A 57,671-nucleotide genomic window follows, 5' to 3' on the forward strand; every position below is an offset into this window, starting at 1 on the left:
CCCTGTACATCTTCGGCCAACTCAACCGCTGGCCCACCGATGGAGAGGTGGACTACCACCGCGCCATCTTCGCTCTGCAGCCGTACCTGACGCCCGCGTGCAAGACATTCTTCGACGGCGACTTTGAATTTCGCAAGGCCGCCGGCGAACTGCGTGGCCGGGTGCGCGGCGTATACGAGGTGCTCGGCCGCGGCTACAGCGACGACCCCGACCTGCGGGTGAAGCAGCTGGATAAGCACAGCTGGCTGGTCAAGCTCGACCTCAACGCCGACGAATACTACGCCGCCGAGCCGGTGAAACGCGTGGTGGTGCGGTATCCACTGCGGGTAGTGCGCTTCGACGTCGACCCCGAGCGCAACAAGTGGGGCCTGGCCCTGGACTGCTACGAAGGCACACCACAGAAGCTGACGCTGCCGGGAGGTGCGTGATGATGCGTGTCTTGATCCTGATTCTGGTGATGGCCAGCGGCTGGTGTTCAGCGGTCGGCGCCGTCGAGGTCAAATACTGGGACCGCCTGCCCTTGGCCGTTCCACTCACGGTGGGCCAAGAGCGGGTCCTGATGCTGGATGAAGACGTTCGTGTTGGGCTGCCCAGTGCGATCGCCGGCAAACTGCGCGTGCAGTCGGTCGGCGGGACGGTGTACCTGCGCGCCGCCGAAGCGCTCCCCCCTACCCGGCTGCAGCTGCAGTCAGTGAAGACGGGCGACATCATCCTTATCGATATCGAGGCGCTTGAGGGCAGCGAGGCGCCGGAACCGGTCAAGATCGTGGCCCAGGCTCAGGCGCCGGACGCGCAGGCCGAGAAAGATGCAGCATCCGCGGCGACGCCAGTACCCGTGGTGCTTACTCGTTATGCAGCGCAGAACCTTTATGCGCCTCTGCGTACCGTGGCGCCATTGCCTGGTGTACGGCGTGTGCCGCTGACCGACTCCATTGCCTTCAGCACCTTGCTGCCCACCGAGCGGGTTTCGATCAAGGCGCTTGCTGCATGGCGGTTGGGCGATTACTGGGTAACGGCGGTAAAGATCATGAACCGCGGCCCCGGCAAGGTCGCGCTGGACGCGCGTCACCTGCAGGCCACGCTGTACGCTGCGACGTTCCAACACGCTGATCTCGGCCTTGCCGGTACGCCTGAAGACACTACCGTGGCCTATCTCGTCACCCGCGGAAGCGACCTGAAGCACGCGCTGCTGTTGCCCCCGCCAACGCCGGAGGCTGCCGATCATGAAAGCTAACGGCCTGCTGAAGTTGCTGGTACCCGGGGTCCTGCTCGGCATCGTACTGATCATCGGCAAATCCTGGATGGCCGCGCCGGACGGCCAGCCCGCTCGCGATCCGGACAAAACCACGCTCAGCGCGGAACAGGCCAATGCCCTGGGTATCGCGGGCGACACTCCGCGCGACACCGTGGCCACCCTGATCGGCCAGGTCAAGGCGATGCGTAGTGAGATGCAGACGCTGAAGAAAGGCAACGATGCCCTGCAAACCGAGAACAACCGGCTGCGCTCGCGCGAAGGCAATGTCGACACGCGCATCCAGAGCACTTTGAACAGCGTCACCCAGCAGGTCACCGAACAGCGCCAGCAGGCCAACGATGCCCGGCAGAAGGCCGAACAGCAGCACCGCGAAACCCAAGGACTGCTATCCAGGCTCAAGGACCAGCTCACCAACAAGCCGGCCGCGAAGTCGGATCTCCCCGCAGGCTTTGGCCTTGAGCCCGGCGACGGGCAACAGTTTTCGGGTGCGCAATCAGCGCCTGACGCCGTGCAGTGGATCGAGCCGTCGAATGCGCGTGCCGACCAGGACGACGCCAGCAAAGCTGAAGGTCCTCTGTCTTCGCTGACGTCGACGTTCAAGGACCTGCACGGCCTGGACAGCAACGCCATCGATCGTGGCCAGGACCGTTTGCGTGCCGCTGCCAAAGGCGAGCGTGACCTGGAGAACCCCCAGGACCGAACCGAGGGCGCCAAACCCGTTTACACCCTCCCTGAGAACTCGACGTTGATGGGCTCGATCGCCATGACCGCGCTGATTGGCCGGGTACCGGTGGACGGTACCGTGAACGACCCTTATCCATTCAAGGTGCTGGTGGGCCCGGACAACCTCACCGCCAACGGCATCGACCTGCCGGATGTGGTCGGCGCGGTCATGAGCGGCACCGCCGCTGGCGACTGGACGCTGTCCTGCGTGCGCGGCCAGGTCGAGTCGATCACCTTTGTCTTCAGCGATGGCACCGTCCGCACGGTGCCACAGCCGCAGAAGGTCGTCAGCCGCAATCGCAGCAGTACCCAGACCTCCGATACCGAGAAGATCCGCGGCGGACTGGGCTACATCTCCGATCCCTACGGCATTCCCTGCATTTCTGGGGAGCGCCGCTCCAACGCCCAGCAATACCTGGGCAGCCAGAGCCTGATCACCGCAGCGGGGGCCGGATTCGCCGCGGCCCTGGGCAGCGAGCAGTCCAACACCTCGTTCATCAACTCGGCCGGCGGCAGCCTGGGCTTGAACCAGAACAGCGGCAACAGCGCGCTGAATTCAGTCATCAGCGGTGGCATTGGCGATATCCGTGAGTGGATCAACAAGCTCTATGGCGAAGCCTTTGCCGCTATCTACGTGCCGCCCGGGGCCAAGGTGGCCCTGCACCTGGATCACGAGATCAGCATCGACTACGAGCCGAAAGGCCGGAGAGTGAACCATGAAAGCCCATCCGTTTCGGTACTGGATCTGGATTAGTCTGCTGCTCGCCCTGCACCTGAGCGGCTGCTCCACCAGCAAGGAGGAAATGCTGCCCCACGGCGATCAAACCATGCTGGACATCTGGAATGGTGGTGGCGCCGTCGGTTCCCAACAGCAGTTGCAGGAAGCGCGTGGCGAATTGCGCCGTCCAGTGCTCGACCCTGAGCGCCTGATCAACGACCAGAGCGCTTACACGCGCACCGCCGCCAACGAGATCCGCGCCCAGTTCCCGCGCCTGCCCAATCCGGACCTGGTCATGTACGTGTACCCACACCTGGCCGGTACCCAGCAGGCACCGGTACCTGGCTACTCGACGGTGTTCCCGCTGTACGAGAAGGTCCAGTACGCGCTGCCCGGCGAACGCCTGGACGATCTGTGATGGCTGATGACGCAAGTCGCGACCCACCACGCTGGAAGCCCTGGCGTGCGGCGCAGCGCCGGCGCGCGACGCTTGCCGACGAGGCCGCCCAGTATGCGCACAATCCCAGCTTTGCCGATCACCTGCCTTGGGTCGAATACCTCGATGAGGAGCAGTGCTTTCTGCTCGACGACAACCGCTCCGTGGGCGCGGCGTTCGAGTTGCAGCCGATCGGGACCGAGGGCCGTGAGCCCGAGTGGTTGATGGCGGCCCGCGACGCCCTGGAGGATGCGCTGCAGGACAGCTTCGACGAACTGGACCAGGCGCCTTGGGTGGTGCAGTTTTTCTGCCAGGACGACAGTGACTTTGCCCCGTACCTCGAACGCCTGGAGCGCTATATCGCGCCGAGGGCTCGCGGCACACCGTTTACCCAAGCCTTCCTCGGTTCGATGCAGCGTCACCTCGACGCCATTGCTAAACCGGGTGGACTGTTCGATGACCATGTCGTGTCTCATCTGCCCTGGCGCGGCAGCAATCGGAGGATTCGCCTAGTGGTCTACCGCTGGCTCGGGGACCAGGGTGACGATGATGGACAAAGCCCGACTCAGGTGCTGAGCCGGACCTGCGAGCGCTTGGTGGCCTCGCTGCAAGCCTGCGGGGTCAGCCCTCGACGGTTGACCGGACGCGACTTCTACGCCTGGTTGCTGCCCTGGTTCAACCCGTCCCCTGCCCTCACCGACGAATCCCCCGCAGCGTTCTTTCGACGCGTGCCCTATCCGGAGACGGACGACGGCCAGGAGCTGCCGCTGCCGTTCGACCACGATTTCGCCGAGCGGCTGTTTTTCCAGGAACCGCGCTCCGATAGCGAACAGGGCCTCTGGTACTTCGATCAACAGCCCCATGCGGTGATGGTGGTCGACAAGCTGCGCAGGCCGCCCCATATCGGCCAGCTGACCGGCGAAACGCGCAAAGGCGAGGCTTTGAACGCCTTGTTCGATCAATTGCCCGAGCAGGCGGTGATGAGCCTGACCTTGGTGATCACGCCTCAGGATGTGCTTGAGGAACAGCTGAGCCGCCTGGCGCGAAAAGCCATCGGCGAGAACCTCGCTTCAACCCAGACCCGCCAGGACGTGGAGGAAGCGCGCGCGTTGATTGGGTGTCAGCACAAGCTGTATCGCGGCACCTTGGCGTTGTATCTGCGCGGTGCGGATGAACAGCAGCTGCGCCAGCGCTCAGTACAGGCCGCCAATGTCCTGCTCGGCGCCGGCCTGCAGCCGGTGCGTGAGGGTGATGAAGTGGCGGCGTGCAACAGCTACTTGCGCTGGCTGCCAATGGTCTACAACCCAGCACGAGACACGCGTAACTGGTACACCCGGCTGCTGTTTGCCCAGCATGTCGCCAACCTATTGCCCCTCTGGGGCCGCAGCATCGGCACCGGCAATCCGGGCATCACCTTCTTCAACCGTGGGGGTGCACCGCTTTCGTTCGATCCACTGTCGCGCTTCGACCGCTCCATGAATGGCCACCTGCTGCTGTTCGGTCCGACCGGCGCCGGCAAGTCGGCCACCCTGGTCTCAATCCTTATGCAGGTCATGGCCGTATATCGGCCGCGGCTGTTTATTGTCGAAGCGGGCAACTCCTTTGGCCTGCAGGGCGACTACTTCGCAACCCTCGGCTTGTCCGTAAACAAAGTGCAGCTCAAACCCGGCAGCGGCTTAAGCCTGGCGCCGTTCTCCGATGCCCGTCGGCTGATCGAGCACCCGGACCAGGTTGCCAGCTTGTTGACCGAAGACCTAGATGAATCGGTGCAGGACAGTGATGAGCAGCGCGACGTATTGGGCGAATTGGAGATCACCGCACGGCTGATGATCACCGGTGGTGAAGCGAAGGAAGAGGCACGCCTGACCCGCGCGGATCGCAGCCTGATCCGCGAGTGCATCCTCGATGCAGCCCAGCACTGCGCCGCGACCGACCAACAGGTGCTCACGCGTCATGTGCGCGATGCCCTGCGCCAGGTCGCCAGCAACGCCCATTTGCCTGATAAACGCCGGGAGCGCGCCCAGGAGATGGCCGAGTCCATCGACCTGTTCTGCCAAGGTTTTGAGGGCGCCCTGTTTGACCGGCCCGGCACGCCCTGGCCAGAGAGCGATGTGACGATCGTCGACCTCGCCACCTATGCCCGAGAGGGTTACGAAGCGCAGATGTCGATCAGCTACATCAGCCTGATGAACACGGTGAATAACCTTGCCGAACGCGATCAGTACCTGGGGCGGCCGATCATCATGGTCACCGACGAAGGCCACATCATCACCAAGAACCCTTTGCTGGCACCCTTTGTGGTCAAGGGCACGAAGATGTGGCGCAAGCTGGGCGCCTGGTTTTGGCTGGCCACACAGAACCTGGCCGACTTCCCCGACGCGGCGCAGACCATGCTCAACATGATCGAGTGGTGGATCTGCCTGAACATGCCGCCAGCGGAGATCGAGGAAATCGCCCGCTTCAAGAAACTCACGCCGGCGCAGAAGGCGCTGCTGCTCTCCGCGAGCAAGGCCTCAGGCAAGTACACCGAGGGCGTTGTCCTGTCGAAGAACCTGGAGACGCTTTTCCGTGCAGTGCCGCCCAGCCGGTACCTCGCCCTAGCTATGACGGAGCCCGAGGAGAAAGCACAGCGCTGGCGGTTAATGGAAGAGCACCTGCAGTCCGAACTGGAGGCCGCCCTGCAGGTTGCGGCGGAGATTGATCGCCTGCGCGGCATATCGTGAGCATGCCGGTCTCCCTTAGCCAGTGATGCAAGTTGGCAGCCGAAACTAATGAGCATCGTTTCGACCAAACTAAGCTACCCCACGCTACCAACATCCTTCAGGGTATTGAAATAAACGAACTCGCCCAGCGCGCTACTCCAACCATCTGGATGATTTTCAAGTGATCGCAGCGCCACCGCCTTGGCACTCCCCGGTTGGACAGGAGGGCTTAGGGCTTGTATCGCATTACCAAGCGCAACATACGCTTTCCGGTGCCTTACCCCACCATTAGCCAACAAAGCCCCAAAACGCGAGGGCACACCAAACTTGAGAAGCTCGACGAATGCCGGTACCCCGTCACTCACCTCAATCCCACGCTCGAGCAAAAGTCGGGCTAGAAGCGAAACGCCCTGCTCAACCAGGGTTTGCAGTGAGTAAGCAACCGCGCGGGTGTGGATTCCCAGAATGTCATCGACATCCATCTGGGTTGATTGGGCGATATCTGCGAACGTTGCACCACGGATCCATTGTCGAATTATTTCGAAGAACTTGAGCTTGACCGTTTCAGGATCTTGACCATTGTCCAGCCTAAATGCCACACGTACATCTGACTTGAGCTCTGGGTCCTGCCAGGCCCACTCCAGCATTACAGAGAGGAGATCGTCAGAAGCGGGATCGACAGGGCTCGCCCAATCTGCCCTGCTCGGTAGCAATCTATGTTCAACAAAATCCAGAAGGCGCACCTTGGCTCCAGTATCCTGGAGCCAAGCAATCTTGCCATCAGCCCTGAGCGCAATCAGACGCTGGGCTCGCAACTCAAAGACATTACGCAATGTAACAGCAGAACCGGCAGGAAGCTGATGGGCGGCAAATGTATGGGCAGACAGGTCAGCAGCCAGCCGTAGAAACTCCGAGTCTCCGATCTCTTCCGCAATCAATTCAATAAGCGTTGCATCCACCCCATCAATGAGCGGATGACTGGCAGGCTGGATCTCCAAGAACTGATTATCGAGCGCGATAGTGTGGGTTCTCAAGAAACTCTCCAAATCCTCAATCAAGGTGCGCAGCGAGCCTCTGACCGACTCTCCAGCCCCTGCCGTGGCAACTGGAAGAACTAGCCACCACTGATCCGGGTTCGCACAGATGACCAACCCCTTGGTATTGGCGCCGGCCCGACCGGCTCGACCCACCAGGTTCTTGATGTCACGAGCGAGCATGTTCTCGGGCCGACCACTGCCCATCCGACGCTGCACTGAATACAGCACAAGCGAGCGGATTGGTAGGTTTACCCCTTCTGCGAGCGTGCTAGTACAGATGACCAGTTGAACTCGCCGATCTCGCAAAAGCTCCTCTAATACCTCTCGTGTTTCCTGAGGGATGTCACCGTGGTGCAACACAGCTCCATTGCTCAGCGACCTCGTACCTATCCAACCGGCACCGAACTCAGTCTCGAGGTAGTCGACGCGCGTTCGCAGCGCATCACGATCCGCATGGTCAATGGGTTTGGGTAACGGTAACGGACACCCCAACTGCTTAATGAGCTCTTCCGCCAAACCGATCGCACCCTGATCGCCGCGCTTGTTTGCGGCGAATATCGCCGTGGTTCCCATCGATAAAACCTTCCGGGCAGCCGCAACAGCCAACGTCTTGGTGGATGAAAAGCCATACGTCTTCATGCGCCCTGTGTGGGGGTTCACGTACTGGAAAGTGTTGCGATCCAGAAAGCCATGGATCGAGTACTGCCGTTGCTGAGCATGCGGGTGCATGTCAAGACGAACGGACTTACCCACTCCACTACCAGCGGATCGGAGAACAGAGAATTCGGCGATCGCCGGCCGATAGGTGCTTCTGATGACGGTGTCCTCACCGCCGCCAAGCCATGCGTTGATTTCTTCGATGTTCGGAATGATGGCCGACATGAATACGAAACGGATTGGATTGACTTGGCGTGCTTTCATACGCGCAAGCAACAGCTCCAGACCAATGCCTCTACCGGAGCTGTCTAGTAAATGGCCCTCGTCGCAAATAACCAGCGATATTCGCTTGGCGAAGGTTGGGTCAGCACTGAGAATTCCGGACAGCGACTCAGGGGTTGCAATAAGTGCATTGATGTGGTCCAGCCCATGCACTTCGTCTCCGGACGGGATCGTCCCGCCATACGCGCAGCGAGCCGCGATCCCCAAGCCGTTTAGCTGACGTACCAGAGAATGACGAAGCTCGGAAGCCAATGATCGGTACGGCACGATCATGATCGCGACGTGCGTCGGATTGCGCTTCAGATGCCAGTACAGCAACGTCTCACAGAGCGTGGTTTTGCCGGCCCCCGTCGGCATCTGCAAGGAATAGCTGTCAGCGCTGCCAAGCAGTCCCCTTTCGATAGCCTGTATCTGGGAGGGGAAGAACTCCCAGGTCGATGGTTTTCGATCGATAAAGGAATTGATCAGAGGGGTCCAAAAAGCACTCGCTCCCTCAGGCAACACAGCCCGAATATTAGATTCCTCGAAACGAGCCAGTAGTCTACTGAGCAAGGCCGCTGCCACCCACGTCTCCGGCCCATCCGCCAACGCGTTTTGTGCCTCAGTGGCGCTTGCCACTATGTTGTCGCTAAGACCCAACAGGTCGCCATTACGCAGGTGCCCCCTCACCTCGATGGCAGTCTGAGATCGCGGGTCGTGCGGGCGGGCCAAGAAGTCATAGCACGCAGCCCATGGGCTTTGTGGATCAATGGGCCGAGTCGACTGGCGCATGGCCAGGCAAGCCGACGCTGGGAAGTCTCCAAAGTAAAATGCTGCTGCGGCAAACAACGCTGCTTCATCTTTCGAGATACCCAACGCATCAACCTGCTCAGCCGGAATCTCTTTCAAAAACTGGAGGAAGGCATTACCCAGCTGTGCCCAGTCATCGCTTGGAGGATTTGTGGCGTGGATACCGTCAAACAGCTCTCCTACGAGCGAGATGTAATAGTCGGCAAGACGATTCCCGATCTGAGCGAGCTCAATGGGCAATGCGGCTACGGAAAACTCACCCAAATGCCGGGCCATATCTGCGTCATTGATCCAAGTCTGGAGGGAGGCTCTCATATCAAAGCACCGACGCCCTGGCAGCGGCAAAAGCTGCGTTGTAGATGGTATGCAGATTCGGCACTGAGATCACCACGAGTGTGTACTCGTCACTAGCAGTGGCGGGTGCATTGGTGAGCTCAGCATCGACAAAGCTCTCACAGATAACGGCGACCGCCCTGTATCGCAGGGCTGCAGGTGGATGATCAACGGCGTTGATAAACCGGTTTAGAAGCGGGATGTCGACGTCACCGAGATCCTCAGTGATCGCGCGCTCACGGAGCCACACCAGTGTGCTCGCGAGCCGGCTAGTCCGATCTTTCGCACAGTCTGTAATAGCGGAGCCGATTGGGTCTGAGGAAGCGGCAGTAGATTTGACCTTTACCTCAGCACAAAGCACCTGGTCATCAGTACTGGCTGCTGGACGTTGGGGCATGATGAAGTGGATGACATCCGACTTAGGGGCCGGCTTTGTTCTGTCCTGCTTTAGCCGCCATTTCTTGGGGCCTATAGCAGCACCCGGATACTCCATGGCGGACTGGTAGAAGTATCCGAGCACTTCGCCGAAGTCTCCCGCCATAGTTGCGCCGGCATCCGGCAGCTTGCTCGCCAGGACGTCTAAGAGAGTAAGCCCATGGCGATCCGCCGCTGACTCAAGCGCTCCATCAGTTATGTAACAGCGACGCAAGGGCTCGGCCATGGCCGCCTCCAAAAGCGCCACTTGCTGGGTAGCCATCCTGACCAGCACGTAGGGCTGCTCCTGCTCATGCGGGAACCACTGAACAGCGTTACTGAAGTCGAAACCGAGATCGTCCATGAGTGATGGTCATCCTAGAATGAGACTTGGGAGCCGCGCCCGCGGTCAATCCAAAGTCGCGTAACCGGCTAATGGTGGATGGCCACTACGGTACGCTAAAAAAAGGGGCTGGTGTCAAGGGCATAGCTGATAACCCTAGTTGTTTCTGGCCTCAATCGTACTCCCTGAAATGCCGCTCAAGGTAGTTAACGTCCAGGGGTGGCGGAATACACAATAAGAACATTTGTACTCCTCTGCGCTACTTCGCCCCGGCAACGCCCGTCAACCAGACACCAATCAAACCGATCACTTCCGACTCGTTTTTTCCGTTCACATACTAAACACGACTCAGGATGCTGCACTTTGGCGCACGGATGCACATCGTTGCCACATGCCGAGCGGTGCCCATGAACGCGACCGTCCCCACCCGAAGCAGATCACCAAAGCCCCGCAAGGCTGATCGCGGCGGCTTCTTCGCTGCGACGGTGCTGCTCGTCGCAGCCGAGCATTGCCTGGCCCTAACCACCCCAACCATCATCGCCTCCGTCACTTCGCTGCAGTGCCTGGAGTACCGGGTCGTCGGGACCTGCTACTGGCTACTGTGCACGCCGTTCGGCTGCACGGTGCGCACCTCGCCGAAGGTCCGTCACTTCATTCCCGAGCTGGTGGTGTCGAGTTACGCCGATACCGGCGCCAACCCTTGGAGCGAGATGGCAGCACTGTCGACGCCGACGTCAGGGTCACAAGGGGGTGGCAACCTGATCACGCCTTCGCCGCAGCGCGATAATCTGCCACGGTTCAAGAATGTCGACGGTATCGGGCACCCCGGCAAGGCGGCCCTAACGGCCTTGGCGCACACGTTCGGCTATGCGTGCCCTAGCGGCGCTGTGCCGTTTGCGCCCTACTACCTAAGTACGCTCGACCCGCTGGCGTGGCGCCAGGCCATTCCGGAGTCCGTCTACCCGCAAGCACTGGCTCCGGGAATGCGCGAGATCGGCAATCAGGCACTCGGCAACATGTGGGGTAGTGTCTACCCACGCCACGGATTTCTGGTGCAGCCCGACGATTTCAAGGCGGCTGCCGTAATGGCTCAACGCGCCAGTGACTTCATCACTCGCGTTGGCCAACCGCACGTCTATCGAGCACTACAGCCGATGCCCGCGGCCGGCTACTGGCCACCGCAGCCGGTACTGGAGAACAACGTCAACAACCACCGCTGGCAATTGCTCAGCCCAATGATCCAAAGCACCTGCGCCATCTTCCCCAGCCCAGCGATCCAGAGCACCGACGGTGCTTATGCCTGGTCGCTGTGGCGGCCCTACCGCTGCTGCCAGCGAATGGGCCAGACCTTCCTGTTCAGCATCGATTTTGACGGTGGCCAATGATGAAGACCTACTTCCTCGGATTGCTGTGCTTCCTCATATATGCCGTGGGCCACGCCGCCGAGAATGGCTACCACCTTGGTGACCAGACACCGGTCCTGGACGACCGGGTGATGTACACCATCGGCGGCGGTTCAGCGGCAGGAGCGCCCTCCTCGCTCTACCGACCCAGTGGCCTTGGTGTAGGCATGTCTTGGCGCGCCAACATGATGTGCGGAAACATGAACCTCTCGAATACCCTGCAGAACCAGCTCAATGGCGCCACCCAGGGCTTTCAGCAAATCATGGGCAACGTCATCCAGAACGCCACGCAGGCCGTCATGTCGCTGCCGGCGATGATCATCCAGCGAGCCAACCCCGGGTTGTATGAGCTGCTGAGCAATGGCGTTCTGCAGGGACGGATCGACTTCGACCGCTCCAAGCTCACCTGCCAGGCAATGGCGGCGAAGATGGCCGACAAGGTCGACCAAGCCGGCTGGGGTGCGCTGGCGCAGAACCAGGAGATGCAGCACAACCTCGAGCAGTCCGGCGGTGACGCTGTGACGGCGGTGAAGGACACTGAATTGAACAACGGCAACAACGGCGTCAGTTGGGTCGGCGGGCAGAAAGCCGGTGGCAACGGCCAGCAAGCCATCCGGGTGACGTCGGACGTGGTCAAAGCCGGCTACAACCTGCTGCACAACCGGGCGGTCGAGGACACCTCAACTATGGGTTCGAGTTGCCAGAATGGCGCCATCTGCCAAGCCTGGTCGAGTCCCGAGGAGGCCTCCGAGTGGGCGACGCGTGTGCTCGGGGAAACCGAGGTACAGACCTGCGACGACTGCGAGACACTGCGGGTAACCGCCGGTACCGGCCTGTCGCCGCTGATCCAGGAAACCTACACGGAAAACCTGGAAGGTTTGCAACGCATGGTCTCAGGCGCCGAGCAACCCACCCCGGAGAACCTCGACAAGGTCTCCAGCCCGTTGCTGCAGGTCTCTCGCGGCGTCATCGAAGGGCTGCGCGACGATCCCGACCAGAACCTGCTGGCCCGACGCCTGGCCAGCGAGACCGCGCTATCGAGCGTGATCTACAAAGCGATGCTGTTACAGCGCACGCTGTTTGCCGGCAGCCACGAGCCCAATGTGGCTTCGGCGCAGCCCGCCACCAACGCCCTCAACAGCAACGTCGAAACGCTGGAGCGCGAGATCCGCCTGCTGCAAACCGAGCTACAGGTACGCCAGTCGCTGGCCACCAACACCGCTAGCCTGGTCCTCGATCGCCACGCCGGCGGTGCCGAGGCCTCGCGTGGCATCGATCAGCGTGATCCGGAGCCGGACCGTTTGCGCCGAGCCGAACAGGAGAGGAGCACGCCATGATCTCATTATCGGTGAGGTTCACCCTCGCGCGTGTACTGCTGGTGCTCGGTGCCATGCTGAGCATTTTGTTGATTGCTTGGATGGCGCTGCACCTGTCCGTGACCCAGCTGAATTGGCTCGAACCAGCGCGAGCGACAGCGCCTTACTTCGCGTACTGGCGCGCGCTCTTGTACACCCTGATGTTCGCCGGTTGGGCCGCAGCGTTGCGCAGCCAACCGTCGCCCGCAGATCAGCATAGGGTGAAGCGCCTGGGCTTAATTGGCTTCAGCTCGATCATCCTGGTTGAGCTGTCCCGCATGTGAGGTGCAGTCATGAACATGAGCACCAACAGCTACCTCGAGTATTACCTCTCGCTGCTGGCTTGGATCATCAACAACGGCATCTGGAACACCTTGGCGGACACCGGGCTGTTCGCCGCGCCGTTCGGCGCGATCATCCTGCAGGAATGGCTGTCGGCCCGCCAACAGGGTGCCGACGAGGGCAACAAGGGGCTGTTGTCGATCCCTCGCGTCGAGAACCGGCTGTGGATGAGCTACGTGGTCATATTGTTCGGCTGCATGCCGTTCTTCCCACTCAGCATGTCCTCTGTAACCTTCGACGATGCGGCGAGCCAGCGCTGCGGCATCTCCATGGCCAAGCCAGCAAACACCGCCTGGGGCACAACCTTCAGCACCATCGGCGAGAAGTCAGCGAACGTGCCGGTGTGGTGGTTGCTGGTGCATGCCATGAGCAAAGGCATCACTGCCGCTGCGACAGCGTCAATCCCCTGCGCACCCGACATCCGTGCTATGCGCATGGAGATCGACAGCTCGCGGATCAACGACCAGGTGCTGCTGCAGGAGGTCGCCGACTTCACCCGGGACTGCTACGGCTTTTCGCGCTCGCGGCTGTTTACCAATCGACCCGAACTGGACGAAGCTCAGAGCTACGACGCGTCCTGGATTGGCTCCACCTACCTACTCAACACACAGGGCTACTACGATACCGATCGCTCGCGAATGCCCAGGGTCGATTGGCCATACGACGAGACGAGAGATACCTCACTGCCCCAGCTCGACAACGGTGCTGGTTATCCCACCTGCAAGCAGTGGTGGAGCGATGGCACGATCGGACTGCGAGACCGCTTGGTGGCCGAGGTCGATCCGTCGCTGGTGTCGCACCTGCGAGGCTGGCTGACCGGGCGCACTTCTACTGAGATTGAAGACGCCACCCTGCGCGAATTGGTGAGCCCACGGCAGCAATCGTTGAGCATGGCACCTGGACAGGTATTCCAAGACTACGGCAGCAGCGCACGGGGCGGCTCGCTGACACAAGGGCTCAACAATTTGGCCACCAACACTGGTCTGGCCCTGGGCTCATTCAGCAATTTCCCGGCCATGAATGCGCTCCGAACTGCCTTGCCGATGGTTCAGGCCTTCCTGATCATGGGCACCATCATCAGCTTGCCCCTGGTGCTGCTGATCAGCACCTACCAGTTGAAGGCGCTCATGACGATCACGTTCGCGCTCTTCACCCTGCACATGCTCACGTTCTGGTGGGAACTTGCGCGCTGGGTCGATTCGAGCATGCTGGAAACGCTATACAACCAGGTCTCAGCCACAGATCAGGCGATGTTGTCGTTGCCGACGGCAGGCTTCATGGACGGAACGGTCACTGCACAGGTCATCGAGTACGTGATGGGCGCAATGTTCATTGTCCTGCCAGCTTTGTTCGTCGGCACTATGAGCTGGGCGGGATATGCCGTGGGTAACGGGATCCAGAGCATGTTGGCAAGTGGCGGCAAGAATGCATCTGACGCAGCAAGCAAAGGCACAAGCCAATTAACGAGTGCCGGCAAGAAATCAATCAGGTGACTTAAATTCACCTATGTAATGGCCATTGCTATCGTAATCGCCAATATAGAGGTCAGCACCCAGAGAATCTGGGACTGATTCTTCTCGACTCGCCACAGGTTCGGCGTACTCCCACCAGCTTCGAACCAGAGCAACTGCCAGGCTGGTGATAATCAGCAAAGCAAAGGCGAGGGCTAAACCAGCAAGGCCAACCAAGCAAAGTAGCTTAACAGCCGCAGTAACCCAAAGTTGTCTACGTGGTATTAGAGTAGAACTCTGAGAGCTTACTAATTTGGATGCCAAACTTCGCCAGGCTGTTCCAAGCCTGGAACCCATGCGACCCGGAACTGAATGAGGACGAATTTTGCTACTCATGTTGTATCTCCACAGGCCGGTAACCCGTTGGATCCAAGATTCAAGTCTACTCCTTTCGGCCCGGCGAATAGCACCGCTCATCGTTCAGAAGCGAACTGAAAAATCGCCATGGAACAATGCGGACACGGAACCCGACATTGCATCTGCCCCACCGTTGACCACAGCAAGCCTGCCTGATATTGAGTAAGTGCAATCGCTGGTTTTCCAGCATCCCAGGTAGCCATAACCTTTAAGGCTACGTCACGAACGTGATGGTTATCCCCAAATGCGATTCGCGTTCGGCAGCTCGCATGGTCACCGTTCCCCGGTGGTGAACGCTTTCTGATTGCCAAAGCTCACTGAGCCAGAGTCTTCGACTCACCTTACCCAATCCATTCCAGTGCTGGGAGTTCTCCCGCATGGGTGGCATTCCTCCGCACCTTCTGGAGGATCTCATCATGCTGCGTTTCACAGGCACAGAACTTCACGCTGTATTAGCAGAGGCCGGTATCAACGGTTGCAGAGTGATATTGGTCAAAGACCACGGCGTCTACCTCATCTCCGAGGTCGGTGAAAGCAAACCGGATGGCGGTGGCCGTAAACGCGTCGCCTACGCCACCGGTTGCAACCCTGCCGTCGACGACTTCGACACCTGGTGGAATCGCGCCCGCGATGAGTTCGGCGGCGATGATTTTGCCGAGTACTTTGACATCGATGACCCCGTTCTCGCCAGCCTTCGCGGCACTGCTGGATCGCTGGTGGTGGAGGCCACCTCCACCCACCTGTACCTGGCCGCCGAGGTTGATCCCGCGGGAAAACCTTGAACGTAAAAGCGAGCACGTAGCGCTTCCCGAGAGGCACCTAGCAGACCTCTCGGGAGGCATTCCGCACCATGTTCAGACTGACTGGAGATCGCCGCTAGTCAGGAAATTAAAGGCCGATAGTCTTCCTTGGAAGACCCTGGATGGCCCCGCTCTAACGAGGTCAAAATCGGAGATTGACCCCACGTTCGGACGCGTTTTAATGGACGAACGCTACCTGCTCGGCAGGTTGATCGGATCGTGCAAATGCACACCAAACCTCAAAAAGGTGACGCGGAATCTGCTAACCGGAGGCCACAATGTCCAGGATGAACCACCTCTCCACTGCCATTGTGCTGAGCCCAGGTGTTTGGCGGCAGTTCATTGAAACTGCCATAGGCGAGGAACCGATTGGACAGTCCGCACTGCGCTTGGCAGAACTGATCAATAGCGCGCTGACTTCTGCACCGCTCGCCCTGCACCGTCCCATAGAACTGCAACTCGACCTGCAGAGCAATGGCTCCTCATTAATCGCCCATCTGCCGCAGCTTCAGCTGGCTCATGTCACACCACGCAGCGGCCCGACGTTTTTGCTCATCCGACTCCCTGATGAGAGCGCGGTAGACATCGCCGCCCTCTGACCCCGTTAGCTCCTTCACTGCCCCCTCTACCCCCCGGGAACCCTTCCCGGACGGGCAGCGTTCCCCCTTCCGACCGGAGAACGCCATGTCCGATATCTACCTGGAAGTCACCAACAAGATCGTCAGTGCCCTGAGTCAGGGCGTGATCCCCTGGATTAAACCCTGGACCACTACATGCTCGAGTGCTGACTCGCCATTTCCCATCAACGCCATCACCCGGCGGCCCTACGCTGGCATCAACGTTCCACTGTTATGGGCAGAGGCCCGCCTGCGAGGCTTCACCCAGGATCGCTGGCTGACCTTCAATCAGGCACGCAAGGCTGGCGCCCATGTGCGCAAGGGCGAGCAATCCACCCTCGCGGTACTATACAAACCGATGAGCAAAGAGGCGCATGACGAGGACGGCCAGGTCGTTCGCGATGAACAGGGCAACATCAAATTGGTGCAGTTCGCACTCCTACGCACGCACTGCCTTTTCAACGTCGAGCAGACCGAAGGCTTGCCTGAGGAGGAGCCAGATTCCGCTGAGCACGCCGAGCCCGCGACCTTCATTGATCATGAACCGGCCGAGCAACTGCTGATCGCCAGCGGGGCGCGCATCGAGCATCGCTACAGCGATGACGCGTTTTATCAGCCGTTGCGTGATCGCATCCAATTGCCGACCAAGGCCCAGTTCGAGGACGTCGGCAGTTACTACGCGACGGCCCTGCATGAGCTGACACACTGGTCGGGCCACCGGTCGCGTCTGAACCGTGAAGGTATCACCGGCGGGCATGTATTCGGCTCCACGGCGTATGCCTTTGAGGAGCTGGTCGCGGAAATGGGCGCCGCGTTTCTCTGCGCGCTGACCGGCACCAAAGGCGAGTTGCGTCACGAGGAATACCTGGCATCCTGGCTGAAGATACTCAAGGAAGACAAACGAGCCATTTTCCGCGCCAGCGGTCAGGCCCGGGAAGCCTCTGAGTACCTGTTGGCGTTGCAGTCCGATCAAGCGACGGATACACCCGCACGCCTCACCGAGTGATTTCACACCAAGCAAAAAGGCCCCTACCCGGGGCCTTTGTTTTGTCTGCTACGCGGCACCTGCCGCAGTCAGGAAGTCAGTGATTACTGCAGCCAGCTCTCCACGGTGTCCGAGCCGTGCTCCTGCTTCCACTGCTTGAGAATCTTGTGGTTGCCGCCCTTAGTTTCCACAACCTCACCGCTCTGCGGATGCTTGTAGCGTTTAAGCTCGCGAGGCTTGCGCTGGCTGCTGCTGGACGCACTCGCGGTCGGTACGCTCAGGCCCTTGGCCGGATCCAGAATGCTAATTACCTGGCGAAGGTTCATGCCGTACTCTTCCAGCAACGCTTTGAGCTTCTGTTCAAACTCGATCTCTTGCCTCAAACCGGAGTCGTTTTTCATTGCATCCAGCTGTTGCAACTGCGCGGCCAGTTGCGCTTCCAGTGCTTTGAACTCGGCAAGTTTGGACATGAATAAGGTTCCTAGGTGTGGGACAAGTGCTGGGATAATAACTGAGACTGCGGATTTTAGCCGCGGGTTAAGGCACAGTGCACACGCTCTTGAGAAGAGCCAGTTAAAACGACCTCGCCTAGTCGCTCAATCAGACAAGTGCTGACACAGGTGCGCCACAAGTTGCCGCGGGTTTGTGCTGTTCCCGATCTGAAACACGATATCGCGCTGGCTGCGGGGCAGTTTTTTCGCACAGCGCTTGGCCGCAGATCGTATGGCCGCATCCGTGCCATGGATCCGATCAGCCAACAACACGACCAATACCGCATCACTCAACGTCATCCGCCCCCCTGCCCTAGGGTTTGTAAGAAAAGTCGCCGAGCGGCGATTAGGCAAAGAGAAAACAGGCGAGGAAGCGGAGTTTACGGATTGTAAATGAGCATTCCGAGCCTGTTTTCAACGCAGCATGATCGTCACGCAGGCACTTTTCGTGCAGAGCCTAGCCCCAGTGTTTGCCATCGAGCTTACCAGCCGTGTCGCCTTGCTCGAAATGTTTTCCGCTTGTCAGTATCCTGCGCCAGGTTTGCATCCATCGGCCAAGCGTCTAGAACTGCAGGGAACTCATGCTGGAAATCACGGACAAGGACATCGAAGCGCTGGCTGACCACGAGCTGCGCACACTCGTGGGGTTGCTAGCAGAGTACGAACAGCGTGGTGCTGGGCAATCTGCGCTCAATGCGCGTTGGGGCGGCGACCAAAAATCCAAGGATGGCGGTGTGGATGTTCGTGTCAGCGCGTTCGGCCAGGCGCGCCCCGATGGCTTCATTCCCCGTCCCGACACGGTGTTTCAGGTCAAGAAAAACAATATCACCGCAGAAAAGATCAAGGCAGAGATGTGCCCTGACCAACAATTGCGCCAGGTGGTCCGAGCGCTGGCACGTGTGGCCGGCGCCTATGTGATCGTCTGCGGTAAATCGATTGCCAGTGAGTTGATCGTGCCAAGGGTCGAGGCGATGGAGGCTGCCCTTGATCAGAACGGCTTGAAAGGCATGATCAAGGTCGACTTTTACGATGCCAGCACACTGGCCACGGCCGTGCGCGGCTACCCTGGTCTGGTCATCTGGGTGCGCAAAACGGTCAAGCGCCCCATTGGCAACTGGCAGCCAGCGCTGGCCGTCGCCCAGCAAAGCCAGGCGTCTGCCTACCTGTGCGACGACCAGCCACGGGTCGAATGCCCAGGGCATCCAGCGCCGCTGAGCGTGGCACAAGCAGTGGACAGCATCCGCACAGCACTGGCCCTGCCCGGCAGCATCGTACGCTTGCTGGGTCTCCCAGGCACAGGCAAGACGCGCCTGGCGCAAGCATTGTTCGAAGACGGCGTTGGTGCCCAACCGCTACCCGCCCATAGCGGGGTCTACGGTGACATTGGCTTGTCGCTGACACCCCAACCTGACGAAATGGCCTCGTTGTTGTGCGACAGCGAGCCTTATCCCATCCTGATAATCGACAACTGCCCACCAGAACTGCACCTTGCATTGAAAGAGCGCGTAAGCAGGCTGGCGCTGAAGGTTAGCGTCCTGACGATCGAACACGAGATCAGGCAGCCAGACGAGTCCTACGACAATCTGTACACACTGCATCCTTCGTCGGACGCGATGATTCAAGTGCTGGTTCAACGCAGCCATCCGCAACTCAATGGACTGGCTGTCTCCCGCATTGCCAGGTTCGCAGGTGGCAATGCCCGGATCGCACTGTGGCTGGGTGCTAGCGCCGAGCATGGCAAGGACGTATCGACCTTGAACGATACCGAACTGCTCTACCGCATACTGCGCCAGGGGAAGGCCGAGGATCCCGCGCTGGAAGACGCGGCAGAGGTGGCCGCACTGGTCTACTCGTTCGCTGTTGACGGCGAACTACTCGAGGACGACGAGTCATTGCACCTCGCCCCCTTGGCCCAGATGGACGCCAGTCAGTTCTATCGCCAGATCTCAAGGCTGCACAACCGTGGCTTGATTCAGGAGCGTGGGTTCTATCGCGCATTACTCCCTGAAGCGATTGCCAATCGGCTTGCTGTTCAGGCCCTCAAGGCAATACCGCCGCGATCTATCGAGCAGATGTTCAACGATGCACCGGGCCGCCTAAAGCTCTCTTTCTGTCACAGGCTCAACTACTTGGGCGAAAACGATCGTGCAGTTCAATTGGTAAAACGCTGGTTCAACGGTGGCGGATGGCTGGGCAGCGCGTCAAAGTTGAATCGGGAAGAGTGGCGGATGTTCAGCTACATCGCGCTCTTGGCTCCCAGTGAGTCGCTGGCACTATTGGGAAAGCTGGTGACACCGCAATCCGCCATCGATATCGACAGCCGACGCTTCATTACCCTGACCGTGAACGCGTTGGCAAGAAAGACCGAGCATTTCGCCCAAGCCATAGACCTGCTGGTGCACCTGGCCAAACGCACGTCCTGCAATAGCGATGAACGCGAGTATGTACTGCGCTTTGTCGAGTGCCTGTTCCACTTTGCCAGCTGGGGCACCGAAGCTCCACTCGTACTGCGCCTGGATGTCGCAAGGTCGCTGCTCAACGGTCCAGACAGTTGGGTTGGGGAACGCGCGCTGAAAGGGCTGCTCGAACTTGAGCATTTCCCAATTCTCGCCGACGCCTTTCTGGCGGCGCAGCCGCCTGTCGATACCAAGGTGCCAGCGGCCAGGGAAAAACCGGAGATATGGATAGGTCAAACGCTGCAAATGGCCTGTGTGCTGGCCTTGGCACCAGGCCCAGGCGCCGCGCCGGCAAGAGCGACGATCCTTGCACACGCCAGAAGCCTGCTGCGTTTCAAGCAGTCCGCACACTGCCTGCAGGAATACTTCAGGCAACTGGCGCAAACCGAGTGGTGGAACGAGGCCAGGGGTGCCCTCATCGGCCTGCTCGATGCGCCAGACCTGAACCTCGGCGACTTTCAGCAACAGCAACTCGAAGCCGCCATCGAAGTGCTGACACCTTCCGGTATCGATGCGCTGATCGAACTTTCGATCAACTCACCCGACATTGCCGATAAGCCGCGCCGTGCTATTTCCGACGCTCGCATGGCACGACTGGAGCAGGATCAGCGACGCCTGGCCGAGGCGCTGTTAACCGAGCCACAGCAGTTGCCACAGCTTTTGCCTGTCGTGCTATCAAGCCCCAACTCGGCCGGGCACCTCGGTTTCCACCTTTGCACGGGCACTTTGCTGCCTCAAAACGTCTGGCAGCAGATTGTCGATGCCACGCCTGAAAAGGGCCTGAACCTTAGCTTCATTCAAGGGTTCATCCACGGTATGGCACACGCAAACCCCACTGCCCTGGATGAGCTGGCAGCAGATTTCCACCTGCAGCCCACGCTCAGTCCGTACCTCATCCATCTGTATTTTTTCACATATGGGAACGCTCAGGATGTCGCGCTCGCAATCCATGCCAATCTGACCCGCATACCCCTCACGGTCATTGCAGAACTGACCTATATGCTTGATTACCTGGAGATTTCTCAGGAGACATTGCGCACACTGATCTACGACATCGCCGCCCTTCCCGACGGCCTTCCGGCAGCGCTGGATCTGCTCGAGTCACGCTTGTTCCAGGCGTCGCTCGACCACCGGGACTGTTCACACTGGGCTAGCATGGCCGCCGACCTGCTCACTCGCTACCTTGACGATGTGCCCGCGCAGCCTTGTCGCCCCTTTAAACTGGAAGCGACCGTCGAGGTAGCGATGTGTTGCGCGGACAGTGGGGCGCTGGCTCGAAAAACCATCACTTACCTGCTTGAGCAAGGCAAAACCAAGCAGGGAAGCCGGGATGTCCCCTTGCGAGTAGTTGTCTCGCTGATCGATGCTCATCCTTGCCTGGCTTTGCAGATGCTGGCCGATGCGGCCCGGAACAACGACCGACAACTACTCGAACGCCTGCACGGCATCCGCCAAGGTATCGCCCCATTTGCAAACGCCGACCCCGAACAGCTTGTAGCCTGGTGCAACACGCAGCCCGATGAGCACTACCCGCTCCTGGCCAGCCTGCTTTACCCCTGGGCCGAGGTGGAACAGGACCTGCTGCACTGGAAACCGCTGTCACTGGCACTGCTGGACAACGCGCCCGCTCCAGCCAAAGTACTGACCTTGTTCCTGCAGCTTCTCGACCGCCAGTGTTTCCCCGGTCCACAGCGCAACCCCTTCAAGCAGAAGGTTGCCCTGCTCGACCAACTAAACGGCACTTCGGTCGCAGCGCTGACGGAATATGCCCACTATCAGGCAAAGCTGAAAAGACAGGCAGACGAGCATGAAAAAGCGCTCGAGGGCTACAAGCGCTTCGAGTGAATGAGATGCCAGCAGTTGACAGAAAAGTCGCCGAGCGGTGATCAGGCAAGGCGAAAAAGGCGAGAGACGGTCAGAGTCGCGCTCGACTTGACTGTAGTCAGTGAGCATTCCGACCGGGCTGGTGCATCAGCTGTGTTTTCAACGCAGCATGATCGTCGCGCAGGCACTTTTCGTACAAAGCCTAGAAATCATGCCAGGCAGTCTACCCCCTGAACAAAGGGTCCGCTATTTCGATAGGCTGCCGATCCCGATGCGCCTTTCTTCGATTTATTACACACACAAAAGGCCAAGCCGGTAAAGGGTAACGGCAGCAATGGAAGGGGCCGCAAGGGTAAGAGGCTTATCCAAAAAGGCAAAAGGACCTCCCGAAGAAGCAGCAGGTCATGCGATGAAACGCTGGTGGTTAACACGTCAAAAAGGTGAGGCGGCAGAGCCCACCCTCACTCCCTTCGCCGAGGGCTTCATGCTCCCGCAGTCGGCCGAATCTCTACTCTCCGCCGATCACCGGAGAAAGCTGCTCGAACGTATCTGGCAGTATACGGCCCTTTCCGAAGCGCAGTTTGATCGACTCTACCTCGAGCCCATCCGCCGCTACGCTAGCTTCGTACAGCAAGTCCCGGCCAGCGAAAGCCATCATCACGCCTATCCCGGGGGCATGCTCGATCACGGGTTGGAGCTGGTGGCGTGCAGCCTGAAACTTCGCCAGTCCTACCTCCTCCCCAGTGGCGCAGCACCGGAAGACCAGGCCGCACAGGCCGACGCCTGGAGCGCCGCGATCGCGTATGGTGCCCTGCTCCATGACATCGGTAAAATCGCCGTCGACGTACAGGTGGAGTACCAGAACGGTGAGTGCTGGCATCCTTGGCATGGCCCGCTGAACCAGCCCTACCGTTTTCGTTACAAGCCAGGCCGCGATTACAAACTGCACGGCGCCGCGGCAGGGTTGCTCTATACCCAGATCCTATCGCACGCGCTGCTCGACTGGCTCAGCGGTTACCCCGAATTGTGGAGCCAATTGCTTTTCCTGCTAGCCGACCACTACGAGCACGCAGGGCCCCTCGGAGAACTGGTGCTGCAAGCTGACCGGGTATCCACCGCGCAGAACATCGGAGGCAATCCCGTCAAAGCATTGCAAGCACCCAAACACTCGCTCCAGCACCACCTGCTCATGGGCTTACGACATCTCGTTAAAAATGAGTTCAAGCTGAACCAGCCCGGCGCAGCTGGCTGGTTGACCGAGGAGCACCTGTGGTTAGTCAGTAAGACCGCGACTGACAAGCTGCGCGCTCATTTGCTGGCTCAATCAGTAGATGGCATCCCCACTAGCAACATCGCCCTGTTTGATGAGCTTCAATCGCATGGGCTCGTAGAGCCAACTCCCGACGGTAGGGCGGTTTGGAGCGCAACAGTCGTCAACGAAGGGTGGGAGCATCGCTTCACATTCTTGCGCCTGCAACCCAGCTTGATCTGGGCTGATGAAATACGTCCGCCGTGCTTTGCAGGATCGATAAAGTTCGAAGTTGGCCTTGATGCTTTAAACAGTGTCGCCGACCAGCCCCTAGCAGCGCCCTTGCAACGCCCTACCGAGGGCTTGGCCTCCATGTCATCAATTCAGGAGGTTGATTATCTGGATGATTTGATGGCTATGTTGCAAGCTACTAGCGAACCCGAAAATGAATCAGAACCTGCAGCGCCTGACGCTGCATTCACTCATTCAATCAGCCAGCCGTTCGTCAACTGGCTAAAGGATGGGCTCAGAAGCCATCGCTTACTCATCAACGACAGCAAGGCCAAGATTCATGTCGTAAATGGGACATACTTCCTAGTCACGCCAGGGCTCTTCCAGCTTTACGTTAGCGAGCAAAGGAATTTTTCCGGAGAAAATGGAATACCAGCCTGGCGCCATGTTCAACGTCAGTTTGAAAAGCTAAATCTTCACATGAAGCGACCCAATGGCCAAAACATATGGTCTTGCAGGGTACAAGGCCCCCGGAAGACCAGCTCTGTAAATGGTTACCTGATAAATGATAGTAAGGCTTTATCTGCTGAGCTCCCACTCGACAATACATACCTGACTCTAGTTTTGTAGTGAAAATCAAACCTCGTTACTTTTGGATTTCATATGATTGCCCATCAAGGATACAGCTCAGCCTCCTATAACCCAATAGATTCAGAACATACCCGCCAAGAGCTACTCACCTGAGAAACAGTCTCTGAGTTCTCCAAAGCATCTTCCTTAAGCCTGTGCACCTCTCTCTGCTGCTCACGAGAACGGAAGTGGGCGATCAGTTATCACGTTTTTCATAACGAGGGTGGAAATCAAACGTTGCACGTTAGGGAGCCTGGATAGCTCTTCATCATATAGTTTCTGAAACGCGGGAAGATCAGCGGTCACCACCATCAACATGTAGTCCGGATCGCCGAACAAGCGCTGCGCTTGGATGATGGCAGAAATATCCGGCAGCGCCGCTTCAAACTCAGCGACGGCTTGCTGATGCCCCTCTCGCAGCGTCACGAACACGATGGACGAGAAATTCAGGCCGAGCCCCGTTGCGGAAAGCTGCGCACGGTAGCCTTGGATGATGCCCGCCTCCTCCAGCGCGCGTACTCGACGGTGGCACGGAGAGAGGCTCAGGCCCACCCGTTCTGCCAGCTCCGTAAGTGATTGCCGACCATCCCTTTGGAGTTCAGCAAGAATCTCCCTGTCAATTCGATCCATCCAAAAAATCCTTCCAAGACTTAAAACCTATTGAGCCAACTTTAACAGATAATTCCTCTTAAATTTCCCTATCCTTCTAACTCTCCGAAACGAGGCAAAACATGCCTCAAAGGCCTGGCAAGAAGGTAGAGAAGCGTGACTTTATCCGTACTGGCGGCATTCTGGGTTGTGTCGTTCCTCCTCATCATCACCCCTGGCGTGGATTGGGCGTATGCCATCTCTGCCGGTTTGAAGGGGCGCGTCGTCGTGCCTGCGGTCGCAGGCATGCTTTCAGGTCATATGCTCCTGATCATCCTGGTCGCAGCAGGCGTGGGGGGGTTGCTGACGCAGGTGCCGTTTGCGCTCACCACGCTGACACTGCTGGGCGCTGTCTACCTGTTCTGGTTAGGCATCAACATGCTGTTCAAGCCGTCGGTGCCTGAGAAAGGCGACGGGGTTGATGACGGCAACTGGAAGGAATGGGCAGTCAAGGGACTGTGCATCAGCGGCCTGAATCCCAAGGTCGCACTTCTGTTTCTTGCGCTGCTGCCCCAGTTCACCAACCCGCTCGCTGGGTGGCCGGTGTTCATGCAAATTCTCGCGCTTGGCCTGCTGCACATTGTCAGCTGCTCGATCGTCTACTTTGCAGTGGGCTATGGCGCACGCAGGGTTCTGGGCACCCGACCAAAGGCCGCTGTCATGGTAAATCGTCTCTCAGGGGCGCTCATGATCGTCATCGCTGTGCTGCTCACGGCAGATCGCTTTCTCACTTAAGAGGAACGCCCAGTGCAGGGCGAGGTGCCAGATCGCTACGAAACTCAAGGCTGGCTCGACAGGAAGCGCCTGATAATCCACAAGGAATCGAAGTTACCATGAAGCAGATGCTCGACTTTCTAATCAGGCCCAGCCGACGGTTATCCGATGTTTGGTTCCTGTGCCTAGCATTCTTGGTTGGCGGAGGCGCCGGCTCGGTGCTTTGGATGAAAATCACCATGGCGGTTGGGCTACCTTTCATTTTCTTCGCCACCCTTGTCCTTCATCTCACATGGCGGGCCCCCATCTCCGACACCTGAACCGCCATTCTCTTTGCGAGCAAAAAAATGCCTCGGCAGAAACCACCTACCGAGGCCAAGTTCCATATGCAACCTTGAAACCGTTACTGATGCGCTGAGAGCTCCTCCCTAAGCAGCCTGATCGCACCCACCACCTGGCGAGCAACACACAGCACCTTTTCTCCTTCAGAGCTCAAGGTCGTTCTCCTCGATGACCTGTCGAAAAGAATTACCCCTAAATCTGCCTCAAGCGCGTTCAAATGCTTCGTCACAGCCGGCTGACCTATGTTGAGCTTCACGGCTGCGGCGCTGACGGTGCCGCAATCGACTGTAGCCACAAAGCTCTCCAGTTTAACCAGATCCATAGCTCCACCTAACCAGGGTTACCAGTAGCAGGGGCTACCGGTTACAAATCCAGAACAATGGATTTTGACTTCGCACGAGACACGCACGCGGTCAGGCAGGTGCTCTTTTCCGAGTCGTCGAGGATGTAGTCTTGATGGTCAACCTCCCCTTCCAGGTACCGTATCTTGCAGGTACCACACAACCCGGATTGACAGGACGTCTCAACTGGATAACCCGCATCCTGAAGCACCTGGGCAAGATTCTCGTGCGCTTGGACGACAACCTCTTCGCCGGTACTGGCAATGCGCGCTACAAACGACCCGTTGCTTTGTTCAGAGCTCGGTTGCTCCGGGGCCTTCACCGGCGCCTTGAAATGCTCGAAGTGGACTGTCCCGGCAGGCCAGTGCGCAGCAGCTTCCTTGCAGGCATTCATGAAGCCGCCAGGCCCGCAGTAGTAGACGTGACACCCGTCGGAGGCGTCCTTCAGGAACGTCTTCAGATCGAAACTCTTGGACGGATCACCACCATCGAAATGCAGGGTGACCTTCCCTTCGCCGATCAGGTCTTCCATCTCCTCCGAGAACGCTGCGAATTCGGGGCCCTTGCAGCAATAGTGAAGTTCATAGTCCTGCCTGGCTAACTCCAGGGCATGCATCATGGACTTCATGGGCGTCACGCCAATACCACCAGCAAGCAGGATCGTTCTACGCGCGTCTTTGCTGAGCATGAAGTTGTTGCGGGGCACACTGACCTTGACGGTCTGCCCTACCCGCAGTTCATGGACTGCGATCGAGCCACCGGTACCACGTTCGTCTCGCAGCACACCAATGACATAGCGATGCGGCTCGGCGGGCGAGTTACTCAAGGAGTACTGCCTGACCATTCCATTCGGCAGATGGATGTCGATGTGCGATCCAGCGGTGAATGGTGGAAGCGCACCACCTTTTGGATCGACGAGTTCGTAGGAGTTGATCCCTTGGGCTTCGCGGGTAACACGTCGGATCAACAGCTCCAGCAATGCGGGGTTGGGATTTGCTAAGGATGTCATCGTCATTCACCTCTCACCTAGGCACGGGACCCTGGGCATGCCAGGGCCCTCGCTTTTTCTTATTGTTCTCTGAAGCTCTGTTCCAGTTGCTCGAACCGCGCAGTGACGAACTCGGCGCGCTCCTTGCCTTTGAGCTTGTCCGCCTCGGTGAGGATCGCTACGGCTTCGCGGGCCAGTTTGCGACGGTTGATGACCTCCTGCTCGGGGGTTGCAGCCCTCGGCATATTGAACACGTTGCCGGTGCAGTAGCTGTTCGGCTCGCCCCCCATGTCGCGTAACCATTGTGCAAAGCCAGCTGCCGCCGCTTGAGGGTTGCTGCCACGAATACCGTCACGCAGCATCTTGCGGAAGGCATAGAGGCCGGCGTCGAACTTGGTTGGGTTCTCCAAGGCGTGCACCGCGATCGGGCGCTGGCTGATGATCGCCTCGTAGTCGCCGGGTGCGTACTGGGCTTCCTTGTAGTTGTGGCGCTCGCGGTGGTTGGACGGGATCGGTGGGATATCGTCGATCTTGTATTTGCCGAAGCGCTCTGGACGGCGCATGGCGACCTGGCCTTCCAGGAAGTCGATTGTCTCGTAGCCGACCATGCTCTTATCACCCACGCCGCGGGTGTCGATGCCAGGGCCCATGACACGCCAGCCAATCATCTTGGCGTTCTCGTCATCCACCGGCACTGTCCAGCGCACGATGTGGAAGCGGCTGAACAGTTTCTTCGCCGAGCCGTCTTCCGAGGTGTAGGCATGCAGGCTGAGGTTTGGCAGCACCTGGTGCTGGATGCGCAGGAACATACGGTCATCGTTCACGCGACGAGCGCCGGCACAGGCCAGGCTGCGGCCTTGGTGAACGGGGATGAACTGCATGTCTGGAGCAACTTCCATGGAAGCTGCGCCGACTTCGTCGAAGGTGGTGCCTTGGAAGTTTTCACCCACCACGTTCTTCGCAGAGTGCAAGGCCGTCGGGTGGAAATTGTCCGCCGCGTTGTCCTGAACCTGCAGCCAGTTGCAGTGCTGGAAGTTGCTGTAAGGCACCAGCTCGTCGCCTTCCATCACGGTGAAGTTCTGCTCCCACTCCGGGAACGGTGGTTCTTCATCCGGTGGGCCCATGTAGGCGAACACCAGACCGTGACGCTCGAACGCCTTGTAGGCGCCCTGGCGGATCGAACAGGCGTACTTCTCACCTTCCTTCTCCTCGCCGGCAGGGAATGGCACATGCAGGCACGCCCCATCCACGTCGAAGACCATGCCGTGGTAGCAGCACTTGATGCCTTTCTCCTGGATCGCACCGTATTCCAGCGAAGCACCACGGTGGCAGCAGTGGGCATGGAGCACACCGACCTGGCCGCTGCCATCGCGGAACGCCACGAGCTCCTCACCCATGATTTTGAGGAAGCGAGGGGTATCGGTGAGTTCCAGCGACATGCAGACCGGGTGCCAGAAGCGACGGAGGTATTCACCAGCTGGGGTACCTGGGCCGGTTTCAGTCAGTTCTGGATCATGGTCAGGGGTTTTGTTGGTGTAGTAGCCACCGTAGGCGATCAGCTTCTTCGGAACGGCAGTGCCGCCGGCGCCACGTTGATCATCATGCTTATCGAATTTCTCAGTCATTTTCATTGCCTCAGGCTTTTTGTTAGATACTGGATACGGTATTCGTACTCTGTATACATATTGTTCGAACGCAATGGTGCTGCGGGTACTGCTTCAAACGCTAAGGGGTCAGTTGATGGATTTGTCGACGAGGGCGCCCGCCTTGATCCAGGGCATCATGTCGCGCAAGCGCTCACCTACCACTTCGATCTGGTGACGCTGCAGCAGGCTGCGCCGGGCAGTGAGCGTAGGATTGCCTGCCTTGTTTTCCAGAATGAAATCTTTGGCGTATTCGCCGTTCTGGATGCTGGTCAACAGCTCGCGCATCCTGTCCTTGGTTTCAGCAGGCACGATCCTCGGCCCGCTGACGTACTCGCCGAATTCGGCGTTGTTGGAAATGCTGTAGTTCATGTTGCCGATACCGCCTTCGTAGATCAGGTCGACGATCAGCTTGAGCTCGTGCAGGCACTCGAAGTAGGCCAGTTCAGGCGAGTAGCCACCTTCTACCAGCGTCTCGAAACCCAGCTTGATGAGCTCGACAGTGCCGCCGCAGAGCACCGCTTGCTCACCAAACAGGTCGGTCTCGGTTTCTTCGCGGAAGTTGGTTTCGATGATGCCGGCCTTACCGCAGCCGATGGCTGACGCATAGGCCAGGGCCAGCTCAACGGCATGCCCAGATGTGTTCTGCTCGACGGCAATGAGAGCGGGTACGCCATGCCCAGCTTGGAATGTCGAGCGGACGGTATGCCCCGGCGCCTTCGGCGCGATCATGATGACGTCCAGATCAGCGCGCGATTTGACCTGCCCATAGTGGATGTTGAAGCCGTGGGCGAAGGCCAGGGTCGCGTTGCGACGCAGATGCGGCTCGACCTGGGCTTGGTAGACCTCGGCGATCAGTTCATCAGGGATCAGCATCATCACCAAGTCAGCTTGGGCAACAGCCTCGGAAACAGTGCTCACGGCCAGGCCTGCAGCCAGTGCCTTTTTGGACGATGCCGAGCCCTGACGCAACCCAACGATGACATCGACTCCACTGTCACGCAGGTTTTGAGCGTGCGCATGCCCTTGCGCACCGTAGCCAATGATCGCCACGCAGAGTCCCTGGAGCAGGCTTAGGTCGGCATCTTTGTCGTAGAACAGCTTCATATCGGTGAGACCCTTTTGTTTTTGTGTTCAGGATTTCGCACTCTGTACTCTGTATACAGAGTTCACAGTCTTGACCTACACTCAGAGCTAGTCAAGGAAAATTTGAATGTCTGAGGAGAACGTGGACAATGCAGCTCTCACTGAAGGAAGCCGAGACTCGGCAGGGTCAAGCAATGACAAGCACACTCAAGCGAATCCAATCACGCACTGACTACGTTGATGAGGTCTACAAAGCCCTGCTCGACGCAATCAGCGATGGCTCGCTTGCACCAGGAGCAAGGCTGACGCAGGAAGAGATCGCCGAGCAGATGAACATCTCCCGCTCGCCCGTTCTTCAAGCCTTGAGGTTGCTCAAGAAAGATGGCCTGGTTCAGGACGCTCCAGGTCGTGGTCTGCTGGTGACACCGTTGACCACAGACTCCATCCGCAACCTTTACCTGATCCGGGGAGCCTTGGATAACCTGGCAGCCAAGATGGCGGCGGCCCGTAAAGTCCCGCTCGATCCTGCGCTGATCAAGCGTGGTCGCAAGGCGTCCCAGGGCAAGAACATCAAGGAAATGATCGATGCCGACGTGGCCTTCCACAACGCGATCTACGAAGCCTCGGGGAACCCACTGATCGCGCAAAGTGCGCAGGTCTACTGGGTGCATTTGCGTCGAGCCATGGGTGCAGTGCTGCAGTCGTCTGGCCAACGCGATGCCATCTGGGATCAGCATGAAGCAATCGCCAAAGCAATTGCGGCGGGTGACGTGGAAGCAGCGGGTTCGCTGACTGATGTCCATACAACACAGGCGAGAGAAAACTTGATCGACCGACTCGGCCATCTGCTTTCGCAAGCGTGAAACAGGCGCCCGGGAAACCGGGCACCCGCTCCGAGTGGCCTAACGGTTGACTACAGATTTAGGCATCGCAAGGCATATACACGCGGCAAAGGTCAGAGACCCAGCGATGCAGTACAGAGCCAGGTCGGTGGATGAAGTCGCATCCTTCACCCAACCGATCATGTACGGGCTGACAAATCCGGCCAGACTGCCGATAGAGTTCACCATCGCAATGCCGGCAGCTGCTGCCGCTCCTCCCAGGAATGCAGGCGGCAGGCACCAGAATTGGCATAACCCGGTCATGATTCCCATCGTCGCTAATGATAAGAAGACAAGAGAAACGGTTGGGTTGCCGGCTGTGAGCGTGCTCATCACCAAGCCGAATGCTCCCAGCATTGCAGGCAAGGCGGCATGCCACCGGCGCTCCTTGTGGCGGTCGGCACTACGACCGGTGTAGATCATTGCAGCCGTGGCGAATGCGTACGGGATGGTGGTCAGCAGAGAGACCGTGGATGCCTCCTGGATACCTGAGCTTTTGATCAGAGAGGGCAACCAGAAGCTGACGCCATATAGCCCCATCATGAAGCCGAAATAACCCGAGCTGAGCACCCATACCCGCTTGTTCCTGAATGCGCCGAATACCGAGTGGACTTCCTTGGTTCCACCCTCTTTTTCCAGGTTGCGCTTCAAAGTTTCCTTGTCGATCGGCGACAACCACTTGGCATCATCGATCTTGTCTTGAAGGTAGAACAGCACGATTACACCCGCGATGATAGATGGCAACGCCTCCAGGAAGAACAGCCATTGCCAGGCAGAGTGCCCCATCCAACCGTGCGTGGAGGCCATGATCCAACCCGACAGAGGGCCACCGACCACCCCCGCCATAGGGATCCCGGTCATGAACATCGCTGTGATCTTGCCTCGGCGAGACGGTGGGAACCAGTAGGTGAGGTACAGAATGATGCCGGGGAAGAAACCTGCCTCGGCGAGACCCAACAGAAAGCGCAGAACGTAGAACTGCATCGGCGTCTGAACGAAGATCATGCTGGCCGACAGGATGCCCCAACTGATCATGATCCGGGCAATCCAGCGCCTTGCGCCTACCCGGTGCAGAATGATGTTGCTGGGCACTTCAAAGATGAAGTATCCGAGAAAGAATATGCCAGCACCAAGACCATAGATGGTTTCACTGAACTTCAACTCATCGAGCATCTGAAGTTTGGCGAACCCGATATTCACGCGATCTAGATACGCGAACACATAGCAAACAAATAAAAAGGGAATAAGTCGCAAGGCTACACGGGTATACAACTGGGACTCAGCGGCTGAATCCTGGACGGCATAAGGTGCCTCTAGAGCATTAGACATGATGCCAATCTCCGAATGATTTTGTATTTGTTGTAGGCGGGTCGTGCAGCAGCGCCGTTCCAGGTTCGGCGCTGCTGCAGAGGTGGGTCAGGAGAACATGTCCGGCTGTTCTGCCGCGAGTTGGTCGTAGAGGGGTTGGAAGTGAAGCCAGCCGATGAAGGGGCTACCCACATTCTCACGGCTGTAACGGCAGCGCTCCGGCGTCACCAACTTGGGCGTGATCCCACTGGCCTCGATCAGCAGTTGCTGCTGGCAGCACCGCTCCAAGGCGATGAACCAGAATGCCGCCTCATCGATACTGTGCCGGCTGGCCGTGAGCAGGCCGTGATTTTGGTGAATTACGGCACGCACATCCTTGAAGTATTCGCTGACCGACTTGCCCGCCTTCGCCTCAACTGCAACGGCGCCGGCTTCAGCGGTGATCACCACGTGGTCTTCGAAGAACACCGCTGCGTCCTGGGTGATGGGCGGCAATGGGCGCCCGGTGGCAGACCAGGCTCCGCCGTAGATGGTATGCGCATGGCACATGGCGACGATATCGGGGTGCGCTTCATGGACAGCAGCGTGCAGCACGAAGCCAGCCCGGTTGATTGCGTAGTCACCTTGGACGACCTTCCCTTCGTGATCCGCGAGGATCAGATTGGATAGCTTTACCTGGGAGAAATGGACGGCCATCGGGTTGGTCCAATACAACTCCGGAAACTCTGGATCGCGAACGGTCAGATGACCGGCGAAACCGTAATCGAGGCTGTGCTTTGCAAATGCCCGGCAGGCTGCAACAAGATGTTTCTTGCGATACTGCCGCTCTTCTTCAAAACTCTTGAATTCTGGCACTTCTGGAAAAATCAGTCCCTGCTGTTCAGGTTGATATACAGAAATGCGGCGTTTCTCATTATATGCGGGCTCAATTCGCAGCAAGGGATCCATGACGCCAACCTCATCTTTTATTGTTGTTGGAGACCCATAGTTGACTTTAGGCGTATGGATTGACAAACGAAGGCTTTTCACCCAAGGTTGAATTAAATTTAGCCTAATCAAATAATAATGAGAAAGATTCCTAACTTCGCCGCTATCAAGGCTTTTGAGGCCGCTGCTCGCCTGGAAAGCTTCGTCGCTGCTGCTGACGAATTGCACTTGTCTCCCTCCGCAGTCAGTCACCAGGTGAGAAAACTTGAGGCTACGCTGGGCATGGAGCTGTTCAAAAGACAGCCGCGCTCGGTCGAGTTAACGATCCAAGGTCGTGCCCTCGCTCAGCGTCTCACCACAGCCCTCGACGGCTTGGAGTCGGCGCTGTCGATGTGGATGCCCAGTGCGGAGCAGCTGCAGCTCGCCGTCCATTGCTCACCTAGCTTTGCTTCCAAATGGCTCTCGCCTCGATTGGCACGCCTGGTGAGTGAGCCGAACCCTCTTCATATCCGTTTGACCTCCAGTGCTACTGCACCCGAGCTCACCCGGCACGAGGAGATCGACATCGCGATCACCTACGGTGCGCCGATTCAGCGCGTCGGCGTAATTTCCGAGCCCTTGGGCTTGGAAACTATCGCCCCTATGAGCTCACCGCGTTTTTTCGACGCATCTGAAACGCTTGAACCTCGGTCGCTCAAGCCTGGATCGCTGATCGACTCCCAGCTCAGTCCTGTGCGGTGGAGCGACTGGTTCCTACACGAGGGTGTGGCTGAACGATCGGACTTGGGAGGGCTCTCCTTCGACCGCGCGGCTCTCGTTCTCTCAGCCGCAGCAGATGGGCTTGGTATTGCTTTGGAATCTACCCGCTTGGCTGAGAATGAGCTGCGCCAAGGCTCGCTGGTGGTATTGAACGGGCATTTACCTCCGCTGCAGCGCGAGATGCATTTCCTCTGCTATCGAGGATCGATGAAAGGCAGCCGGAAGATTGAGCGATTCAAGGAATGGATCATGAGCCAGATCAACGAGGCGTGAAGCCTCCGACCTTCCCCGCTCAAAATTGATTCACGGCCAGGCCCTTCAAGTGCCTGCCGCCCCAGCATTCATCCAGATCATCAGGCCTGTCAGGGTCGCCAGGGAACCCAAGGTGGAGATCAGGATGGTGCGAGAGATCAGCCCAGCCTCCCGACGATAAAACTCTGCCAACATGAAAGGCCCGGTGCCGGTCGGAAGCGCACTGAGCAGCAGGGCAGAATTTGCCCACATCGATTGAAGCGCGAACACCTTGAACGCGAGGAACCACGTCAGCAACGGCTGCCCCACCAATTTGATGGTTACAAGGGGCCAAGGGCTGCTTTTGCCCGCAGCCGACTTGACCGTTTTCTGGCCGAGAAACAGGCCCAGAGAAATTAGCGCACAGGGCGTGGTTGCTGTTGCCAGCATATCGAGAAAACTCAGGACAGGGTGAGCCAGCGGAATCCCCGTCATGGCCCAGGCAGCACCTGCGATGGGCGCGATGACCAAGGGATTTTTCGAGAGTGCCTTTACGACGACGGCTATCGCTTTGCCGATGCGCCGCTCCTCCTGCAAGCCGACCTCAATGCAAATGACCGCAATCGCGAACAGGACACACACCACAATGAGCGTCGAGATGAGCGCGGGTTGTAGTCCTGAATGACCAAAGACGATGGCACAGAGCGGAATGCCAATGTAGCCGGTATTGGCGTAACCAGCGCTTAAGCCGTCGATGCTGGAGCTGGCAAGGCTATGCCCCGTGCACAGTCGCCAGGCCAGCGTCGCTGCAAAAATTGCCAAGGTGCCGGCACCGAAGGAAATGATGAAACCAGGTTGCCAGATTTCAGCCAATGAAGCGGTCGCGGTCACCTTGAACAGCAAGGCAGGTAAGCAGAGCCACACCACCATTTTGTTGATCTCGGAGGCGGCTTGGTCTCCAAGTCGATTCGTCTTTCGGCAGATAAATCCAGCGAGGATGAGGGCGAAAATGGGTAAAACGATGGCGAGAACGGTGTACATGACTTCCACGGGGGCGAAGGAATTTGGGCTTGCATAGATTAAGATTGCCAACCAATGCAGTCCAATGACTATGGATCTACCAATTGATACCTCTGGAGCATCGATGATCGAGCATCGCCACTTGCGCTATTTTCTAGCCCTTGCCGACCTGCTGCATTATGGCAAGGCATCTGCGCAGGTTAGCGTGACCCAACCTTCCTTAAGTCGTCAGATCGCAGACTTGGAATCCCAGCTCGGGTGCCAGCTCTTTGTGCGCACCTCTCGTTCAGTTGAACTGACCTCGGCTGGCCTAGAGTTTCAGCGCAGCGCGCAATTGGTCATGCAGGCTATGGACTCGGCGATTCGCTCCACCCAGGCCGTAGCCCGGGGTGAGAAAGGAGCGCTTCGCATCGCATTCACGTCCATGATCGCCTGGTCTGGTTTGCCCAAGCTGATCAAGTCCTACGCCGATAGCGCTCCTGGCGTAAATCTGGAGCTGAGCGAGCTGATTCCAAGTGCGTTGATGAAAGCCGTAGAGTCCGGAGAATGCGATATCGGCCTCACCTTCGAGGCAACGGTTCAGCCTCCGTATCAATACCGGGAGTTGCAGCGTGAGTCGCTGAGCATCGCCGTTCCAGCTGATCACCGCCTGGCGCACCAGAAGGTTGTAACCGTTAAAGACCTTGTAGATGAACCCTTTATCTTGAGCCCCCGCAACACTGCATCGGCGCTGCACGATGGCATCGTCCAGCTGTGCCGACAAAACGGCTTTGAGCCCCGTGCTCGGATGTACACCCAACTGCAAGGGACGATCGTGAACCTGGTTGGAGAAGGGCTAGGGGTCTCTATAATTCCAACCGCCATGTCGAAGTCGAACCCAGAGTCAGTTCGATTCGTACGGATCGACGATGCCCCCGAGCTGGCTCTGGGAATGGTTTGGAACACGACCAACTCGAACCCGTGCCTCTCTGCCTTCATCCAGTCTGTGGACGCCCGCCTCGACGAGACATGATCGAGCACGAGCTCCGACTCTAACTCGCTAGCGGTTCACCACCCCTTTCGGCATTGATAAGCAGACCACTGCAGCACAAATCAGCGCCGCTGCGATGCAGTACAACGCGATGCTGGTCGACCCTGTGGAATCCTTCACCCAGCCGATCAGATAAGGGCTTATGAAGCCCGCCAAGTTACCGATGGAGTTGATCATCGCGATACCGGCAGCTGCTGCGACCCCGCCCAGGAACGCGGGAGGGTAGCACCAGAACTGGCTCATGGCAGTCATCACACCCATGGCTCCGATCGAGAGAAACGCAACCGTCAGGATAGGGTTCTGCTCCGTAGTAGTAGCAAGCACCAAACCCATTGCGCCAATCACTGCCGGCACCGCCGCATGCCATCGACGCTCCAACACATTGTCGGAATGTCGCCCAGTCATGACCATCGCAATCGTGGCCAACGCGTACGGTATGGTGGTCAGCAGCGAGACTTCAGCAGCGCTCTGAACCCCGGAGTTCTTGATGAGCGATGGCAGCCAGAACGTGATCCCATTCAAGCCCATCATCACACCGAAGTAGCCTGCACTTAGCAGCCAAACCTTAAGATTGGTGAAAGCGCTGAATGCGGAATGTCCGTGATGCGAATGGGCCTCTCCCTCAAGGTTGCGCTTGAGAATGGCCTTCTCTTCCTGGGTGAGCCACTTGGCATCGTCGGGATTGTCACGCAAGTACACCAGGACAACGAATCCAGCGACGATCGAGGGTATTGCTTCGAGCGCGAACAGCCATTGCCAAGCTGAGAAGCCGTGCCAGCCGTGGGTGGTCGACATGATCCAACCCGAAAGTGGGCCACCCAAAACCCCTGCCATCGGAATGCCCGTCAGGAACATCGCGGTGATTCTTCCCCGCCGCGAGGACGGGAACCAGTAGGTCAGATACAAAATGATGCCGGGGAAAAATCCGGCCTCTGCTACGCCCAAGAAAAACCTGAGAGTGTAGAACATGGCAGGTGTCTGTACAAATACCATGCAGGCCGACAACACGCCCCAACTTACCATGATGCGAGCGATCCAACGGCGGGCGCCGACCTTGTGCAGCATCATGTTGCTCGGCACTTCAAAAATGAAATAGCCGAAGAAGAATATCCCTGCCCCCAGCCCATAAACGGTTTCGCTGAACTTCAGTTCGTCCAGCATCTGCAGCTTGGCGAAACCTACGTTCACCCGATCGAGGTAGGCGAAGACATAGCAAAGAAAGAGAAATGGAATCAGTCGTAGGGTCAAGCGCGCGTACAGCTTTGACTCTTTCGGGGTGGAACGCGAATCAGGGACGCAGGCAGCATCAAGAGCATTAGGCATCTGCCTATCTCCAGTCATTGTTATTGTGTGGCGAGCAAGAAAAGGCGCCGCCCGGACGGGCAGCGCCTGAGTACTTACGAGAACATGTCAGGCTGTTCAGCCGCGATCTTGTCGTAGAGCGCCTGGAAGTGCAGCCAGCCAATGAACGGGCTACCGACGTTCTCACGGCTGTAGCGGCAGCGCTCCGGCGATACCAGTTTCGGCGTGATGCCCGAAGCCTCGATCAGCAGTTGCTGCTGGCAGCAACGTTCCAGCGCGATGAACCAGAACGCAGCTTCGTCGATGCTGTGGCGGCTAGCAGTCAGCAGGCCGTGGTTCTGGTGAATGGCGGCTCGTACATCCTTGAAGTAGTCGCAGACTGCGTTACCTGCCTTGGCCTCCACCGCGACGGCACCGGCTTCAGCAGTGATGACCACGTGGTCTTCGAAGAACACAGCAGCATCCTGGGTGATAGGAAGCAGTGGCCGCCCGGTCGAGGCCCAGGCACCACCGTAGATGGTGTGCGCATGGCACATGGCAACGATATCCGGATGCGCTTCGTGCACCGCAGCGTGCAGCACGAAACCGGCACGGTTGATGGCGTACTCGCCCTGCACCACTTTGCCCTTGTGATCGGCCAGGATCAGGTTGGACATTTTGACCTTGGAGAAGTGGACAGCCATCGGGTTCGTCCAGTACAGCTCGGGGAACTCCGGGTCGCGCACGGTCAGGTGGCCGGCGAAACCGTAATCAAGACTGTGCTCAGCGAATGCGCGGCACGCAGCTACCAGGTGCTTCTTGCGGTACTGGCGCTCTTCTTCGAAGCTCTTGAACTCAGGGATCTCGGGAAAGATGAGCCCTTCCTGTTCAGGCTGATAGATCGAAATGCGTTTCTTGCCGCCTGCAGTTGGGTCAAGTTTGAGTACCGATTCCACGATTACCACCTCTGGTTATTGTTTGGGGTGGCGTCATGGTCTCGGTCGGGGACTTTGGTGACAAACGATCCGTTTTCAAGCAAGGCTCAATAAAATTCAGCCTCAGCATTCTTTGCCTGCCTTGAGGGAACAAGCAGCTTCAAGTCACTCGAGAGAATTCAGAATCTCTTTACGACAAGCATCCAGAATTTCGTCTGCAATCTGGGAGTCGTCGGGACAAGCACGAGACAGAATTACTGCTCCTACGCAATGGGCGATAACACTGAGCATCTTTGCCCGCTGGGAAGCACCATCTTCGAGTTCGCTCACCCTGCCTTCGTTCGCAAGTACCGTAGCCAACTGCTCGACGCCTTGGTTGAAGACGGCCTTCACCTGAGCATCCTGCCGAGCAGCGTCAGCGCCCAGGGAGGCCAGCGTACAGCCCTGACCTGGCGCATCACGGTGTTTACGAGACACGTAGTGCGAGACGAAATCCACTGCAGACGCACCATCGGCAGCCTCTGCAACCTGGGAAATCCCACACGCCGAAGCCAGTGCCATGAGGTCACTTTTCGATTCGAAATGCTTGTAGAACCCACCATGGGTGAGGCCAGCCGCTGACATAAGGTCAGCAATACCAACGCCGTCAAAGCCTCGCTCACGAAACAGCTCTGATGCGGTGGTGACCACACGCTGGCGATTCTCCAGCGACTGCGCTTTGGTGACCCTCATTTCTTCCCTCCTTCACCAAGCATTCTCACTGGCCAGCATACATTGATGATGATCACAATCAAACACCTTGACCGTTTTGATTATGGTCATCATCATAGATTTGCGTTCTCTGTAGGTGTTGGTAAGCAGGTGTAGTCCGCCAACACATTCAGGAAAAAACGTCGAAAAATCCCCGTATTCAGGAGTGATTAACTCATGACCGTAAGACCAACCGTTCTCATTACCGGCGCCTCCTCTGGCATCGGGGCAACCTACGCAGATCGATTTGCCCGCCGTGGCCACAACCTTGTACTGGTCGCTCGGGATGCAACGAGACTCGAAGCTCTCGCCCATGAGCTTGAGCGCGAGAATGGGATCACTGCAGAGATACTCCGCGCCGACCTCACCCAGCCGGACGAACTCGCAGCTGTTGAGAAACGCTTGCGGGAGGACGCTCAGATCGGCGTACTCATCAACAACGCCGGAGCGAGCTTGATGGGAAGCTTCGTGGATCAGACGACCGACGATATCGAGCAATTGATCAGCTTGAACACCGTCGCACCTACTCGCCTGGCAAGTGCGATTGCACCCAGGCTCGCCCAGGCCGGCTCAGGAGCCATCGTGAACATCAGCTCGGTCGTCGGGCTTGCGCCAGAGTTTGGCGTGTCCGTTTACGGTGCCACGAAAGCTTTCGTGCTTTTCCTGTCACAGGGGTTGAGTCAAGAGCTGGCGCCGAAGGGCGTTTACGTGCAAGCAGTCCTGCCTGCCGCAACAGCCACAGAGATTTGGCAGCGGTCTGGGCTGCCAGAGGAATTCCGACCGCCGCTGATGGAGGTCGGGAAATTGGTCGATGCTGCGTTGGTGGGTTTTGATCGCAAAGAGAGCATCACCATTCCTCCTCTTCACGACCAGTCCCAGTGGGAAACCTACTCTTTGGCTCGCCAATCAATGCTGCCAGGGTTTGCGACCACCGAGCCTGCCGAGCGCTATCAAAACCTGGGTTGAAGTTGATGACCTGGCGAGCTAGCCCTTCAAGGACTGGCTCGCCTGCTCACTGCGCTCGTACCAAAGTGCCCCACCTCATTTGAACGTCTTGCAGCACCGTTGACGTTGAATGAACATGGGTTTCAGTACGAGCCAGTCGGCGCTGACGACGATCGATCGCTCTTGAACACCCCTACCGTTTCTTCAAGCTTGCCCCTGAGGGCGAGGAGATCGATTGCTACGGCAACAAACAAAGCTCCCAGATCCAGGCATTCTTTCGCGCGGACAGGATCGATCATCAAGATGCCAGGGGCTTTCCCGCACGCCTTGATACGACGGATAGCATCATTGATGGCAGCATCGACAGCTGGATGGCGGGGATTTTCTGCGTACCCCATGCTTGCCGACAAATCAGCTGGGCCAATAAAAACGCCATCAACACCTTCTACAGAAGCGATCTCTTCGAGCTTCTCCAGAGCGGATGCGGTTTCGATTTGAACGAGAACGCACATATCCTGGTCAGCGGTCAGGGCATAGTTTGGCGCACGGCCAAAATCAGAGGCCCGCGTCGCACCTCCCATCCCGCGCACGCCATTAGGGGCATACCGAGTTGCGGCCACAGCTGCTTTTGCTTCTTCCGCATTCTGGACAAATGGCAGGAGAAGGGTTTTTGCGCCGATATCCAGGTAGCGCTTGATGAGCACGGTGTCGTTCCAGGCGGGCCTGACGACCGAATGAGTGCGATGACTGTTGTTGGCTGCTGCAGCGTCAACCGCTTGCAGTTGGTGCATCATCATGGTGACTTCGGTTGGGGTGTGCTCTGTGTCAAGCAGCATCCAGTCATATCCGCAGCCCGCAATCAGCTCGGAGATGTAGGGGTAAGGAAGCGTTGACCATATGCCAATTTGCGGTCTGCCTTCGGCCAGCGCGCGCTTGAATTCGTTTTTGCTGCTCATCTCAAGCCTCTCTTTTCATCCGCTAGTGACGTGCCATGCCGGGAAACAAACGCTGCGTAGTTCGCGCAGCGTTTGCAGCTGTTACTCCGGATAAATCTCAACAACCATCTCGGCTTCAAACGCCATCCCGAAGGCCAGCTCGTGGGCCGAGAGAGCACTTCGTGCGTGGACGCCCTTCTCGCCAAAGACATCGAGCATGAGCTGCGAATATCCGTTGACGATCGAGGGCTGTTGCTGGAAACCAGGTGCGCTTCGCACCCAAGCCAGTACCTTGACGATGCGCTTCACTCGATCAAGCGAACCGAGTTCGGCTTTCAGAACAGCCAAGGCATTCAAGCCAGTGAGGCGCGCGGCTTCGCGCCCTTGGTCTTCAGTGAGATCGGAGCCGACACATCCCACATACTTGACGTCACGGCCTACGAGAGGGCCCTGACCCGAGAGAAACACGAGATTGCCTGCACGGACACTGCCGACATAGGAGCCCGCCGCTGGTGGGGCAGTTGGGAGTTCGATACCAAGCTCTTCCAAACGCAAGTCGATCGATTGCATCGTCACAGTCCTCTGTAAGTAATTTTTATGGTGAAAACCAAGGTTCAGGGCTTATCGCCCGAACTCAACGGAGACGCTGCCCAGCCCTTCGATGCGAGCTTCAAAGCGATCCCCTGCTTCGGCACTCACCATCGGGCCGAGTGCGCCGGTCAGAATCGCGTCACCTGCACGCAAGGGGGTACCAAGCTTGTACAACGAGCGTGCGAGCCAAACTGCAGCGTTGATGGGATGCCCCATGCAGAGTTCACCGCGCCCCTCGGATACCAGCTCACCGTTTCGGTGCATGGTCATCGAGCAGTTGGCCAGATCAACGTCGAGAATCGGTTTCGGTGATGCGCCTACCACATACATGGCCGCTGCCGCGTTATCAGCAACCGTGTCAGTGATTCGGATATCCCAGTCTTGCAGCCGGCAATCCACAATTTCCAAGGAAGCAACTGCAAAGTCCGTAGCTCGGATAATGTCGCTGAAAGTGACCATCTCATGATCAAGGTCACGGTTGAGCACAATCATGATCTCAGCCTCGACTTTAGGGCGTATCAGTCGATTAGTAGGCACTACCCCACCATGGCCGATTTCCATGTCAGCGAAGATTGCACCAAAGTCTGGTTCAAACACGTTTAACTGCTGCTGGACAGTTTTAGCGGTAATACCAATCTTCCGCCCCGAGATCCGGCGCCCTCGCTCCAACTCACGGGCAATATTGTGCTGTTGGATCGCGTAAGCGAGTTCAATATCTTTTTCGCCAATGAGGTCACGAATTGGGCTGCATGGCACGCGCTCTTTCTCTGCATCCCACAAGCGCTGGGCAGCCGCAGTAATAAGCTCTTGTTTGCTTGACATACTAATCCTCTCAGAATGTTCGACAACCACAATGAAGCGGCGCCAGCTCACCGCCAAACAATGTTATTCGCTAAAATTTCGCTGGGTGTTACATCGGAGTGCGTAAGAAACTTGCAAGAATGCTACGCCTGCCTGAATTGACTACAGTGCGAAGAAAAATGGACATTTGAGGACAGCTTTCGGTCTCCGGCTTTCGGCCGCCCCTCGAACCCAATCAGCTCAGGACTTGACAGCCATGCACTCAACTTCCACTCGCGAGCCCAGCGCAAGGCCGCTAACTTGGACAGCACTCCTCGCCGGGTAGTGCTTAGGCTTGAAGTAACCTTTGTAAATATCGTTGAAAGCAGGCCATTCCTTTAAGTCAGCAAGGAACACCGTACACTTGACGACATCACCCATAGAATATCCATGAGCTTCCACAACCGTCTTTATGTTGTCCATCGTCTGCCGGGTTTCGGCCTCGATCCCGCCCGGAGCCAGTTTTTGGGTGTCAGCAACCAAGCCAACCTGCCCAGACAGATAAAGAACCTTATCAACTTGTACGGCTTCGGAGAACGGAAGATCGCCCTTCACCACTTTTCCGGAGTTCAAAAATTTAGTTTCAGCAGACGCGGTAGTAGCGGCTAAAATTGCCAACATACCTACGGTTAGAATTCGTATACTCTTCATGGTTCGTCCTTTAAGCTGGAGGTTGGTAGTTGAGGTTTAACCTGATAAGAGATTCAACAGAGAGTCACCGCTGGACGACATCGACCCACTGAGCATCGACTAAAGCGGCTAGACGAGCTGGCTCAATTCGTACCGCAGAGTTCGTAGCGCCCCCAGCCGGGAAGACAACATCGAAGTCTTTAAGCGAGTGATCGCAGAAAACTCGCAGAGGCTGGCAAAGGCCCAGGGGTGATACGCCTCCGATCGGATGGCCAGTCTGACGCTCCACCTCTTCCGCTTCGAGCATGCGCGCCTTCACGCCAAACTGTTGCTTGTACTTGCGATTGTCCAAACGAGCGTCACCCCGAACTACTAGAACAATCACTTCTTCACCTACACGCAGGGACAGCGACTTGGCGATCTGTCCTGGCTCGACCTCCAGCGCCTGGGCTGCTTGGGCTACGGTCGCCGTGCTAGCCTGAAGCTCAAAAACCTCCACATCTGGAGAGTGGTGCGCAAGAAATGCTTTGACAGACTGCAGACTCATTTTGAAATCATCCCTTGAAAGCTGGTCAACGCGTCAAACATGCAGCCGTTCGGCTGAAACGTGACGTGATTAACTGCGTGCGTAGGCCACTGCAATTTCTGCCGCAAGCCTGGCGTTACTAAGGTTCATCTGCCTGCTCGCCTCGCTCGTGCCGCCAGTCAAGCTACGAATGTGGGAGACCAGATAGGGGGTTAGCGCTTTGCCCGATATGCCATCGATTTCTGCCTTCGCGAGCGCTTGCTCAATCGCTCGTTCGATTGGCTCTCTCGGTAACGCATATTGCTGAGGGATCGGGTTAGCGATCACCAACCCTGTGCCCAGATTTAGCTCAGCGTTCACCCGCATGACCTTGGCTATCCGGTGAGCATCATCGAAGCGCACATCGACGTCGAAGTCGCTGTCGCGGCAGTAGAAGCCCGGTAACAAGGTGGTGCGATACCCAATGATTGGTACCCCGTGCGTTTCCAGGTACTCAAGAGTCAGCCGGACATCAAGGATTGACTTGATGCCGGCGCAGACAACCGCAACGGGCGTGCAGGAAAGCTCTTGAAGATCCGGGGAGATATCAAAGCTTTCTGAAGCCCCTCGATGCACACCGCCCAAACCACCAGCGGAGAACACTCGAATGCCCGCCAGGTGGGCAATGATCATGGTCGCCGCGATGGTTGTAGATCCTGTTCCGCCCGAGGCAATCAAGATTGCGATGTCACGGCGACTTACCTTGGGAGCCTCGCCCCCCAGCTTCCCCAAACGGTCTAACTCATCACGACTAAGACCGACCTTGATTCGACCATCGATGATCGCGCAGATGGCAGGTGTTGCGCCGTGGCTGAGGACTTCGGCCTCCAACTCCAGGGCGATATCAACGTTGCTCGGCCATTGCGCACCGTAGGAGATAATCGATGACTCCAGAGCAACCACTGGACGGTTCTCACTCAAAGCCGCCGCAACTTCAGGATGAACATCGATTAACTCTGTGGTAATCACTACAGCCTCCACGACCAGAACGTTGACTGGATATGACCGATTTCAAAATGTGGGGAGCGACACCTCCCCGCTTCGCTCATGCCAAGGTGATAGAGCCGTCGATGCAGGTGACCGCCTCGCCGCCAACCCTGATCGTCTGATCTTGAATATTGAGATGAATGGTACCGGCACGCCCCAGGATCAAACCTTGACTGGCTTGCACGCTTTCCCCGAAGTATCCGGTCTGGCCCGTGTGTCGAATGAACGCCGCCATGGCGCCATTGCCGCTGCCGCAAACTGGGTCTTCACTTACCCCGCATGCAGGCGCATACGCCCTCACTTCCACATCAGCAGGGCCTTCATCTTTGTACTCACCAAAAATGATGACACCGGTGGCTTTGGCCTCAAGGTTGTCCACCTTCATCGGCTCCAGTGCTGGGCGGTTCTGGAGCACGGCTTCCGCACTGACCAATTGGGCGACAACCCAACGAGCACCGACGTCAACCAAACAAGGGGTGAACTCGCGCAAAATAGGAGTACCCAGGCTCGCTTCCAGGCGATCGACTTGCCCATCATCGAGAGGTGAAATCTTTGGGGTGGGCAGCTCGAAGGCGATCTGCTGACTTCCGCTGGCGTCTACCTTGACGTCCAGCTTGATGAGACCTGCACCGCACTCCTGGATCAGCACACCGTTTTTCGGAGTGACCAGGCCCGCCTCGATGAGCGCATGCGCGGTACCAATGGTTGGGTGGCCTGCAAAAGGAAGCTCCGACCCAGGAGTAAAAATACGAACCCGGTAGTCCGCTTCCGCTTGGGTCTTGGCGATGACAAACGTGGTTTCAGACAGATTCGTCCAGTGAGCGATCTGCTGCATCTGCTCGTCAGTCAGGTCATCCGCCTGAAGCACGACAGCCACAGGGTTGCCCTTGTAGCGCTTGGAGGTGAAAACATCGACTTGCTTAAAGCCAACCTGTTTCATATTCGGCACACCCTGTAGAGAACATCAACGAGCTCTGAGTATAGGGGGCAGATTTTTCAGGATACAGACGCAGTACTTATCCGATTTTATGGGTACAGTCAGAAGGATCCGGTCGGCTTGAGCATAGCGATTTCGGCATGAATGACAGTACCGGATTGGGATGGCCTGACACTGAAAAGAGAACGCTGCGCCTCGAATTGGGCAACCAGCAGCGAAGACAATTGCGCGGACACCACGGCAGGCTCGCAATCGGAAGCCCTGAGGAGATGATCCGCCAAGACAGTGCGCTCCAGGTAAAACAAATCGTCAAATGCATGCTGGATAGAGTCGGAGCATACCGCAATCCCCAACTGCCCTAGCATCAGAATTTCTGTCGCTTCAATGGCCACAGACGAATTGCCTCCTGCCGCGTAGACGTTGCTCGCATCACCATACCGCCAGTGCTTGAAAGTCCTCTCGCCCGCCCTTCGCGAAAACCGCCCCAAGGCATCAATACCGCCCTGGCCACACCCGCTCAGCGATTCAACGATGTGTGGCGAGAAGAGGTGAAGCACCCAAGACTTTCCGGATACCGCATGCATGCCTAAATGGGCTTGAACCATGCGCTGATCGAAGTTCTGCCCTTGCTGCGCATACGAGTGCCCCGGCCCAGCTGCCACAACATGATCTGCTGTAACGCCTGCCCAACTGGTTGAGGCGCACATCAGCAGGGCATCAGACCTGCCAGGCACCAACGCGGTGAAGCATGCAGTTGTAGGCCCAGCGATCCCGAAATACTCAGCCGCGCGAAGTGCCAAAGCCAATGCTTGCCGGGGAGACTGCACGTCATCGGCGGAGCACCATGCTTTCTTGTTTTCAGAGTCGCTCATGATATCGACCCGGTGATATTGACTGGGCTAAAGACGAGGTGCACCAGCCCCCGCTACCCGGGGCAGGCCACTCGGGACGATACGAAGAGTGAAGGAAGGTGTATAGATTCAGTTAACAGATCGTAGACTGGGTACAGTTGAAGTGCTTGAGCGTTTCGCCAGGTTGCATGCCAACTCCCCTAGCTTCGCCACCGCGCCAGTGAAGCGGTCGTCCACCTCTTGGCAGCAGGTCAAACGGATGCAGTTCTGGAATCGTTCGCCCTTCGAATACAGATGACCAGGCATAATCACAATATCGTGTGACAGCGCATCCTGGGCCAACAGCATGCTGTCCACGGACTCGGGTAGCTCAATCCATAGCACAAATCCACCCTGAGGTTGGGTAGCCCGCGTCCCCGCTGGAAAATGGCGGGAGATCAAACTCCTTACAGAACCGATCTGAACCTGGTACAAGCGGCGCAATGTTTTCAAATGGCGCTCGTACCCACCATTCTTCAGGAATAGTCCTATCGTTTCACACAAAATCATCGACTCCGATGCACTGGAGCAGAACTTGAGTCGCTGTACTGATTTAGTGAATCTGCCGGCTTCCAACCAGCCAACGCGGTAGTCAGGTGCCAAAGTCTTCGAGAAACCACCGCACACCAGCACCCATCCATCCTTGTCGAAAGATTTCAGCGTTGGCTGGAGGGGCTCTGTGAACTGGAGCTCGGCGTAAATGCTGTCTTCGATCACTGGCACTTGATGGAACGCCGCCAATTCCGCAAGTCGTCGCTTGTGCTCGATCGGCATGGTATAGCCGAGCGGGTTTTGGACGGTGGGCATACAGACAATAGCTGCCAAGGTCTTATCAGCCAGTAACGCTTCAACGTCGGCCATGACGAACCCAGTGCGTGGATGCGTCGGAATCTCGATCCCCTTGAGCCCGAGGCTATGCAGTAACGGGTAGAGGTTGAAGTAGCTTGGCGCCTCAATACCGATAGCGTCACCGGGGCGTGCCACGACGCGAAGCGCTAACTGCAAGGCTTCAGTGGTACCGTGTGTCAGGCAGATATTTTCAGCCTCAAACGACATGCCGAGGCGAACGGAACGACGGACGATCTCGTATCGCAGGAGCTGAGAACCAGGCGGCAACACGTAGGAAGCCACCAGGTATCGCTGATTCTGCAGAACGGTGCGAGTTAGCTTGGCCAATGCCTCACTTGGAAAAAAGCGTTTCCCACGAGGACTGGCAAACGCCAAGTCGATACTGGATGGGCGCTGATGCGCTTTCAGCATCTGGGACAGAAGATCGCTTTCAGAATCGGCGCTGACAGGTGTCACCTGCGGCTCTAATGGGCAATCTAGCTCGGGGAGGACACCACTCACCTCAAAACCTGATTGTGGACGCGAAGCGATGAGCCCTTGATCCTCCAGTAATCGATACGCGGCAACAACAGTGTTCATGCTGAGTCGATTATGAGACGCACAGTCGCGAAGCGAGGGCATGCTCGTGCCAACCGGTAGACGCCCAGTAGAGATCGCCTCGGCGATCTCATCGGCGAGCTGTTTGTAGAGGGGTACAAAGCCGCGAGAGCTCATTCCTGGGAAATCCTGAACAAGAATTTTCGCGGAGCATCTTAAAGCGAAACCCAGGCAAGAGCCACAGAGAGCATGGCCTTGCCGGGTATCTCCGCTTCGTCTCGACCTTAGTTCACGCCTTCGACTGGCATGACAGACACGCTTCGTTTCGAAAACTGAAGCCGGTAGAGAATTGCTAAGACGACAAACCAGATTGGCATCGCTGCCAAGGCTGTTGCGGTGTCCTTTTCAAAGGACATCAAGAGGATGACGAAGCTGAAAAAGACCAAGCAAGCCCAGCTCATAAATATCCCTGCAGGCATTTTGAACATGGATGCCTGATGGAGATGAGGATCGCGCTTACGGTACACCAGATAAGCTGCAACAATCATCGACCAGATGAAGATGCACAATATTGCCGTTACAGTGGAAAGAATGGTGAAAGCCTTCATGACCTCAGGAACAACAAAGAGCATCAGTAGCCCCAGGAGCATGCAACCAGTTGAAAACAGCACAGCAACGTATGGTACAGAGGATTTAGAAAGATATCGGAAAATCGCTGCCCCCTTCCCTTTTGAGCTCATACCAAACAGCATGCGGCTAGTTGCGAAAACCCCGCTGTTCGCCGAAGACATCGCAGAGCTGATAACGACCATATTGATGATGGCTGCGGCTGCTGGTAAACCAGCCATCAAAAACAGCTGCACGAATGGACTTTTATCGGCTGCGATTCCACCCCAAGAGGAGACGGAGATAATGCAGGTGATTGAGAGGATATAGAAAAATAGAATCCGGAAAGGTACTGCATTGATAGCTTTAGGCAGTGTTCTCTCAGGATTTTTAGTTTCCGCTGCCGTCGTCCCGATCAGTTCAATACCTACAAATGAGAAGGCCGCAATCTGGAAGCCAGCAAAGAATCCGGCAATACCATGCGGCAGGAAAGCATTTCGGTCTATTACGTGAGTCAGCGAAGCCTCAACACCAGATGGTGATACAAAAGAAGTCGCGATCATCACCACCCCGGTCGCAATCAATGCACCAATAGCAACAACTTTGATCAAAGCAAACCAAAACTCCATCTCGCCAAAGACCCGAACAGCAAACAGGTTCAACGTCAGCAGGACAGCAAGAACACCCAAGGCGGGTATCCAGGTAGGGAGATCCGGATACCAGAACTGCAAGTACCCCCCCACCACTACACAGTCAGCAATGGTACCCACCACCCACATTAGCCAGTACGACCAACTGACGAAGAAACCGGCCCAAGCCCCCAGGTAGTGCGCACAGAAATCCGAGAACGACCTGTACTCGGTATTGGACAATAGGACTTCCCCCATCGCACGCATTACGAAGAAGATAAAAAACCCTATGATTGCATACGTCAGAAGAATCGACGTCCCGGATAGGCTGATGGTTTTACCTGCGCCCATGAACAATCCTGTCCCTATCGCGCCACCAATCGAGATCAACTGAACATGCCGATTACTCAAGCCACGGTGCAACTCTGCCGTTTTATCGAGTCGTTCAAGCTCCATAACCGCTATACCTTTATTTTAGTTAAAATTAACCTGGCGAGTGAAACTCCCGCCAAGCCAAGCGATAGGCAAGAAAAGTACAACTAAACCACTCATCTTATTCTGATGACCATGACCCTAAAGTCAAAGCACCACTAATAAATCCGAAAAGCACAAAATGCTTAAGGAGCCTCTCTCCATATATCCATAAAGTCTCGCTTCAACTGAGTGAAAGCCGCGAGTTGGTTTCGCGGACATGTAAAAAGCTGTACCCCTTTCACGGAACATCTCTATTCTTGAGCCGAGCCAGCTATTCGTACATGGTCAGAATCGCCACATTTTATGCGAAATAGGACAGCCGGCGCTGCCCTTCACACGATTTACAGCAATCGCCTAGCAGCCCCTCATCTTAATTAGCAACAGCCTGAACTGTACCCAAAAATAATCAATAGCACTGTGACTAGCACCACTTGGATACAGCATGGATAGTATCTAGCGGAACAAAGCAGCCTGATCATGGAGGGGAGCCATGCTAACTTTCCGACTTCAACCTAGAGCACTAATCATTGAGGCTACTCTCTGATGCCTCGGGCAGCAATCGTCGTCTACAACGGTAGCTACCTTTCAATTATTGGCGGCTACGCGGACTTACTCCATGTAGCGAATGCTCACTTGAGCATGTATCAAACCGCCCCCACCAAAAAGTTCGAATGGAACTTTGTCTCACTTGAAGGCGGACAAATTACTACCTGTAACGGGGTTCAGGTCTCTACACAGAAGATATCAAAATCCGACAAATTCGATATCGTTTTTGTCCCCGGCGCCTTTTACGCGGGCAGCAAACCTTTCGGGAAGTTACTAGCTGACCAAGGCATGCTTTACTCGTGGCTCCAAGATCAATGGTATGCAGGCTCCTATCTGGTTTCGTGCTGCACAGGCACCTTCATACTGGCAGAATCCGGGCTGCTCGCTGGGAAAACTGCCACAACCACGTGGTGGCTCGCTGAGCAGTTCCGAACTCGATACCCAAAGGTAACTTTGGATTTGGAGCCTGTTCTCACTGAGCATGACAAGATCCTCTGTGCAGGCGCATCTGCTTCCTACTTATTGCAAGCACTCCAGATCATAGAGACCTTTGCCGGAGCGACAGTTGCCTCACAATGCGCAAAAACGCTACTGATAGACACTAGCCAAACCAAGCACACCCCCTATATTCCTTTCTTGGCAGATCGTCTTCATACCGACTCACTTGTGCATAAAGCACAACATTACTTGCAAAAAAATTATAGGACAGAAATCAAGATATCTCGACTATCCGCTTCACTGGGTGTTAGTGAGCGAACTTTGATTCGTAGATTCCAGCAATCACTGGAGCAGTCCCCCCTCGTTTATCTACAAGGACTTCGAATAGCCACAGCACAAGAGCTACTTCGCGAAGGTGATTTAAGCGTTGAATCCATAGCCGCCCTGGTTGGATACACAGACACCAGCTCGTTTTGTAGGCTATTCAAGCAAAAAGTCGGCACGACCCCAGGGGCATTCCGAAGCAAGATCAGATCTTTCTCAGCACAAACACAACGTACAAGTTAGGCCCGTCTCGCAATAACACAAAAAAAGTCCAACCAACCACTACTACACATGGATATTTTCATGCCCGCAAAACAAGAAAACTTTAAACGCTCGAAAATGATCGGCGCTATCTCTGCTGCGCTGTTGAGCATCTGCGCAAGCCAAGCTCATTCCGCTGACCCAATCAGGATCGCCCTAGTTGGCCCTGTAACGGGTGCGGTCGCTCAGTATGGCGACATGGTTTTCATGGGCAGCAAGATGGCCATCGAACAGATCAACAAGGCCGGTGGGGTGAATGGCTCTGAACTCGAAGGTGTAGTGTATGACGACGCCTGTGATCCCAAGCAGGCCGTTGCTGTGGCTAACAAGATCGTCAACGATGGTATCCACTACGTGGTAGGCCACACCTGCTCCAGTTCAACGCAACCCGCATCGGGCATCTACGAGGATGAAGGGATCCTGATGGTAACGCCTACCGCCACTAGCCCTGAAATCACCGCCCAGGGCTACGAGCTTGTCTTCCGCACAATCGGCCTGGACAACATGCAGGCACCGATCGCCGCTCGGTATGTAGCTGACACCGTAAAGCCGAAAGCAGTTGCCGTGCTCCACGACAAGCAGCAATACGGCGAGGGCATTGCGTCCGCATTTCGTCAGGAGTTGTTGACCAAGGGTCAAAATGTGGTGCTGTTCGAAGGCCTGAACGCTGGTGACCGCGACTTCTCATCAATCGTGACCAAGATGAAAAAAGAAGGCGTGGATTTTGTCTACTACGGCGGCTATCACCCCGAGCTGGGCCTCCTACTGCGTCAGTCGGCAGAGAAAGGCCTGAAAGCCCGCTTCATGGGCCCGGAGGGCGCCGGCAACAAGGAGCTTTCTGCTATCGCCGGGGAGGCGTCTGAAGGCCTGCTGGTCACTTTGCCCAAAACTTTCGACCAAGATCCGAAGAATGAGAACTTGGTCGCTGAATTTAAAGAACACAAGCAAGATCCTACCGGGCCTTTCGTCTTCCCAGCTTATGCGGCGGTGCAGGTTATTGCCGACGGCTTGAAGCTCGCAGGCGAAGATGATCCGTCGAAAGTCGCCTCAGCCATGCGCGCGAACACGTTCGACACGCCTGCTGGCCAGCTGGCATTCGATGACAAGGGTGATCTGAAGGACTTCAGCTTCGTGGTTTACGAATGGCATAGGGATGGTTCGAAAACCGAAGTCAAATGACTCTTAGATATGGCGACAGCGGCCTCGCTGAGGTTGATCTGGACAGCCCGTCTGCGATGCGCCCATACGATCTGCAAGCTACATACCTGACTGACCGAGTTCAGTCAGCAACCTAAAAAGAAGAGGCCTGGTGGTAATTCACCAAGCCTCTTCCAATCAGGCATCAATCATCAGTTGCAGGATCAATCGCCCAGCGCAGTTCCTTCACGACGTGGGTCTGCACCTGCCACCCACCCATTCCCATGTCTACGAATGATCTGGGTGCCACTCGTCATCTCAACAGGTGTCACGTCATGTCCCCGATCCTTCAGTTGCTGAACCAGAGTACTACTGACCATACCTGACTCCACCTCAGTGCCCACGTTACGACTTCCGAAATTTGGAAGGTTGATAGCGTCCTGCGGGTTGAGATTCCAGTCCAGCATGCCAACCAGCGCCTTGTTCACGTACTCGATGATTTGGGAACCACCGGGCGAACCCACGGTGGCAATCAGCTTCCCACTTTCACTCTCGAAGACCAGGGTCGGCGCCATGGAAGAACGAGGCCTTTTACCTGGCTCGACCCGGTTAGCCACGGGTTTGCCATTCTCGCTGGGAATGAACGAGAAATCGGTCAGCTGGTTGTTGAGTACGAAGCCATTGACCATGATGTGTGAACCAAAGGCGGCCTCCACCGATGTCGTCATGGAAATTGCGCCCCCGTGATCGTCCACTGCTGCAATTTGCGAGGTTGATATTCGCAAGGGTGACCGATCTGGAGCTAATACCGTGTTCATCCCAGGTGGAACGCCTGCAGTTGCGACGCCCATGCTCGTGTCGCTGACCAGCGATGACCGATCCGAGAGATAACCCTTGTTGGTAAGTCCCCAGACATTGACCGGCACATAGTCTGGATCCGCGAGGTACAGCGCACGGTCTGCATACGCTAGGCGCTCGGCTTCTGCGACCAGATGAACTGCCTGTGCGGTGGGTTCGGCTCCAGCATCAGTTTGTTGCGGCAGCATTTTCGCAAGATCAAGCGCTGGAGACTTACGCTGGAGAGCTTCGAGGATGCTCAGCGTCTGCAGGACAGCAACGCCCCCAGATGACGGAGGCGGCATACCGCATACGTTCCAGGCTTTGTAAGCGCCGCAGACAGGCTCTCTCTCCTTGGCCTGATATGTGCTGAGGTCATTAAGCGACAATGTCCCTGCAGTCTTGTGCCCATTGACCTTCTCAACAATGGCCCGCGCATTGGCACCATGATAGAAGGCATCGGCGCCCTGATTAGCGATCGCTGTCAGCGTCTCGGCAAGGGCCGGATTTTTGAGCCGGAACCCGACAGGTAATGGTTTGCCCTCTGCGGTCAGGAAGTACTTCGCGAGGTCGGGAGATTCGACAATGAACTTATCTGCCGCAATCTGCGCACTCAAGCGCTTGGAAACGGGAAAGCCCTCACGGGCCAGCTTGATTGCAGGTTGAAACAAATCGCGCCAAGGGAGTTTCCCGTGTTGCTGGTGAGCCATTTCCAGCGCACGCAGCACTCCAGGTACACCTACAGACCGCCCCCCTATCTGAGCTTCGGTGAAAGCCATCGGAGTGCCGTCCGGCTTCAAGAAGATACGATTATGAGCACCGCCTGGCGCGCTCTCGCGCCCGTCGTACGCCTGCGCCCGCTTTCCATCCCAATACATGATGAAGGCACCACCACCGATGCCGCTGGCTTGTGGTTCTACCAAGCTGAGCACTGCCTGCATCGCGATCGCTGCATCGATCGCCGCCCCCCCTTTTCGGAGCATCTCCTGGCCAGCCTCAGTGGCCAACGGGTTAGCGGATGCCGCCATGTGCCGCTGTGCATACACAGGCGCCATACCGGATCTATAACCTGAAGCAATCTCCGGGGCCGGGGGCAGTTCCGCTCGCTTCTGTAGCGGCGGCTTGTCAGTGCCACATCCGACCACCAGCGCAGCCAGTGCGGTTAATCCGATCGTGTAGATCAAGTGCTTTTTTATAGTTGGATTATTCAAAACCAGCTCCACATTTAACGCCGCCTCGTCCATCCGAGGACGCCACGCTTACCGTCAGTGACTTGTGATCCATATGCCTTCAGGCAATCAACAAACGCGTTGATCAAGACCTGTTCAGCCGAGCTCCATCACTGCATCGCTGCTACCTGAAAGCCCGGCCAAGCATCCGCTCCTTTACACACCCAGTACATTGCTGAAATGGACAGGACATATGCGAATTTTGACGATTTCGGTTAACTGCCAGGTCAGGCCAAGTCAGCAACGGCAAAGGCCACGGCTGCGTCCACATGAATGGCGGTGGAGTCATAACCTGGCAAAGGCAGCTTGTCCGTTTCCAGAATCATGCAAATCTCGGTGCACCCAAAAATAACGGAATCAGCACCCTGAGCTTTGGCCTTCGCAATGATAGAAACGAGCACTTCTCGCGACTCGTCGCGAACCACACCCACGCTCAGCTCTTCAAAAATAATGTCGTGAATTCGGCCACGGTCGTCTGCCTCCGGAACCATCACATCGACCCCGCACGATTTCATTCGAGCCGGGTAGAACCCATTTTCCATGGTGTAGCGAGTGGCAATAAGCAATGGCTTGCTTTTGCCTGTGGCTTTCAGCTGCTCCGCGACGGCGTCCACGATATGAATGAAAGGCAGCGTGGTGGCCGCAGCCACTGCGTCGGCTACCAAGTGCATGGTGACCGCACAGATCATGATGCAGCCAGCACCTCCAGCCTCTAGGCCCCGAGCGACCTGCGCTAGGTGCTCACCAGCTTCCTCCCATCGCCCGGACTTCTGCATGTCGACGATGTTTTGAAAATCGACGGAGTGAAGCAAAACTTCTGCGGAGTGAAGCCCTCCCAAACGCTTGTTGATAGCTTCATTGATCTTGCGGTAATAGACAGCCGAGCCCTCAAAACTCATACCACCAATCAGTCCAACTTTACGCAATGACATGGGTCTTCTCCTGTTGAAATTCTATGAGGTTGAGGGGATCGCTGCGTTCGATGAATCTCAAAAGCAGTCGTTTGGCCTCGGGCGTCTCACCGAGCACTGCCAGCAAAGCAGTCGGGTCTTTGCCTTCAGACTCCAGTGAGGCAGCTCGGCGACGAATGCAGGCCGCAGCGATCTCCGGCGAGAACTCGGGATGAAACTGCGTTGAAATCGCGTTGACTCCGTAACGGACAATCTGGTGTGGGTCATGCTCTGAGAAACCCAATACCTGAGCACCAGCGGGCAGGTGTGTGATGGTTTGCAGATGGGTGAGATGAGCGGAGAAGCGCTTCGGCCAATCCTGCAGCAACGGATCGTTACGGCTCGCTGCCGTGAGATGGATCTCTTGCAAACCAATCTCACAACCACCTGGGTGATAGTCGACCGTGCCGCCTAGCGCATGGGCCATGAGCTGGTGGCCGTAACAGACGCCAAAAAGGGGCATCTCGATTGCCATGGCGTCACGGATCCACTGGGCGAGCGCTTCGCTCCATGGATGTTTGTCGGTGACCATCGACCATGACCCCGTGATGATTGCAACTCGGCTGGCATCGGGTGCTGGTAGCGGCTCCCCTTGATAGATGGGGATGATCTCAAGAGACGCTAACGACACTCCCAGCGCATCAATGAACCAAGTGGAGATGTCTCCCACGACGGAGGACACATCGTCAGGAGGCGTCCCGGCTTGAAGAATTAGAACTGAAGTCACAGGTGAGAACACTCCGGTCTTGGTGAGTCGGCGCCTCGATCCTACCCAGCTCAACTACGACTTAATACTGAATTGTTATGCTGAACCATTCACTAAAACTGAATGATTACGTGGTTTTCAGCAAGCATAGGCCAGATCAAGGGCCCCCAAACGCTTCTTGCCCGGAGACCCATTTGCGCGTACCGTTCTCTCCATGAGAACTATGGATCTAGATGATCTTCACATTTTTCGCTCCGTCGTTCAGGAGGGCGGGGTCGCGCGCGCTGCCAAGAGGCTAAACCGTGTGCCGTCCAACGTGACAACGCGGGTGAAGCAGCTCGAAGAACGACTTGGGGTGACGTTGTTCCGCCGGCAAGGGCGTAATCTGGCGCTTACAGACACGGGACGGACGTTACTGAGGCATGCCGAGCGACTCCTCCAACTGGCTGAGATAGCAGAGCAGGAAATCCAGTCTGGCATTGTGGGTGGCGTTCTGAGGCTTGGCTCTCTGGAGAGCACTGCGGGTGCCAGGCTGCCCCCTTTCCTTTCCACCTTCCACAGCCTCCACCCAGAGATCAGTATTGAACTGCACTCTGGAATCACTGAATCGCTGCTGCAGAAGCTAGAAGGATATGAGATCGACGCAGCGTTCGTCGCAGAGCCGTTCGAAAAAGATCGGTTTTCAAGCGTTCCGGTTTTTGAAGATAGGCTGACCCTTATTTCAGCGAAAAGGCACAAACCAATCACTTCTGCTCATGACCTAAGTGGCAGGACGATTGTAGTTTTCCCGCACGGCTGCTCTTATCGGCGCAGACTCACTGATTGGTTGGCCGAGGAGGGAGTTTCGCCAGGTAAAATCCTGGAATTTGGTTCCTACCACGCGATTGTGGCCTGTGTAGCAGCTGGAACAGGTATAGGCATCATCTCAGAAGCACTCCTCGACAACGCAGTGCTTAGTGACAGCGTCCAGCGCCATCCATTGCCAGGAATACTCGCCAGAAGCCGCACCCATTTGGTTTGGAGTGGAGAAGTATCACCTCCACTTGAAGCATTCATGGCGCTTCTTCCTACCCTGAACATGTAAAGCGAGGCGCGCTTTCAGACACGGACAGACCAGATCGTAAGCAATTCGAAATAACGAGATTTTTTGTTCTTTGCACCTGCTTCTATTTTTTGCCACCAAGCTACTCAGGATACTAGCCACGACACCGCCGGCATGCCCCAAGCGCTAAATACCTTGGGTTCGGACATCATTAATTCCTAGCAGAAAGGTCGACAACCACAACTTGTATTCTACCACGTCGCTCCTGCGGAATCAGCTCAACCAGATAAATCTGCATTTCTTCGGCAGACCTGGGAGCACAAATCCCTTGAGGCGGCTTTGCTGGTAACTTTCTACTTGAAACCCCAAACCCAAACCATAATACGCAATAAATTCCACATTGTTCAGAACGCCAATCCATCAAATATTGTTTATCCAGCTGACTACTTGCCGCATGCCAAACATCTGGATGCCATTGCCCTTTAACCTCCAAAGGCAATTGCAAATTCCCACAACGAAAAGCGAGGTCGACACGCTTATCCTCGGGCATATCAGCCTCACTCAACAATGAAACATTATATCTTTCAAGCCTAGGCCGTAACATTTCCGCCAAATGATCACGACAGCGATTTTCTTCCCTCGGTTCTTTATTGTCAGTCCAAAATACGCGCACTGGATCAAACTCATCGCCCTTTAAGATCCGCTGAACAACTGCAAGCTCCTCTAGGATTAATGTCTTTAGGTCCTCAGCATTACAGGGTGGCCCACCCTGTAGAAGCAGCTTCAGAACTTCAGGTCTGATGGATCTAAACATCTCATCACTATGTTTTTGTATTTGGCTAGCTTGTGCATGCACTAAAAGATCGCTATAAGTATCGTGAGGCTCCGCAACCAAACGCGAGATTGACATGCACGCGCCCTCGGTTGTTTCCTGACTCAGTCGTTCGATGAGTAATGCAATA

52 protein-coding genes (2 of these 52 running past the window's edge) are annotated in these 57,671 nt (G+C 56.9%); 22 read left to right on the plus strand and 30 right to left on the minus strand.

The genetic code is table 11. From position 1 onward, the window contains the following. The 5 genes in view from N436_RS13295 to N436_RS13315 are tightly spaced (each overlapping or abutting the next) and all read left to right on the plus strand, a layout consistent with a single transcriptional unit that may run on beyond the window. Positions 1-428, plus strand: partial view of a PFL_4703 family integrating conjugative element protein gene (locus N436_RS13295; protein WP_110741234.1) — the 3' portion only. The gene continues 211 nt to the left of window position 1, outside the view; only the last 428 of its 639 coding nucleotides appear in the window; the start codon falls outside the window, past its left edge; its stop codon occupies positions 426-428. Continuing rightward, entirely contained in the window at positions 428-1,234 is an 807-nt protein-coding gene (locus N436_RS13300; protein ID WP_110741235.1) for a TIGR03749 family integrating conjugative element protein, read from the plus strand. The genes N436_RS13295 and N436_RS13300 overlap by 1 nt, the downstream gene beginning before the upstream one ends. Further along, positions 1,224-2,732 (plus strand): TIGR03752 family integrating conjugative element protein, encoded by a 1,509-nt coding sequence (locus N436_RS13305; RefSeq protein ID WP_110741236.1) that lies wholly within the window; start codon positions 1,224-1,226, stop codon positions 2,730-2,732. Before N436_RS13300 ends, N436_RS13305 begins: the two co-directional genes overlap by 11 nt. Continuing rightward, positions 2,695-3,114, plus strand: coding sequence for a TIGR03751 family conjugal transfer lipoprotein (locus tag N436_RS13310; protein WP_110741237.1), 420 nt, complete (start codon positions 2,695-2,697; stop codon positions 3,112-3,114). Before N436_RS13305 ends, N436_RS13310 begins: the two co-directional genes overlap by 38 nt. Beyond that, positions 3,114-5,855 carry a conjugative transfer ATPase gene (locus N436_RS13315; protein WP_110741238.1) on the plus strand — a complete coding sequence of 914 codons (2,742 nt, stop codon included), beginning with the start codon at positions 3,114-3,116 and terminating at the stop codon, positions 5,853-5,855. Before N436_RS13310 ends, N436_RS13315 begins: the two co-directional genes overlap by 1 nt. Before the next feature lie 74 nt (positions 5,856-5,929). Here N436_RS13315 and N436_RS13320 read toward each other — a convergent pair whose 3' ends face one another. After that, on the minus strand, positions 5,930-8,914 hold the full coding sequence (locus N436_RS13320; RefSeq protein ID WP_110741239.1) for a DEAD/DEAH box helicase: 2,985 nt from the start codon (positions 8,912-8,914) through the stop codon (positions 5,930-5,932). A gap of 1 nt (position 8,915) precedes the next feature. After that, on the minus strand, positions 8,916-9,710 hold the full coding sequence (locus tag N436_RS13325) for a Hachiman antiphage defense system protein HamA (RefSeq protein ID WP_110741240.1): 795 nt from the start codon (positions 9,708-9,710) through the stop codon (positions 8,916-8,918). A 386-nt stretch (positions 9,711-10,096) separates the two neighbouring features. On the opposite strand from N436_RS13325, the gene N436_RS13330 reads away from it, so the two are divergent. From N436_RS13330 to N436_RS13345, 4 genes are read left to right on the plus strand one after another with little or no spacing between them, the layout of a single operon-like run. Continuing rightward, on the plus strand, positions 10,097-11,074 hold the full coding sequence (locus tag N436_RS13330) for a TIGR03756 family integrating conjugative element protein (RefSeq protein WP_110741241.1): 978 nt from the start codon (positions 10,097-10,099) through the stop codon (positions 11,072-11,074). Next, entirely contained in the window at positions 11,074-12,429 is a 1,356-nt protein-coding gene (locus N436_RS13335; protein WP_110741242.1) for an integrating conjugative element protein, read from the plus strand. Before N436_RS13330 ends, N436_RS13335 begins: the two co-directional genes overlap by 1 nt. Beyond that, a complete protein-coding gene (locus N436_RS13340) occupies positions 12,426-12,731 on the plus strand; it encodes a hypothetical protein (protein WP_110741243.1) in 306 nt (101 codons plus the stop codon). Before N436_RS13335 ends, N436_RS13340 begins: the two co-directional genes overlap by 4 nt. A gap of 9 nt (positions 12,732-12,740) precedes the next feature. Next, complete coding sequence (locus N436_RS13345) at positions 12,741-14,282, plus strand: conjugal transfer protein TraG N-terminal domain-containing protein (RefSeq protein WP_110741244.1); 1,542 nt, start codon at positions 12,741-12,743, stop codon at positions 14,280-14,282. On the opposite strand, the gene N436_RS28405 is transcribed toward N436_RS13345, so the two are convergent. Next, positions 14,271-14,636: a hypothetical protein gene (locus N436_RS28405; RefSeq protein WP_146232435.1), complete on the minus strand. Its 366-nt coding sequence runs from the start codon at positions 14,634-14,636 to the stop codon at positions 14,271-14,273. The genes N436_RS13345 and N436_RS28405 overlap by 12 nt on opposite strands. Positions 14,637-15,073: 437 nt before the next feature. On the opposite strand from N436_RS28405, the gene N436_RS13350 reads away from it, so the two are divergent. The 3 genes from N436_RS13350 to N436_RS13360 all read left to right on the plus strand — a co-directional run bounded on the left by N436_RS13350 (position 15,074) and on the right by N436_RS13360 (position 17,080). Next, positions 15,074-15,439 carry a DUF3085 domain-containing protein gene (locus tag N436_RS13350; protein WP_110741245.1) on the plus strand — a complete coding sequence of 122 codons (366 nt, stop codon included), beginning with the start codon at positions 15,074-15,076 and terminating at the stop codon, positions 15,437-15,439. 296 nt (positions 15,440-15,735) lie between these two features. After that, entirely contained in the window at positions 15,736-16,056 is a 321-nt protein-coding gene (locus tag N436_RS13355) for a hypothetical protein (protein ID WP_256589954.1), read from the plus strand. A gap of 85 nt (positions 16,057-16,141) precedes the next feature. Then, positions 16,142-17,080: an ArdC family protein gene (locus N436_RS13360; protein ID WP_110741246.1), complete on the plus strand. Its 939-nt coding sequence runs from the start codon at positions 16,142-16,144 to the stop codon at positions 17,078-17,080. Between the two features lie 83 nt (positions 17,081-17,163). Here N436_RS13360 and N436_RS13365 read toward each other — a convergent pair whose 3' ends face one another. Beyond that, on the minus strand, positions 17,164-17,529 hold the full coding sequence (locus N436_RS13365; RefSeq protein WP_110741247.1) for a histone-like nucleoid-structuring protein, MvaT/MvaU family: 366 nt from the start codon (positions 17,527-17,529) through the stop codon (positions 17,164-17,166). Between the two features lie 126 nt (positions 17,530-17,655). Further along, on the minus strand, positions 17,656-17,850 hold the full coding sequence (locus tag N436_RS28740) for a hypothetical protein (RefSeq protein WP_110741248.1): 195 nt from the start codon (positions 17,848-17,850) through the stop codon (positions 17,656-17,658). Positions 17,851-18,131: 281 nt separating this feature from the next. On the opposite strand from N436_RS28740, the gene N436_RS13375 reads away from it, so the two are divergent. Both N436_RS13375 and mobH read left to right on the plus strand, forming a co-directional pair. After that, entirely contained in the window at positions 18,132-21,851 is a 3,720-nt protein-coding gene (locus N436_RS13375) for a hypothetical protein (RefSeq protein WP_110741249.1), read from the plus strand. 388 nt (positions 21,852-22,239) lie between these two features. Beyond that, the gene (gene mobH, locus N436_RS13380; RefSeq protein WP_110741250.1) at positions 22,240-23,940 is read left to right on the plus strand and encodes a MobH family relaxase; all 1,701 of its coding nucleotides are present in this window, start codon (positions 22,240-22,242) and stop codon (positions 23,938-23,940) included. A gap of 174 nt (positions 23,941-24,114) precedes the next feature. On the opposite strand, the gene N436_RS13385 is transcribed toward mobH, so the two are convergent. Then, positions 24,115-24,570: an Lrp/AsnC family transcriptional regulator gene (locus N436_RS13385; RefSeq protein WP_110741251.1), complete on the minus strand. Its 456-nt coding sequence runs from the start codon at positions 24,568-24,570 to the stop codon at positions 24,115-24,117. A gap of 135 nt (positions 24,571-24,705) precedes the next feature. Between N436_RS13385 and N436_RS13390 the strand changes: the two genes are divergently transcribed. Next, a complete protein-coding gene (locus tag N436_RS13390) occupies positions 24,706-25,323 on the plus strand; it encodes a LysE family translocator (RefSeq protein WP_110741252.1) in 618 nt (205 codons plus the stop codon). A 382-nt stretch (positions 25,324-25,705) separates the two neighbouring features. Here N436_RS13390 and N436_RS13400 read toward each other — a convergent pair whose 3' ends face one another. The 4 genes from N436_RS13400 to ilvC all read right to left on the minus strand — a co-directional run bounded on the left by N436_RS13400 (position 25,706) and on the right by ilvC (position 29,723). Beyond that, a complete protein-coding gene (locus N436_RS13400; RefSeq protein WP_110741254.1) occupies positions 25,706-25,966 on the minus strand; it encodes a LysR family transcriptional regulator in 261 nt (86 codons plus the stop codon). Positions 25,967-26,007: 41 nt separating this feature from the next. Next, entirely contained in the window at positions 26,008-27,000 is a 993-nt protein-coding gene (locus N436_RS13405; RefSeq protein WP_110741255.1) for a PDR/VanB family oxidoreductase, read from the minus strand. Positions 27,001-27,053: 53 nt separating this feature from the next. Next, on the minus strand, positions 27,054-28,598 hold the full coding sequence (locus N436_RS13410; RefSeq protein WP_110741256.1) for a Rieske 2Fe-2S domain-containing protein: 1,545 nt from the start codon (positions 28,596-28,598) through the stop codon (positions 27,054-27,056). Positions 28,599-28,706: 108 nt separating this feature from the next. Next, positions 28,707-29,723, minus strand: a complete 1,017-nt coding sequence (gene ilvC, locus N436_RS13415; protein ID WP_110741257.1) for a ketol-acid reductoisomerase — start codon at positions 29,721-29,723, stop codon at positions 28,707-28,709. A gap of 128 nt (positions 29,724-29,851) precedes the next feature. Between ilvC and N436_RS13420 the strand changes: the two genes are divergently transcribed. Continuing rightward, the gene (locus N436_RS13420; RefSeq protein ID WP_218277665.1) at positions 29,852-30,565 is read left to right on the plus strand and encodes a GntR family transcriptional regulator; all 714 of its coding nucleotides are present in this window, start codon (positions 29,852-29,854) and stop codon (positions 30,563-30,565) included. Between the two features lie 39 nt (positions 30,566-30,604). On the opposite strand, the gene N436_RS13425 is transcribed toward N436_RS13420, so the two are convergent. Together N436_RS13425 and N436_RS13430 are read right to left on the minus strand one after the other, a co-directional pair. Beyond that, complete coding sequence (locus N436_RS13425) at positions 30,605-31,912, minus strand: MFS transporter (protein ID WP_110741258.1); 1,308 nt, start codon at positions 31,910-31,912, stop codon at positions 30,605-30,607. An 87-nt stretch (positions 31,913-31,999) separates the two neighbouring features. Beyond that, positions 32,000-32,839, minus strand: coding sequence for a class II aldolase/adducin family protein (locus tag N436_RS13430; protein WP_110741259.1), 840 nt, complete (start codon positions 32,837-32,839; stop codon positions 32,000-32,002). Positions 32,840-32,956: 117 nt separating this feature from the next. Here N436_RS13430 and N436_RS13435 point away from each other — a divergent pair, with 117 nt between their 5' ends. Beyond that, a complete protein-coding gene (locus N436_RS13435) occupies positions 32,957-33,850 on the plus strand; it encodes a LysR substrate-binding domain-containing protein (RefSeq protein ID WP_110741260.1) in 894 nt (297 codons plus the stop codon). Positions 33,851-33,895: 45 nt separating this feature from the next. Here N436_RS13435 and N436_RS13440 read toward each other — a convergent pair whose 3' ends face one another. Next, positions 33,896-34,849: an AEC family transporter gene (locus N436_RS13440; RefSeq protein ID WP_110741261.1), complete on the minus strand. Its 954-nt coding sequence runs from the start codon at positions 34,847-34,849 to the stop codon at positions 33,896-33,898. Positions 34,850-34,952: 103 nt separating this feature from the next. Between N436_RS13440 and N436_RS13445 the strand changes: the two genes are divergently transcribed. After that, positions 34,953-35,840 (plus strand): LysR family transcriptional regulator, encoded by an 888-nt coding sequence (locus N436_RS13445; RefSeq protein WP_110741262.1) that lies wholly within the window; start codon positions 34,953-34,955, stop codon positions 35,838-35,840. Between the two features lie 27 nt (positions 35,841-35,867). Here the strand turns inward: N436_RS13445 and N436_RS13450 are convergent, their stop codons facing one another. The 3 genes from N436_RS13450 to N436_RS13460 all read right to left on the minus strand — a co-directional run bounded on the left by N436_RS13450 (position 35,868) and on the right by N436_RS13460 (position 38,806). Beyond that, the gene (locus N436_RS13450; protein ID WP_110741263.1) at positions 35,868-37,181 is read right to left on the minus strand and encodes an MFS transporter; all 1,314 of its coding nucleotides are present in this window, start codon (positions 37,179-37,181) and stop codon (positions 35,868-35,870) included. A 74-nt stretch (positions 37,182-37,255) separates the two neighbouring features. Next, positions 37,256-38,095 (minus strand): class II aldolase/adducin family protein, encoded by an 840-nt coding sequence (locus N436_RS13455; RefSeq protein WP_110741264.1) that lies wholly within the window; start codon positions 38,093-38,095, stop codon positions 37,256-37,258. A gap of 144 nt (positions 38,096-38,239) precedes the next feature. Then, on the minus strand, positions 38,240-38,806 hold the full coding sequence (locus N436_RS13460; protein WP_110741265.1) for a TetR/AcrR family transcriptional regulator: 567 nt from the start codon (positions 38,804-38,806) through the stop codon (positions 38,240-38,242). A 195-nt stretch (positions 38,807-39,001) separates the two neighbouring features. Here N436_RS13460 and N436_RS13465 point away from each other — a divergent pair, with 195 nt between their 5' ends. Then, positions 39,002-39,790, plus strand: coding sequence for an SDR family oxidoreductase (locus tag N436_RS13465; RefSeq protein WP_110741266.1), 789 nt, complete (start codon positions 39,002-39,004; stop codon positions 39,788-39,790). A gap of 122 nt (positions 39,791-39,912) precedes the next feature. Here N436_RS13465 and N436_RS13470 read toward each other — a convergent pair whose 3' ends face one another. The 10 genes from N436_RS13470 to N436_RS13515 form a co-directional block, all read right to left on the minus strand. Next, positions 39,913-40,725 carry an aldolase/citrate lyase family protein gene (locus tag N436_RS13470; RefSeq protein WP_110741267.1) on the minus strand — a complete coding sequence of 271 codons (813 nt, stop codon included), beginning with the start codon at positions 40,723-40,725 and terminating at the stop codon, positions 39,913-39,915. A gap of 81 nt (positions 40,726-40,806) precedes the next feature. After that, the gene (locus N436_RS13475; RefSeq protein ID WP_110741268.1) at positions 40,807-41,274 is read right to left on the minus strand and encodes a RidA family protein; all 468 of its coding nucleotides are present in this window, start codon (positions 41,272-41,274) and stop codon (positions 40,807-40,809) included. A gap of 51 nt (positions 41,275-41,325) precedes the next feature. Next, entirely contained in the window at positions 41,326-42,117 is a 792-nt protein-coding gene (locus N436_RS13480) for a 2-keto-4-pentenoate hydratase (protein ID WP_110741269.1), read from the minus strand. Positions 42,118-42,336: 219 nt separating this feature from the next. Next, the gene (locus tag N436_RS13485) at positions 42,337-42,786 is read right to left on the minus strand and encodes a RidA family protein (RefSeq protein WP_110741270.1); all 450 of its coding nucleotides are present in this window, start codon (positions 42,784-42,786) and stop codon (positions 42,337-42,339) included. 64 nt (positions 42,787-42,850) lie between these two features. Further along, entirely contained in the window at positions 42,851-43,312 is a 462-nt protein-coding gene (locus N436_RS13490; RefSeq protein WP_110741271.1) for a YbaK/EbsC family protein, read from the minus strand. A 69-nt stretch (positions 43,313-43,381) separates the two neighbouring features. Beyond that, positions 43,382-44,299 (minus strand): pseudouridine-5'-phosphate glycosidase, encoded by a 918-nt coding sequence (locus tag N436_RS13495; RefSeq protein WP_256589955.1) that lies wholly within the window; start codon positions 44,297-44,299, stop codon positions 43,382-43,384. 76 nt (positions 44,300-44,375) lie between these two features. After that, on the minus strand, positions 44,376-45,257 hold the full coding sequence (locus tag N436_RS13500) for a PhzF family phenazine biosynthesis protein (RefSeq protein WP_110741273.1): 882 nt from the start codon (positions 45,255-45,257) through the stop codon (positions 44,376-44,378). A 98-nt stretch (positions 45,258-45,355) separates the two neighbouring features. Continuing rightward, complete coding sequence (locus tag N436_RS13505) at positions 45,356-46,126, minus strand: hypothetical protein (protein WP_110741274.1); 771 nt, start codon at positions 46,124-46,126, stop codon at positions 45,356-45,358. Between the two features lie 108 nt (positions 46,127-46,234). Further along, a complete protein-coding gene (locus tag N436_RS13510) occupies positions 46,235-47,707 on the minus strand; it encodes a PLP-dependent aminotransferase family protein (protein WP_110741275.1) in 1,473 nt (490 codons plus the stop codon). 107 nt (positions 47,708-47,814) lie between these two features. Beyond that, positions 47,815-49,221 carry an amino acid permease gene (locus tag N436_RS13515; RefSeq protein ID WP_110741276.1) on the minus strand — a complete coding sequence of 469 codons (1,407 nt, stop codon included), beginning with the start codon at positions 49,219-49,221 and terminating at the stop codon, positions 47,815-47,817. Between the two features lie 657 nt (positions 49,222-49,878). On the opposite strand from N436_RS13515, the gene N436_RS13520 reads away from it, so the two are divergent. After that, positions 49,879-50,790: a GlxA family transcriptional regulator gene (locus tag N436_RS13520; RefSeq protein ID WP_256589960.1), complete on the plus strand. Its 912-nt coding sequence runs from the start codon at positions 49,879-49,881 to the stop codon at positions 50,788-50,790. A 96-nt stretch (positions 50,791-50,886) separates the two neighbouring features. Further along, complete coding sequence (locus tag N436_RS13525; RefSeq protein WP_177410882.1) at positions 50,887-51,987, plus strand: branched-chain amino acid ABC transporter substrate-binding protein; 1,101 nt, start codon at positions 50,887-50,889, stop codon at positions 51,985-51,987. 182 nt (positions 51,988-52,169) lie between these two features. On the opposite strand, the gene ggt is transcribed toward N436_RS13525, so the two are convergent. The 3 genes from ggt to N436_RS13540 all read right to left on the minus strand — a co-directional run bounded on the left by ggt (position 52,170) and on the right by N436_RS13540 (position 55,700). Further along, on the minus strand, positions 52,170-54,026 hold the full coding sequence (ggt, locus tag N436_RS13530) for a gamma-glutamyltransferase (protein ID WP_110741279.1): 1,857 nt from the start codon (positions 54,024-54,026) through the stop codon (positions 52,170-52,172). 212 nt (positions 54,027-54,238) lie between these two features. Next, positions 54,239-54,943: an aspartate/glutamate racemase family protein gene (locus N436_RS13535; protein ID WP_110741280.1), complete on the minus strand. Its 705-nt coding sequence runs from the start codon at positions 54,941-54,943 to the stop codon at positions 54,239-54,241. Then, positions 54,930-55,700, minus strand: coding sequence for a glutamine amidotransferase (locus tag N436_RS13540; RefSeq protein ID WP_110741281.1), 771 nt, complete (start codon positions 55,698-55,700; stop codon positions 54,930-54,932). The genes N436_RS13535 and N436_RS13540 overlap by 14 nt, the downstream gene beginning before the upstream one ends. 190 nt (positions 55,701-55,890) lie before the next feature. Between N436_RS13540 and N436_RS13545 the strand changes: the two genes are divergently transcribed. Further along, the gene (locus N436_RS13545) at positions 55,891-56,751 is read left to right on the plus strand and encodes a LysR family transcriptional regulator (RefSeq protein WP_110741282.1); all 861 of its coding nucleotides are present in this window, start codon (positions 55,891-55,893) and stop codon (positions 56,749-56,751) included. Between the two features lie 169 nt (positions 56,752-56,920). Here the strand turns inward: N436_RS13545 and N436_RS28410 are convergent, their stop codons facing one another. Beyond that, positions 56,921-57,671 carry the 3' end of an NACHT domain-containing NTPase gene (locus tag N436_RS28410; RefSeq protein WP_146232434.1) on the minus strand. It continues 3,260 nt past the right edge of the window, so the window shows 751 of its 4,011 coding nt (coding positions 3,261-4,011); its start codon lies off the right edge, out of view; its stop codon occupies positions 56,921-56,923.

Origin of the sequence: Pseudomonas sp. RV120224-01b, assembly GCF_003208145.1 — a bacterium.
Taxonomy (GTDB): Bacteria; Pseudomonadota; Gammaproteobacteria; order Pseudomonadales; family Pseudomonadaceae; genus Aquipseudomonas; species Aquipseudomonas monteilii.

Bases quoted from the DNA above. Each gene is read 5' to 3' on its own strand.
- N436_RS13460 (WP_110741265.1), bottom strand. From the start codon at position 38,806: ATGAGGGTCACCAAAGCGCAGTCGCTGGAGAATCGCCAGCGTGTGGTC.
- N436_RS13330 (WP_110741241.1), top strand. From the start codon at position 10,097: ATGAACGCGACCGTCCCCACCCGAAGCAGATCACCAAAGCCCCGCAAG.
- N436_RS13450 (WP_110741263.1), bottom strand. From the start codon at position 37,181: ATGCCTAATGCTCTTGATGCTGCCTGCGTCCCTGATTCGCGTTCCACC.
- N436_RS13470 (WP_110741267.1), bottom strand. From the start codon at position 40,725: ATGAGCAGCAAAAACGAATTCAAGCGCGCGCTGGCCGAAGGCAGACCG.
- N436_RS13545 (WP_110741282.1), top strand. From the start codon at position 55,891: ATGGATCTAGATGATCTTCACATTTTTCGCTCCGTCGTTCAGGAGGGC.
- N436_RS13445 (WP_110741262.1), top strand. From the start codon at position 34,953: ATGATCGAGCATCGCCACTTGCGCTATTTTCTAGCCCTTGCCGACCTG.
- N436_RS13535 (WP_110741280.1), bottom strand. From the start codon at position 54,943: ATGTCATTGCGTAAAGTTGGACTGATTGGTGGTATGAGTTTTGAGGGC.
- N436_RS13435 (WP_110741260.1), top strand. From the start codon at position 32,957: ATGAGAAAGATTCCTAACTTCGCCGCTATCAAGGCTTTTGAGGCCGCT.
- N436_RS13465 (WP_110741266.1), top strand. From the start codon at position 39,002: ATGACCGTAAGACCAACCGTTCTCATTACCGGCGCCTCCTCTGGCATC.
- N436_RS28740 (WP_110741248.1), bottom strand. From the start codon at position 17,850: ATGACGTTGAGTGATGCGGTATTGGTCGTGTTGTTGGCTGATCGGATC.
- N436_RS13525 (WP_177410882.1), top strand. From the start codon at position 50,887: ATGATCGGCGCTATCTCTGCTGCGCTGTTGAGCATCTGCGCAAGCCAA.
- N436_RS13520 (WP_256589960.1), top strand. From the start codon at position 49,879: ATGTATCAAACCGCCCCCACCAAAAAGTTCGAATGGAACTTTGTCTCA.
- N436_RS13345 (WP_110741244.1), top strand. From the start codon at position 12,741: ATGAACATGAGCACCAACAGCTACCTCGAGTATTACCTCTCGCTGCTG.
- N436_RS13305 (WP_110741236.1), top strand. From the start codon at position 1,224: ATGAAAGCTAACGGCCTGCTGAAGTTGCTGGTACCCGGGGTCCTGCTC.
- N436_RS13300 (WP_110741235.1), top strand. From the start codon at position 428: ATGATGCGTGTCTTGATCCTGATTCTGGTGATGGCCAGCGGCTGGTGT.
- N436_RS13500 (WP_110741273.1), bottom strand. From the start codon at position 45,257: ATGAAACAGGTTGGCTTTAAGCAAGTCGATGTTTTCACCTCCAAGCGC.
- ggt (WP_110741279.1), bottom strand. From the start codon at position 54,026: ATGGACGAGGCGGCGTTAAATGTGGAGCTGGTTTTGAATAATCCAACT.
- N436_RS13355 (WP_256589954.1), top strand. From the start codon at position 15,736: ATGTCCAGGATGAACCACCTCTCCACTGCCATTGTGCTGAGCCCAGGT.
- N436_RS13405 (WP_110741255.1), bottom strand. From the start codon at position 27,000: ATGACGATGACATCCTTAGCAAATCCCAACCCCGCATTGCTGGAGCTG.
- N436_RS13510 (WP_110741275.1), bottom strand. From the start codon at position 47,707: ATGAGCTCTCGCGGCTTTGTACCCCTCTACAAACAGCTCGCCGATGAG.
- N436_RS28405 (WP_146232435.1), bottom strand. From the start codon at position 14,636: ATGAGTAGCAAAATTCGTCCTCATTCAGTTCCGGGTCGCATGGGTTCC.
- N436_RS13490 (WP_110741271.1), bottom strand. From the start codon at position 43,312: ATGAGTCTGCAGTCTGTCAAAGCATTTCTTGCGCACCACTCTCCAGAT.
- N436_RS13425 (WP_110741258.1), bottom strand. From the start codon at position 31,912: ATGTCTAATGCTCTAGAGGCACCTTATGCCGTCCAGGATTCAGCCGCT.
- N436_RS13365 (WP_110741247.1), bottom strand. From the start codon at position 17,529: ATGTCCAAACTTGCCGAGTTCAAAGCACTGGAAGCGCAACTGGCCGCG.
- N436_RS13385 (WP_110741251.1), bottom strand. From the start codon at position 24,570: ATGGATCGAATTGACAGGGAGATTCTTGCTGAACTCCAAAGGGATGGT.
- N436_RS13515 (WP_110741276.1), bottom strand. From the start codon at position 49,221: ATGGAGCTTGAACGACTCGATAAAACGGCAGAGTTGCACCGTGGCTTG.
- N436_RS13475 (WP_110741268.1), bottom strand. From the start codon at position 41,274: ATGCAATCGATCGACTTGCGTTTGGAAGAGCTTGGTATCGAACTCCCA.
- N436_RS13430 (WP_110741259.1), bottom strand. From the start codon at position 32,839: ATGGATCCCTTGCTGCGAATTGAGCCCGCATATAATGAGAAACGCCGC.
- N436_RS13440 (WP_110741261.1), bottom strand. From the start codon at position 34,849: ATGTACACCGTTCTCGCCATCGTTTTACCCATTTTCGCCCTCATCCTC.
- N436_RS13320 (WP_110741239.1), bottom strand. From the start codon at position 8,914: ATGAGAGCCTCCCTCCAGACTTGGATCAATGACGCAGATATGGCCCGG.
- N436_RS13310 (WP_110741237.1), top strand. From the start codon at position 2,695: ATGAAAGCCCATCCGTTTCGGTACTGGATCTGGATTAGTCTGCTGCTC.
- N436_RS13325 (WP_110741240.1), bottom strand. From the start codon at position 9,710: ATGGACGATCTCGGTTTCGACTTCAGTAACGCTGTTCAGTGGTTCCCG.
- N436_RS13485 (WP_110741270.1), bottom strand. From the start codon at position 42,786: ATGAAGAGTATACGAATTCTAACCGTAGGTATGTTGGCAATTTTAGCC.
- N436_RS13360 (WP_110741246.1), top strand. From the start codon at position 16,142: ATGTCCGATATCTACCTGGAAGTCACCAACAAGATCGTCAGTGCCCTG.
- N436_RS13315 (WP_110741238.1), top strand. From the start codon at position 3,114: ATGGCTGATGACGCAAGTCGCGACCCACCACGCTGGAAGCCCTGGCGT.
- N436_RS13410 (WP_110741256.1), bottom strand. From the start codon at position 28,598: ATGACTGAGAAATTCGATAAGCATGATGATCAACGTGGCGCCGGCGGC.
- N436_RS13505 (WP_110741274.1), bottom strand. From the start codon at position 46,126: ATGAGCGACTCTGAAAACAAGAAAGCATGGTGCTCCGCCGATGACGTG.
- mobH (WP_110741250.1), top strand. From the start codon at position 22,240: ATGAAACGCTGGTGGTTAACACGTCAAAAAGGTGAGGCGGCAGAGCCC.
- N436_RS13480 (WP_110741269.1), bottom strand. From the start codon at position 42,117: ATGTCAAGCAAACAAGAGCTTATTACTGCGGCTGCCCAGCGCTTGTGG.
- N436_RS13350 (WP_110741245.1), top strand. From the start codon at position 15,074: ATGCTGCGTTTCACAGGCACAGAACTTCACGCTGTATTAGCAGAGGCC.
- ilvC (WP_110741257.1), bottom strand. From the start codon at position 29,723: ATGAAGCTGTTCTACGACAAAGATGCCGACCTAAGCCTGCTCCAGGGA.
- N436_RS13420 (WP_218277665.1), top strand. From the start codon at position 29,852: ATGCAGCTCTCACTGAAGGAAGCCGAGACTCGGCAGGGTCAAGCAATG.
- N436_RS13335 (WP_110741242.1), top strand. From the start codon at position 11,074: ATGAAGACCTACTTCCTCGGATTGCTGTGCTTCCTCATATATGCCGTG.
- N436_RS13375 (WP_110741249.1), top strand. From the start codon at position 18,132: ATGCTGGAAATCACGGACAAGGACATCGAAGCGCTGGCTGACCACGAG.
- N436_RS13400 (WP_110741254.1), bottom strand. From the start codon at position 25,966: ATGGATCTGGTTAAACTGGAGAGCTTTGTGGCTACAGTCGATTGCGGC.
- N436_RS13340 (WP_110741243.1), top strand. From the start codon at position 12,426: ATGATCTCATTATCGGTGAGGTTCACCCTCGCGCGTGTACTGCTGGTG.